General features: G+C 58.5%; 55 protein-coding genes and 1 riboswitch (2 of these 56 only partly in view). Of the genes, 24 read left to right on the forward strand and 31 right to left on the reverse strand.

Translation table 11 applies throughout. The features are described from left to right. Positions 1-2,891 carry the 5' portion of an indolepyruvate ferredoxin oxidoreductase family protein gene (locus tag ACR0NA_RS14100; RefSeq protein ID WP_480729806.1) on the reverse strand. It extends 517 nt beyond the left edge of the window, so only the first 2,891 of its 3,408 coding nucleotides appear in the window; it begins with the start codon at positions 2,889-2,891; its stop codon lies off the left edge, out of view. A gap of 143 nt (positions 2,892-3,034) precedes the next feature. Here ACR0NA_RS14100 and ACR0NA_RS14105 point away from each other — a divergent pair, with 143 nt between their 5' ends. Further along, entirely contained in the window at positions 3,035-3,496 is a 462-nt protein-coding gene (locus tag ACR0NA_RS14105; RefSeq protein WP_170654219.1) for an Lrp/AsnC family transcriptional regulator, read from the forward strand. Between the two features lie 9 nt (positions 3,497-3,505). On the opposite strand, the gene ACR0NA_RS14110 is transcribed toward ACR0NA_RS14105, so the two are convergent. Beyond that, on the reverse strand, positions 3,506-3,895 hold the full coding sequence (locus ACR0NA_RS14110) for a DUF3307 domain-containing protein (RefSeq protein ID WP_170654217.1): 390 nt from the start codon (positions 3,893-3,895) through the stop codon (positions 3,506-3,508). 168 nt (positions 3,896-4,063) lie between these two features. Here ACR0NA_RS14110 and ACR0NA_RS14115 point away from each other — a divergent pair, with 168 nt between their 5' ends. After that, complete coding sequence (locus ACR0NA_RS14115) at positions 4,064-7,108, forward strand: ABC transporter transmembrane domain-containing protein (protein ID WP_480729809.1); 3,045 nt, start codon at positions 4,064-4,066, stop codon at positions 7,106-7,108. Between the two features lie 6 nt (positions 7,109-7,114). Here ACR0NA_RS14115 and ACR0NA_RS14120 read toward each other — a convergent pair whose 3' ends face one another. From ACR0NA_RS14120 to ACR0NA_RS14165, 10 genes are all read right to left on the reverse strand, one after another. Next, positions 7,115-7,402, reverse strand: a complete 288-nt coding sequence (locus tag ACR0NA_RS14120; RefSeq protein WP_480730045.1) for an ArsR/SmtB family transcription factor — start codon at positions 7,400-7,402, stop codon at positions 7,115-7,117. Between the two features lie 112 nt (positions 7,403-7,514). Beyond that, positions 7,515-8,747, reverse strand: a complete 1,233-nt coding sequence (locus ACR0NA_RS14125; RefSeq protein WP_480729811.1) for a mandelate racemase/muconate lactonizing enzyme family protein — start codon at positions 8,745-8,747, stop codon at positions 7,515-7,517. 23 nt (positions 8,748-8,770) lie between these two features. Beyond that, entirely contained in the window at positions 8,771-9,877 is a 1,107-nt protein-coding gene (locus tag ACR0NA_RS14130; protein ID WP_480729813.1) for a Zn-dependent alcohol dehydrogenase, read from the reverse strand. Positions 9,878-9,961: 84 nt separating this feature from the next. Continuing rightward, positions 9,962-11,161, reverse strand: a complete 1,200-nt coding sequence (locus ACR0NA_RS14135) for a TCR/Tet family MFS transporter (RefSeq protein ID WP_480729815.1) — start codon at positions 11,159-11,161, stop codon at positions 9,962-9,964. A 72-nt stretch (positions 11,162-11,233) separates the two neighbouring features. Further along, on the reverse strand, positions 11,234-12,568 hold the full coding sequence (locus tag ACR0NA_RS14140; protein WP_480729818.1) for a class-II fumarase/aspartase family protein: 1,335 nt from the start codon (positions 12,566-12,568) through the stop codon (positions 11,234-11,236). Next, positions 12,568-13,281, reverse strand: coding sequence for an alpha/beta fold hydrolase (locus ACR0NA_RS14145; protein ID WP_480729820.1), 714 nt, complete (start codon positions 13,279-13,281; stop codon positions 12,568-12,570). Before ACR0NA_RS14145 ends, ACR0NA_RS14140 begins: the two co-directional genes overlap by 1 nt. An 11-nt stretch (positions 13,282-13,292) precedes the next feature. Then, positions 13,293-14,081, reverse strand: coding sequence for a 3-oxoadipate enol-lactonase (gene pcaD, locus ACR0NA_RS14150; protein ID WP_480729822.1), 789 nt, complete (start codon positions 14,079-14,081; stop codon positions 13,293-13,295). 96 nt (positions 14,082-14,177) lie between these two features. Then, positions 14,178-15,152 (reverse strand): threonine ammonia-lyase, encoded by a 975-nt coding sequence (locus tag ACR0NA_RS14155; protein ID WP_480729824.1) that lies wholly within the window; start codon positions 15,150-15,152, stop codon positions 14,178-14,180. Further along, the gene (locus ACR0NA_RS14160; RefSeq protein WP_480730050.1) at positions 15,149-15,976 is read right to left on the reverse strand and encodes an alpha/beta fold hydrolase; all 828 of its coding nucleotides are present in this window, start codon (positions 15,974-15,976) and stop codon (positions 15,149-15,151) included. Before ACR0NA_RS14160 ends, ACR0NA_RS14155 begins: the two co-directional genes overlap by 4 nt. Continuing rightward, positions 15,976-16,662, reverse strand: a complete 687-nt coding sequence (locus tag ACR0NA_RS14165) for a haloacid dehalogenase type II (RefSeq protein ID WP_480729826.1) — start codon at positions 16,660-16,662, stop codon at positions 15,976-15,978. Before ACR0NA_RS14165 ends, ACR0NA_RS14160 begins: the two co-directional genes overlap by 1 nt. A gap of 128 nt (positions 16,663-16,790) precedes the next feature. On the opposite strand from ACR0NA_RS14165, the gene ACR0NA_RS14170 reads away from it, so the two are divergent. Then, entirely contained in the window at positions 16,791-17,219 is a 429-nt protein-coding gene (locus ACR0NA_RS14170) for an FKBP-type peptidyl-prolyl cis-trans isomerase (protein ID WP_480729829.1), read from the forward strand. 36 nt (positions 17,220-17,255) lie between these two features. On the opposite strand, the gene ACR0NA_RS14175 is transcribed toward ACR0NA_RS14170, so the two are convergent. The 4 genes from ACR0NA_RS14175 to fabA are packed head-to-tail and all read right to left on the reverse strand — an operon-like array spanning position 17,256 to position 20,062. Then, complete coding sequence (locus tag ACR0NA_RS14175) at positions 17,256-17,435, reverse strand: hypothetical protein (RefSeq protein WP_170654195.1); 180 nt, start codon at positions 17,433-17,435, stop codon at positions 17,256-17,258. A 59-nt stretch (positions 17,436-17,494) separates the two neighbouring features. Beyond that, positions 17,495-18,286: an enoyl-ACP reductase FabI gene (locus tag ACR0NA_RS14180; protein WP_170654193.1), complete on the reverse strand. Its 792-nt coding sequence runs from the start codon at positions 18,284-18,286 to the stop codon at positions 17,495-17,497. Positions 18,287-18,291: 5 nt separating this feature from the next. Then, the gene (gene fabB / locus ACR0NA_RS14185) at positions 18,292-19,521 is read right to left on the reverse strand and encodes a beta-ketoacyl-ACP synthase I (RefSeq protein ID WP_480729832.1); all 1,230 of its coding nucleotides are present in this window, start codon (positions 19,519-19,521) and stop codon (positions 18,292-18,294) included. Positions 19,522-19,552: 31 nt separating this feature from the next. Beyond that, positions 19,553-20,062: a bifunctional 3-hydroxydecanoyl-ACP dehydratase/trans-2-decenoyl-ACP isomerase gene (fabA, locus tag ACR0NA_RS14190; protein ID WP_170654189.1), complete on the reverse strand. Its 510-nt coding sequence runs from the start codon at positions 20,060-20,062 to the stop codon at positions 19,553-19,555. Positions 20,063-20,247: 185 nt separating this feature from the next. On the opposite strand from fabA, the gene irrA reads away from it, so the two are divergent. Next, the gene (irrA, locus tag ACR0NA_RS14195; RefSeq protein ID WP_480451864.1) at positions 20,248-20,667 is read left to right on the forward strand and encodes an iron response transcriptional regulator IrrA; all 420 of its coding nucleotides are present in this window, start codon (positions 20,248-20,250) and stop codon (positions 20,665-20,667) included. On the opposite strand, the gene ACR0NA_RS14200 is transcribed toward irrA, so the two are convergent. Further along, positions 20,668-21,564, reverse strand: coding sequence for a LysR family transcriptional regulator (locus ACR0NA_RS14200; RefSeq protein ID WP_480729835.1), 897 nt, complete (start codon positions 21,562-21,564; stop codon positions 20,668-20,670). Positions 21,565-21,650: 86 nt separating this feature from the next. Here ACR0NA_RS14200 and ACR0NA_RS14205 point away from each other — a divergent pair, with 86 nt between their 5' ends. Beyond that, positions 21,651-22,448, forward strand: coding sequence for a phytanoyl-CoA dioxygenase family protein (locus tag ACR0NA_RS14205; RefSeq protein ID WP_480729837.1), 798 nt, complete (start codon positions 21,651-21,653; stop codon positions 22,446-22,448). Positions 22,449-22,469: 21 nt separating this feature from the next. Here ACR0NA_RS14205 and ACR0NA_RS14210 read toward each other — a convergent pair whose 3' ends face one another. After that, positions 22,470-23,336, reverse strand: a complete 867-nt coding sequence (locus ACR0NA_RS14210; RefSeq protein ID WP_480729839.1) for a glycosyltransferase family protein — start codon at positions 23,334-23,336, stop codon at positions 22,470-22,472. Positions 23,337-23,457: 121 nt separating this feature from the next. On the opposite strand from ACR0NA_RS14210, the gene miaB reads away from it, so the two are divergent. From miaB to ACR0NA_RS14265, 11 genes are all read left to right on the forward strand, one after another. Further along, complete coding sequence (miaB, locus tag ACR0NA_RS14215; RefSeq protein WP_480451869.1) at positions 23,458-24,777, forward strand: tRNA (N6-isopentenyl adenosine(37)-C2)-methylthiotransferase MiaB; 1,320 nt, start codon at positions 23,458-23,460, stop codon at positions 24,775-24,777. Positions 24,778-24,958: 181 nt separating this feature from the next. Next, positions 24,959-25,729, forward strand: coding sequence for an outer membrane protein (locus ACR0NA_RS14220; RefSeq protein ID WP_480729841.1), 771 nt, complete (start codon positions 24,959-24,961; stop codon positions 25,727-25,729). Between the two features lie 152 nt (positions 25,730-25,881). Then, a complete protein-coding gene (locus ACR0NA_RS14225; RefSeq protein ID WP_170654175.1) occupies positions 25,882-26,907 on the forward strand; it encodes a PhoH family protein in 1,026 nt (341 codons plus the stop codon). Positions 26,908-26,925: 18 nt separating this feature from the next. Next, positions 26,926-27,420 (forward strand): rRNA maturation RNase YbeY, encoded by a 495-nt coding sequence (ybeY, locus tag ACR0NA_RS14230; RefSeq protein ID WP_480729844.1) that lies wholly within the window; start codon positions 26,926-26,928, stop codon positions 27,418-27,420. 36 nt (positions 27,421-27,456) lie between these two features. Next, the gene (locus ACR0NA_RS14235; protein ID WP_480729847.1) at positions 27,457-28,344 is read left to right on the forward strand and encodes a hemolysin family protein; all 888 of its coding nucleotides are present in this window, start codon (positions 27,457-27,459) and stop codon (positions 28,342-28,344) included. Further along, positions 28,341-29,846: an apolipoprotein N-acyltransferase gene (gene lnt / locus ACR0NA_RS14240; protein ID WP_480729849.1), complete on the forward strand. Its 1,506-nt coding sequence runs from the start codon at positions 28,341-28,343 to the stop codon at positions 29,844-29,846. Before ACR0NA_RS14235 ends, lnt begins: the two co-directional genes overlap by 4 nt. Before the next feature lie 42 nt (positions 29,847-29,888). Continuing rightward, positions 29,889-29,938: riboswitch (SAM-SAH riboswitch) on the forward strand. 6 nt (positions 29,939-29,944) lie between these two features. Next, positions 29,945-31,126, forward strand: a complete 1,182-nt coding sequence (gene metK / locus ACR0NA_RS14245; RefSeq protein WP_170654167.1) for a methionine adenosyltransferase — start codon at positions 29,945-29,947, stop codon at positions 31,124-31,126. A gap of 145 nt (positions 31,127-31,271) precedes the next feature. Continuing rightward, the gene (gene trmB, locus ACR0NA_RS14250; protein WP_480729851.1) at positions 31,272-31,985 is read left to right on the forward strand and encodes a tRNA (guanosine(46)-N7)-methyltransferase TrmB; all 714 of its coding nucleotides are present in this window, start codon (positions 31,272-31,274) and stop codon (positions 31,983-31,985) included. A gap of 90 nt (positions 31,986-32,075) precedes the next feature. Next, complete coding sequence (locus ACR0NA_RS14255; RefSeq protein WP_170654163.1) at positions 32,076-33,149, forward strand: amidohydrolase family protein; 1,074 nt, start codon at positions 32,076-32,078, stop codon at positions 33,147-33,149. A gap of 96 nt (positions 33,150-33,245) precedes the next feature. Then, on the forward strand, positions 33,246-34,592 hold the full coding sequence (aroA, locus tag ACR0NA_RS14260) for a 3-phosphoshikimate 1-carboxyvinyltransferase (RefSeq protein WP_480729854.1): 1,347 nt from the start codon (positions 33,246-33,248) through the stop codon (positions 34,590-34,592). A 161-nt stretch (positions 34,593-34,753) separates the two neighbouring features. Beyond that, entirely contained in the window at positions 34,754-35,371 is a 618-nt protein-coding gene (locus ACR0NA_RS14265) for a (d)CMP kinase (protein WP_480729857.1), read from the forward strand. Positions 35,372-35,420: 49 nt separating this feature from the next. On the opposite strand, the gene ACR0NA_RS14270 is transcribed toward ACR0NA_RS14265, so the two are convergent. Further along, positions 35,421-35,900, reverse strand: coding sequence for a YHS domain-containing (seleno)protein (locus ACR0NA_RS14270; protein WP_480729859.1), 480 nt, complete (start codon positions 35,898-35,900; stop codon positions 35,421-35,423). A gap of 219 nt (positions 35,901-36,119) precedes the next feature. On the opposite strand from ACR0NA_RS14270, the gene ACR0NA_RS14275 reads away from it, so the two are divergent. Next, positions 36,120-36,635: a hypothetical protein gene (locus ACR0NA_RS14275; RefSeq protein ID WP_480729862.1), complete on the forward strand. Its 516-nt coding sequence runs from the start codon at positions 36,120-36,122 to the stop codon at positions 36,633-36,635. Position 36,636: 1 nt separating this feature from the next. Here ACR0NA_RS14275 and ACR0NA_RS14280 read toward each other — a convergent pair whose 3' ends face one another. After that, positions 36,637-38,112: a sulfatase family protein gene (locus ACR0NA_RS14280; RefSeq protein ID WP_480729864.1), complete on the reverse strand. Its 1,476-nt coding sequence runs from the start codon at positions 38,110-38,112 to the stop codon at positions 36,637-36,639. A 294-nt stretch (positions 38,113-38,406) separates the two neighbouring features. Between ACR0NA_RS14280 and rpsA the strand changes: the two genes are divergently transcribed. The 6 genes from rpsA (at position 38,407) to ACR0NA_RS14310 (ending at position 45,792) form a co-directional block, all read left to right on the forward strand. Continuing rightward, a complete protein-coding gene (gene rpsA, locus ACR0NA_RS14285; RefSeq protein WP_170654152.1) occupies positions 38,407-40,083 on the forward strand; it encodes a 30S ribosomal protein S1 in 1,677 nt (558 codons plus the stop codon). Positions 40,084-40,352: 269 nt separating this feature from the next. Continuing rightward, positions 40,353-40,637 (forward strand): integration host factor subunit beta, encoded by a 285-nt coding sequence (gene ihfB, locus ACR0NA_RS14290; protein WP_170654150.1) that lies wholly within the window; start codon positions 40,353-40,355, stop codon positions 40,635-40,637. A 4-nt stretch (positions 40,638-40,641) separates the two neighbouring features. Continuing rightward, positions 40,642-40,995, forward strand: coding sequence for a lipopolysaccharide assembly protein LapA domain-containing protein (locus tag ACR0NA_RS14295; protein ID WP_480729867.1), 354 nt, complete (start codon positions 40,642-40,644; stop codon positions 40,993-40,995). 9 nt (positions 40,996-41,004) lie between these two features. Next, the gene (locus ACR0NA_RS14300) at positions 41,005-41,649 is read left to right on the forward strand and encodes a phosphoribosylanthranilate isomerase (RefSeq protein ID WP_480729869.1); all 645 of its coding nucleotides are present in this window, start codon (positions 41,005-41,007) and stop codon (positions 41,647-41,649) included. Positions 41,650-42,098: 449 nt separating this feature from the next. Continuing rightward, positions 42,099-43,346 (forward strand): tryptophan synthase subunit beta, encoded by a 1,248-nt coding sequence (trpB, locus tag ACR0NA_RS14305; RefSeq protein WP_170654144.1) that lies wholly within the window; start codon positions 42,099-42,101, stop codon positions 43,344-43,346. Between the two features lie 655 nt (positions 43,347-44,001). Continuing rightward, entirely contained in the window at positions 44,002-45,792 is a 1,791-nt protein-coding gene (locus ACR0NA_RS14310) for an Ig-like domain-containing protein (protein ID WP_480729872.1), read from the forward strand. 16 nt (positions 45,793-45,808) lie between these two features. Here the strand turns inward: ACR0NA_RS14310 and ACR0NA_RS14315 are convergent, their stop codons facing one another. From ACR0NA_RS14315 to ACR0NA_RS14355, 9 genes are all read right to left on the reverse strand, one after another. After that, a complete protein-coding gene (locus ACR0NA_RS14315) occupies positions 45,809-46,183 on the reverse strand; it encodes a DUF2237 family protein (RefSeq protein ID WP_480729874.1) in 375 nt (124 codons plus the stop codon). Between the two features lie 9 nt (positions 46,184-46,192). Continuing rightward, a complete protein-coding gene (locus ACR0NA_RS14320; RefSeq protein WP_480729876.1) occupies positions 46,193-47,356 on the reverse strand; it encodes a serine hydrolase domain-containing protein in 1,164 nt (387 codons plus the stop codon). A 90-nt stretch (positions 47,357-47,446) separates the two neighbouring features. Next, entirely contained in the window at positions 47,447-48,139 is a 693-nt protein-coding gene (gene pth / locus ACR0NA_RS14325) for an aminoacyl-tRNA hydrolase (RefSeq protein ID WP_480729878.1), read from the reverse strand. Between the two features lie 103 nt (positions 48,140-48,242). Beyond that, positions 48,243-50,162 (reverse strand): DUF3604 domain-containing protein, encoded by a 1,920-nt coding sequence (locus ACR0NA_RS14330; protein ID WP_480729880.1) that lies wholly within the window; start codon positions 50,160-50,162, stop codon positions 48,243-48,245. Between the two features lie 164 nt (positions 50,163-50,326). Beyond that, positions 50,327-50,974 (reverse strand): 50S ribosomal protein L25/general stress protein Ctc, encoded by a 648-nt coding sequence (locus ACR0NA_RS14335; RefSeq protein WP_170654132.1) that lies wholly within the window; start codon positions 50,972-50,974, stop codon positions 50,327-50,329. A 108-nt stretch (positions 50,975-51,082) separates the two neighbouring features. Further along, entirely contained in the window at positions 51,083-51,697 is a 615-nt protein-coding gene (locus tag ACR0NA_RS14340; protein ID WP_480729883.1) for a hypothetical protein, read from the reverse strand. A 24-nt stretch (positions 51,698-51,721) separates the two neighbouring features. Further along, entirely contained in the window at positions 51,722-52,888 is a 1,167-nt protein-coding gene (locus tag ACR0NA_RS14345; protein ID WP_480730053.1) for an alpha-hydroxy acid oxidase, read from the reverse strand. A gap of 203 nt (positions 52,889-53,091) precedes the next feature. Then, complete coding sequence (gene trpA, locus ACR0NA_RS14350) at positions 53,092-53,883, reverse strand: tryptophan synthase subunit alpha (protein ID WP_170654126.1); 792 nt, start codon at positions 53,881-53,883, stop codon at positions 53,092-53,094. A 79-nt stretch (positions 53,884-53,962) separates the two neighbouring features. After that, positions 53,963-54,448: an acyloxyacyl hydrolase gene (locus ACR0NA_RS14355; RefSeq protein WP_480729886.1), complete on the reverse strand. Its 486-nt coding sequence runs from the start codon at positions 54,446-54,448 to the stop codon at positions 53,963-53,965. Between the two features lie 200 nt (positions 54,449-54,648). On the opposite strand from ACR0NA_RS14355, the gene ychF reads away from it, so the two are divergent. Further along, positions 54,649-55,746 carry a redox-regulated ATPase YchF gene (gene ychF / locus ACR0NA_RS14360; protein ID WP_480729888.1) on the forward strand — a complete coding sequence of 366 codons (1,098 nt, stop codon included), beginning with the start codon at positions 54,649-54,651 and terminating at the stop codon, positions 55,744-55,746. 6 nt (positions 55,747-55,752) lie between these two features. Here ychF and ACR0NA_RS14365 read toward each other — a convergent pair whose 3' ends face one another. Then, complete coding sequence (locus ACR0NA_RS14365; protein WP_480729889.1) at positions 55,753-56,004, reverse strand: hypothetical protein; 252 nt, start codon at positions 56,002-56,004, stop codon at positions 55,753-55,755. 185 nt (positions 56,005-56,189) lie between these two features. Then, a protein-coding gene (locus tag ACR0NA_RS14370) for an SDR family NAD(P)-dependent oxidoreductase (protein WP_480729891.1) crosses the window boundary here: on the reverse strand, positions 56,190-56,463 show its final stretch. 575 nt of this gene lie beyond the right edge of the window; only the last 274 of its 849 coding nucleotides appear in the window; its start codon lies beyond the right edge, outside the window — the gene reads right to left on this strand; its stop codon occupies positions 56,190-56,192.

Here is a 56,463-nt window from a genome sequence, read left to right on the forward strand (position 1 = left end):
ATTTTGGTGATGCGATCCGTATAGCGTTTTGCATAGCGGGCGTTCTGATAGCCGGTCAGATAATCAACGCGGCGCGTGATCATCTGATCCAGCGTTTCGGTTTCAGGCGCCGGGTCTGAATAGCCTTGCAACTTTGCCGGATCGGCAGCCATGCAGCGACCGATAGCAAAGGCGAGCCGGTTGGCTTCGACTGCTACACCGTTCAGCAGGATGGCCTGTCCCAAAGCGGTGGCGGATACTGGCACCAGACCTTTTTGCCACGCATAGCCCAGCATCATGACATTGGCAAAAACCGCGTCGCCCAGCAGGGTTTCAGCGGCGGCGTTGGCGTCAAAGCCCGCGAGGTTTTGCGCGCCCACCACCTGAGAAATGGCCTCTTCCCGCGCGTCGGTCCGAAGCTGCGCATCGCGTCGCAGAACCAGATCGCCGGTCGGCATTTCGGCCCGGTTCAGCACCACCTGCGTGCCCTTCCGATAATGCGCCGAAGCCTTTGGGGCCGAACTGACGACGATATCGCACCCGATCACCGCATCCGCCGTACCCTGATTGATGCGGACCTGATTAAGCGCCTCGGGGTTGTCGCCCAGTCGGATGTAGCTGAGGACGGTTCCGAATTTCTGCGCAAAGCCCGTAAAGTCCAGAACGGACGTACCGCGGCCCTCAAGATGCGCAGCCATCGTGATCAGGGCGCCCACCGTGACCACGCCGGTGCCGCCAACACCCGTCACCAGCAGGTCGAAAGGCTTGTCCAGTATCGGCAGTTTCGGGTCGGGCAGACCGCTTTCAAGTGTGCTCAGGTCCAGTTTGGCGGCTTGCTTGCGCCGGGTTGCGCCTTCAACCGTGACGAAGCTGGGGCAAAAGCCGTTCAGGCAGGAAAAATCCTTGTTGCAGGTCGACAGGTTGATTTTGCGTTTCCGGCCCAGCGGCGTTTCGCGCGGTTCGACGCTCAGGCAATTGGATTCGACCGAGCAATCGCCGCAGCCTTCGCAGACCAGATCGTTGATCCAGACAAAACGGTTCGGATCCTCCATCGTGCCCCGCTTACGGCGGCGGCGTTTTTCGGTGGCGCAGGTCTGTTCGTAGATCAGAACCGTAACGCCCGGGATGTCGCGCAATTCACGTTGCAGCAAGTCCATTTCCGAGCGGTCGTGAAATGAGGTCTGCGCCGGGAAATCCGCGTGATGGAACTTGGAGATGTCGTCTGAGACGATGGCGATCCTCTCGACCCCCTCGGCGCGGCAGGTCTGGGCGATGCCCGCCACACTGATCGGGCCGTCGACGGGTTGCCCGCCGGTCATCGCCACGGCGTCGTTGTAGAGAATCTTGTAGGTGATGTTGGTTCCTGCAGCGACCGCCTGACGAATGGCCAGCGAGCCTGAGTGATACCATGTCCCTTCGCCAAGGTTCTGAAAGATGTGCTTGCCGCCATTGTATTTCGAAGCAACGACATGCGGCACGCCCTCTCCGCCCATCTGGGCGTAGCCGACGGTCTGGCGATCCATCCATGATGCCATGACGTGACAACCGATGCCGCTGGCCGCCGTCGAGCCTTCGGGCACTTTGGTCGAGCTGTTGTGCGGGCAGCCCGAACAAAAATAGGGCGTGCGGGTCGCGCCCGGAACGTTGATCAGTTGCGGCGGCGTATCGATCAGCGCCGCGGCCTTGGCGGGCAGGCCTTCCTCGGGGAAAAACTTGTGCAGGCGCGCGGCGACGATGGGGGCCAGCATCAGGGGGCTCAACTCTCCGGTCCAGGGGATCAGAGGTTCGCCGTGGCTGTCGTATTTACCGACCATTTTATGCGGCTTGTCGCCGGGCCAGTCATAGAAATATTCCTTGAACTGACTTTCGATGATGCCGCGTTTTTCTTCGACGACCAGAACTTCGGCCTTGCCCTTCACGAAGCGCAGGGCGTTGCGGCGGGCCAGCGGCCAGACCATGCCGACCTTGTAGATGTCGATGCCAAGCTCCCGGCATTTTGCCTCGTCCAGACCCAGCAGGCGCAGGGCCTCCATGAGGTCCAGATGCCCTTTGCCCGTTGTGACAAAGCCGAATTTTGCACCTTCGATATCGTAGATGCGCTGGTCAATCGGGTTTTCCTCGGCAAAGGCCCGCACTGCACGCAGCTTGTGTTTGATCCGGGTTTCGATCTCGGGTGAGGGCAGGTCGGCCGAGCGTACGTGCAGGCCGTTGGGAGGTGTGTCGATTTCAGGCAAGATGAACTGCCGGTCCGGTCGGAGTTCGACCGATCGGGCGCTTTCCACGGTTTCGGAAATAGCCTTGAACCCGACCCATGTTCCCGAAAACCGGGACAGGGCAAGCCCGTATTCGCCGAAGCTCAGATACTCGTCGACCGAGGAAGGATTCAGCGTTGGCATGAACCACGCCATGAATGCCACGTCCGACTGATGCGGCATCGAAGAGCTGACGCAGCCATGATCATCACCCGCTACGACCAGCACACCGCCCTTTGGGGCCGATCCATAGGCGTTGCCATGTTTCAGCGCGTCACCAGACCGGTCCACGCCCGGGCCCTTGCCGTACCACATGGAAAACACGCCCTCGACTTCGCATTGCGGGTTGAGCGAGGCCTGCTGCGCGCCCAATACTGCTGTTGCGCCGAGGTCTTCGTTCACGGCGGGCATGAAGGTGATGCGATCCTGTTTCAGACGATCCCGTGCGCGCCAAAGCTCCAGATCCAGACCACCAAGGGGCGAACCGCGATAGCCCGAGATGAAGCCCGCGGTGTTCAGCCCGGCATCCCTGTCACGGCGCGCCTGATCCATCATGATACGCGCCAGGGCCTGTGTGCCTGTCAGGAAAACCCGACCCTGTTCAAGTTTGTAGCGATCTTCCAACTGGTATGTCTGGAGGGATGTCTCGTGGTGGCTCATCTGGATAACCTGTTCGGTATTTCTGGTGGATGAGAAATTCTAGGTCATGTATTGTGGAAATGTGATCCAATTTTGCCGAAGTTTGAGTTAACAGGCGGAAGATTGTGCCAAGAAGATAGTGGTTTCTGAAAGGTCTGACCAAAATGACTGAGCTGGATGACCGCGACCGGCGGATTTTGACAATGCTGCAACGCGATTGCCGCATCTCGAACGCGGACCTTGCCGAGGCGGTGGGCATGTCCGCATCCGCCCTGTGGAGGCGCGTTAGGTCGCTGGAAGAACTTGGGGTGATCGAACGCTATGGCGCGATCGTAAATCCATCGGTTATGGGGCTGAGCTTTGAGGCGATCGTGCACGTGCATCTGACCCGGCATGACCCTGATAAGATCGTCGAGTTCATCAGGTCGGTTGAGAACAGCCCGGAGGTTCAGGAATGTTATGCAACAACAGGACAGGCGGATTACCATCTGCGTGTGCTGTGCCGTGACCTGTCGGCCTATAACCTGTTTCTTGAGGATTTTCTGTTCCGTCTGCCCGCCGTGGCAAGCGCGCAGACAAATGTGGTTTTGCGGACGATCAAGCGTAACCGACCAGTGGAACCCTGAAGCGGAACGTTACCCGACGAACTTGGCCCAGGCCCAGACCATCGCGACATAGGTCAGGTTGTGCAGGCACTGGTCCAGACCGGCGGCACGCCAGTAGGCGGCTTGCGTCGGCTGAAGCTTTTTCTTGTCGGAATAGTTGGCCTTGGCGAAATCAATGTTGAAATGAATAATCCATTCCAGTGCCGCGATGATCAGCACGAAACTGAGTGGCGACCCGACGGCTAGAAAAATGACAACCGATCCAATGACATGAACGGCCGCGTGTTGCGCCCGTCCCATATGAAAATACTCGCCCCGACCGGAAAGCATCTTGGGCGTCTGTAAATAAAAATCGGCAAACATATGTTTGATCTGCAAAAGGCAGAGCAACAGAAATATGGTGCCAAGCAAAGCAGGCAAGGCGGCCCTCCCGATATCGTCCTGTTTACAAGACTAGGGTTTTAAAGTGTTTCACGCAAATGAACTCGTTCACATATGGCGCAGAATGGCAAAAAGCGCTAGCATTTGCTTCACTTGACACGAATGCGATAAATTGAACCTGTAAAAATTTGGTGGTCGACGCGAAAATTGAACCACCTGGTTAAGCCGACAGGGGCAGGTCCCATAGAACGTACGTTATTTAGGTTCATCTGGAAGTATTCGAAACGCGATCAGCTGGTTCTGCTGGCCGTGACTTCGACTCTGTTCCCGCTGCTGTATCTGACCCTGGAACTTCCCAAGCGCATCATCAACGACGCGATTGGTTCTGCCAGCCAGACGATTGAATTCTGGGGCTTTTCCTTTGAGCAGACCCAGTTTCTGGTGATCCTGTGTTTTGCGTTTCTGGCCGCGGTATTGGCGCATGGCCTGATGAAAATGCGCATCAATACGATGAAAGGCGTTCTGAGCGAACGGATGCTGCGGCGGTTCCGCTATCAGCTCATCAGCCGGATATTGCGCTTTCCCCAACCCTATTTCGAACGCGTCAGTCAGGGCGAACTGGTATCGATGGTCACCGCTGAAAGCGAGCCGATGGGCGGTCTGATGGGGGATGCGATCAGCCAGCCGGTGTTGCAGGCGGGCCAGATGCTGACGATTCTATCGTTTCTGTTCCTGCAAAGTGTTTGGTTCGGATTGGCGGCGGTTGCCCTGATCCCCTTGCAGGCGTGGTTGATCCCGAAACTGCAGCGGCAGATCAACCTGCTGAACAAGAAACGCATTCAGGAGGTCCGGGTTCTGGCCGCCCAGATCGGCGAGAGCGCAGCAGGCGCATCCACCCTGCGCGGCAATGGCGGCTGGCGCTATCGCCGCGCGATGGTGTCGGACCAGTTGGGGCGGCTGTTCGGTATCCGGTTCGATATCTACCAGAAAAAGTTCTTTATGAAGTTCATCAACAACTTCATCTCACAGCTTACGCCGTTCATGTTCTATCTGGTCGGTGGTTATCTGGTTCTGAGGGGCGAGGTGTCGCTGGGTGCGCTGGTCGCGGCGCTGGCGGCGTATAAGGACCTAAGCTCGCCGTGGAAAGAGTTGTTGGCCTATTACAACCAGACACAGGACATGTCCCTGCGCTGGGAGGTTGTCATCGAGCGGTTTGCACCCGACGGCATGGTCGATGAGTCCCTGTTTGACGGCGACCCAGCCGAGCGTCCCAGGCTGAATGGCGATATCGTTCTGGATCACGTGTCGGTGCGCGATGCCGACGGAAACCATGTTCTGGATGACCTGGACGTTACGCTTCCCGGCGGAGGGGCAATCGGTATCTCGGCGCCAAGCGAGGAAGATCGCCGTGCGCTGGGTGAGTTGCTGACGCGCGAGGTTCTGCCCGGATCAGGCAAGGTGGCGGTCGGCGGTTTGAATTTGTCCGAACTGCATCAGGGGGTTGTTGCCGCGCGGATCGGATTTGCGACCTCGCGCCCGGTCATGTTTCAGGGAACATTGGGCGACAATGTGATGATGCCGATGCGGTACCAGCCGGTCGGTGACATCCCGGACGATCCCGATTTTCAGGAAACATTGCGCGCCGGAAACAGCCCCGATCCGTTCGGGGCCGAATGGCTTGACCCGTCACTTGCGGGATTTGACGATTTCGAAAGCCTGAGGGACTGGTGGCTGAAGCTGATCGAAGGGATGGGATCGGGCGATACCTTGTTCCGGCGCGGCGCGGATCAGGTCTTTGACGCTGATGAGCATCCGGAACTGGCGGCAAGGCTGGTGGAATTGCGCCCGCAGGTACAGCAGGCGATCCGGGATGCGGGGCTTGTGCATCAGGCGCTGGTCTTTGACCGCAACGCTTACAACCCCGCCTTGCCGGTGGCTGAAAACCTGTTGTTTGCGACGCCCCGCGTTCCCGTAACCCAGGACCTGCTGGCGCAGCAGACCGTGTTCCTTGGGCAGTTGCGGGAACTGGGACTGGACGAGACACTGGTCAGCCTGACGCGCGATGTGATCGAGATGCTGCGCCAGATCTTTGGTCTGGACGGAACCGATCATCCGTTGTTCCGCAAGCTGGGACTTGAGGCCAGAACCTATGAGGCCGCGGTTGAGTTGGTTGAGAAAACCCGTAAGGACGGCGCATCGGGGCTGAATGACGCGCAACTCGCCAATTTGCTTGCGGTGCCGTTTGTCATTTCGGCCGAACAGATTGGCCCGGCCTTTTCCGACGGGTTGAAGGGCCGTATTCTGGAACTGCGGCAAACCCATTCGGAAGAGCTTTTGGAACGCCTGCATGGTGTTTTCGTTCCCCTTGACCCGGACAGCTTCGCGCCGGGATTGACGGTTCTGGAAAACGCCCTGTTCGGCAAGGTCAGTCAGGTGGGCGGTGCGCGCTCGGACGAGGTGCGCAAAATCATCGCGGATGCCTTGGCTGCAAACGGCGCACAGTCGTTGGTCATTGAGTTGATCTATGACGTGCCTGTTGCGCTGGGCGGGCAGAACCTGCCGGCGGTATTTGCCGAGCCACTGGCGTTTACACGGGCGACGATCAAAAAGCCGGACATCCTGATACTGGAAAACGCGCTGGCAAGCTATGACATGGCCACTCAGGTTGCCGTGTACAAAAATCTGCGCGCCCTTTTGCCGGAGACAACGGTAATCTACCTGAATGACCACTTCCAGGACCCCGATGTGTTCGATTTGCACATCGAAGTACGACAGGGCAGAATTGTGTCAGAGGAGGCCCCGATGGAAGTCGAAGAAGACGGCGCGGCATCCGCCGATCTGGTGCGCAAGCTGCGGGCGCTGGAACAGACGCCGCTGTTTTCGGAACTGGATCGCAGACAGTTGCGGCTGCTGGCGTTTGGCGCTCAGTGGTACGAGGCCGAGGCCGGCGAGACGGTGTTCCTGAAGGATGACCAACCAAGGGACGGCGCCTATATGATCATCGACGGCGAGGCGGGTTTGTATCTGCCTCAGAAAGACGCTGCCGATCAGTTGATCACTCGTGTCGGGGCGGGGACACTGGTGGGTGAGTTGGGGCTGATCCGCAAAGAACCGCGCGCGCTGAGCATGGTCGCGGAAACCGATCTGACCTGTCTGCGCATCGGTGAAGAGGAATTCCTGGCGGTGGTTGAGAATGACGCCGCGACAGCGTTCAAGCTGTTGCAGGTCATCGCAGGATACGTCTCGAACTGACGCCCGTCAGGATTGGGGTTTGCAGAACAGGGTGTAGAGCAAACCGATCATCTGTGCCGTGTTTCCATCCGAAAGCGAATAATAGATCGCCTTGCCGTCGCGGCGCGTCGTGACCATGCCCTCTTCGCGCAGGCGGGCCAGCATCTGACTGACTGCGGCCTGACGCATGTCCAGAAGTTTCTCAAGCTGACCAACGGATTTTTCGCCTGCCCCAAGATGGCACAGGATCATCAGACGGCCTTCATGGGCCAGTGTTTTCAGAAAGGCGGCAGCCTGACTGGCGCTTTCTTGCATGTCGATGGGCGTTTCAGGTGCAAGGGGATCAGAAACTGTTTCCTGAACTGTCACAATCTGCTCGTTTAGTAGCTAAAAGTTGGAGCAATATGCCCCAACCCAAGCTGTCTTGTCACCCCTCGGTTGCAGGAGCGCCCCCCTGAAATGCGTTCCCGTGTACGTAATCACAGGGGTCTTCCTGCATTTGCAGGTGCAAACCGTCGCCGGTGTAGGGGTGCGCGCGGGCCAGATCTTCGTCAACTTCGATCCCCAGTCCCGGCGCGGTCGGAGGCGTGACAAAACCGTCTTCGATCCGGATCGAGCCTTTGATCAGTTGATCGTGGAAGGGCGTTTCGATGGTTTCCAGCAGCAGAATATTCGGGATCGAGGCCGCCAGGTGGATGTTGGCCGCCCATTCCACCGGTCCGGCATAAAGATGCGGGGCCATCTGGGCGTTGAAGACCTCGGCCATGGCGGCGACCTTTTTCATCTCCCAGATACCACCGGCGCGACCCAATGCGGGCTGAAGAATCTCGGCGGCGCCGGCGCGCAGAACGGCGCCGAATTCGGCCTTGGTGGTCATGCGCTCGCCGGTTGCGACGGGGATGCGCACGTTACGGGCCACGCGCGCCATGTCGTCGATCATGTCGGGTGGGGTCGGTTCCTCGAACCACAGCGGAGAATAGGGCTCCAACGCCTGACCCAGCCGGATGGCGCCGGCGGTGTTGAACTGACCATGGGTGCCGAACAGCAGATCAGCCTTGTCACCGACAGCCTCGCGGATGGCTTTGCAAAAGGCCACGGACATCGAGATGTCGGACATTGCAGGCATATGCCCACCGCGCAGTGTGTAAGGCCCCGCCGGGTCGAATTTCACGGCGGTATAGCCACGCCGCACCATCTCGGCGGCGCAATCTGCGGCCTGTTCCGGTGACGTCCAGAAATCGGTCAGATTATGCTGCGGCAGGGGGTAAAGGTACGTGTAGGCGCGTATACGTTCATTCATCCGCCCGCCGATCAGGGCATGAACGGGCCGGTCGCGATCCTTGCCCAGAATATCCCAGCAGGCGATTTCAAGCCCCGAAAACGCGCCCATAACCGTCAGATCGGGGCGCTGCGTGAAGCCACTGGAATAAGCGCGGCGGAACATTAGTTCGATGTTTTCGGGGTTCTCTCCGGCCATATGCCGTTCGAACACGTCGCGGATGACATGCTTCATCGCTTCGGGTCCCACGGATGAGGCATAGCATTCGCCCCAGCCTGTTATGCCTGTATCCGTGGTGACCTTGACCAGTATCCAATACCGCCCGCCCCAGCCAGGCGGGGGCGGAGCGGTGACGATGATATCGAGGTCCTGCAGTTTCATCGGGCGTCCTTTCTGCGGCGGTATCAGCCCGCTGCGGTTTCCCGGTCGAAGATGATGACGTTACGCTTGGCGCTGCCGGTTTTGGTGTCTTCGATGGCCTCATTGATCTGGTCCAACGTCCAGCGACCCGAGATCAGCTCATCCAGTTTCAGGCGGCCTTGTTGGTACAGGTCGATCATCCACGGAATATCGCGCTGAATGACCACGTCACCCATCTTGGAACCGATCAGCCCCTGACCGATGGCGGCAAGGATCACCGGTTCATAGCTGGCCGTTGCTCCCGAATGCGGCATGCCGATCATGATGGCCTTGCCGCCGCGCCCCAGATAGCGGGGTGCCTGATCATAGGCCGGGATGGCGCCGACGGTAATCAGGACGGCATCCGCCCCACGCCCGCCCAATGCCTTGAATGCGGCTCGCCACGGTTCTTTCAGCGTTGCCAGAACACCGTGGGTCGCGCCGAATTCTTTTGCGATCTCCAGCTTGTCCTCGGTCATGTCAACGGCGACGATGCGGCGGGCCCCGGCGATGCGCGCGCCCTGAATGGCGTTGAGGCCAACGCCACCCGCACCAATCACGACCACATCTTGTCCGGGGCGCAGATTAGCGGCGTTCACGGCGGCACCGACGCCGGTGATCACACCGCAGGACAGCAGGCTGGCCACATCCTTGTCCATCGTAGGCGGGATCTTCACGATTTGCCGGTGGTTCACGACGACCTTTTCCGCAAATGCGCCACATGCCATCGCCTGTTCCAGCGGGCCACCATCGCCGGTCCGCAGTGGGCCTTTCACCGTGTCATAGGGCGTTTCGCAGATGGTTGGTTTGCCACCGGCGCAGGACGGGCATGATCCGCAGGCGCGGATCAGGGTGACCACGACCGAGTCACCCGGTTCAAAGCCACCGGCGGATTCACCAACGGCCGTGACGATCCCGGCGGCCTCGTGCCCGTAGACCGAGGGCAGAAAGCCGCCCCATGCGCCGCTGGCATAGGTGATGTCGGAATGGCAGATGGCAACGGCGTCCAGCGTGACCTCGACCTCGCCCATACTAGGTGGGGCGAGTTGAACCTCTTCGATGGTCAGGGGTTTTCCGAACTCCCTGCAGACGGCTGCTTTGATGGTTTGCATGGCTCTCCCCCCATTGGCTCAAAGGCCACGGTGGCGCGTGGTTGAGCGGTCTGCAAGGTGGAAACCGTCATGGACGTGTCGTTGTTACGCCACGACGGGCCGGGCGCGCACAAAAATCACGCAACCGACCAGCATCAATACCAGTGCGAGCAGGAACGGTGCGCCGGGCAGATAGATTGGCGCGTCTTCGCGGATGAACTGGGCGAAGACTGCCGTCATGAAAAGGGGCGAGATGACCATCGAAAGCGCGTGGAGGGCCGCAAGTACGCCCTGTAACTCACCTTGCTGCGAATCGGGCACGGATTTCGACATCATCGCCTGCAGGGCCGGGGTGACGACCGCGCCCAAAGCCGTGACTGGAATCATCATCAGGGCAATGAAGCCGTTTGTCAGAAACGCAAGTATGCCAAAGCCGACGATATCGAATATCTGTCCGTATATCACGGTTCCACGCTCGCCCAGATGGCGGGTGGCGGGTCGGATCAGCCCGCCCTGTACCATGGCCATGCCGATCCCGTAGATGCCCAGCGACAGGCCGATGATCTGCGGGGACCAGCCGAAGCGCTCCTGCGTGAAATAGGCCCAGATCGCGGGATAGACATATATCGAGACAGAATAGAGGAAATAGACCCAGAGCAGGGGCTTTATGCCGGGAAGCGATGCAATCGCCCGGATTGCGCCAAACAGGTTGGCGCGCCGCCAGTGAAAGGCGCGCCGGTTGGCGTCGGTTACGGTTTCGGTCATCACGAACATGCCGATCAGAAAGTTCAGCCCAGCCAGCCCGGCGGCGGCCCAGAACGGGGCGCGGGTGCCGTATTCGCCCAGCAGGCCGCCCATCGTCGGGCCCAGAACAAAGCCTACGCCGAAGGCCGCGCCCAGCATGCCGAATTTGGCGGCCTTTTCATGGGGTTTGGAAATGTCGGCCATGAATGCGGCGGCGGTGGAATGGGTTGCGGCCGTGATGCCGCCGATGATGCGCCCCACCAGCAACAGCCAGATACTGCCCGCAATGGCCATGACGATATAATCCAGCGCCATGACGAACAGCGAAACCAGCAGGACCGGACGGCGGCCATAGGCGTCGGACAGACTGCCCAGAACAGGGCCAAACAGGAACTGCATCGCTGCAAAGGCAGTGCTGAGCACACCGCCCCAGATCGCGGCATCGGCCAGTGTGCCGCCCTGAACCTCAACGATGAGGTCCGGCATGATGGGCATGATCAGACCTATGCCCATTGCATCGATCATCACCGTGCTCAGCACAAAGAAATACGGCAGCCGCATGAAAGCCCGTCCCCAATTCGGTCGGGCTGACCCTAGCGACGCTTGCCCCGGTGGGAAAGAACTCTGCCGGGATCAGTCGCGCAGACGTTCCGTCACTTGTGCCGCAAACTGCCGGGCCTCATCCGGGGCGAGGCCAAGTTGCTGGGCGGCGTCGAATATCCGGCCGATATCCAGTTGCGGCCATTGACGTGCGACAATATCGCTGAGCGGCGTGCCGGTCTCGGTCGCTTCGCGGCATAGGGCCTTGGTGGCGGCCTGCGCGTCGGGGCGGGGCATGTGATCGGCCAGCGCAAAGCTCAGCGCTTCGGCGTGGATCATGCCCTTGCTTTGGTCCAGCGACGCCTGCATGGCATCTGCGTTCGGAGTGATGCCTGAACTCAATGACAGTGCGGTTTGCACCGATGCTGCAGCGCCCAGAACGATCTGGGGCAGGCACATCCATTCGCTGAACCATGCGGCCCCATCGCGTTGATGGCGGTGCAGGGAAGCGTTGTGCAGGGTGTTCATCAGGCCGGTTTGCTGCTGTGCCAGTGCTACAAGCACCGAGGCCGATACCGGGTTCTGCTTTTGCGGCATGGTCGAGGATGCGCCGCCGCTGACGGAAATCTCGGCGATGCCGGTTTGCGCAAGCTCGGTCGCGTCCTCGCCAAATTTGCCAAGGGCCAGAACGGCCCGGGTCAGCCAGTCGCAAATGCGCAGAACCGGTGAGCGGTCCGTGTGCCAACTGCGCCCGGGGTCTTGAAGGTTGAGCAGATCGGCCAGTGCCTTGCGCATGTCCGTGGCTTTTGGTCCCAGCGCATTGCTGGTGCCTGCCGCGCCGGACAGCGAGACCAGCAGACATGCGCGGCGTAACTCAGGCAGTTCGTCCAGTAAGGCCAACAGCGGTGCGCCCCAGCTTGCGACAACCGCGCCGAAACTGGTCGGGGTGGCATGCTGCCCATAGGTGCGCGCGGGCATTGGCAGGGTCGCGTGTGCGTCGGCCAGTTGCGCCAGTCGGCGCAGTACGGTTTTGAGATCAGCCTCGATCAGCCCCAGCGCCTGCCGCAGCCGAAGCATCAGCCCGGTGTCGATGATGTCCTGAGAGGTAGCACCCCAATGTACAAAAGCTGCGTGTTCAGGTGCCTGCATTTCGGAACGAAAAGCGGCGACAAGTGCGGGAACGCTTACGCCGTTCTGGCCGGTCGCCTCGGCCAGTGCACCGGGATCAAGCTGTACCTCCATTGCCGCGCGGGTAATGGCCTGAGCGCTGAGTTCGGGGATAACGCCCAGATCGCCCTGAACCTTGGCCAGCATCCCTTCGACCAGAAGCATGGCGCGCAACTCGGCGCTGTCGGTAAAAAGGCGGCCCACTTCACCAGTTGGGAAAAGACGCGCAAACAGGGCGCTGTCAAAGACGGAACCGGCCATCAGATACCCTCCGCGATTCGGTTCAGGACCTGAGCCAGATCCTTGGGATGTGAGAAAAACGGGGAATGCGCGCTGAAGATTTCTTGGCGCATGTCTTCGGGGGCAATTCGGCTCATTTCCTGCTGATATTCGGTGGGAACGCATCTGTCGTCCAGCGTTCGGACATAGGCTTTGGGAACACCGGCGAACCGATCTGTCAACGTCAGAGGGGTTTCCTGCGGTCGGATAGCTTGCGGGCACAGCCGGGGCAGGGCGTAGGACACGGTTTCCTTCGGGCAGTCGTGATAGAACAGCGCCTTTATCTTGTCGGGGCGTGCCATATAGGACAGCCCGTCCGCCGATTTTATGACGGCATCAAGGATCGGTTGGCGCGGCGCCTGCCTGCGCATTTCGACCATCGACGTATCCGGTTTAGGGACGTAGGCGCACAGGTATATCAGGCCACGCATGGCATCGGGATCGACCTCGGCAGCGGCGCTTGCGGGGTATCCGCCCCAAGAATGGGCCACGATGATGGTTTCGGGTGTGGAGGCCGCAAGAATGGCATCGCGGCTGTTCTCCATGGTCACGTCCGGGATCGGGGTCGGGTCCGAGCCGTGACTGGGCAAGTCGATTGCATGGGCCGAATGGCCCAATGCGGTCAGTTCTGGGATCAGGTCACGCCAGCACCATGCGCCGTGGCAGGACCCATGTATCAGAAGAAATTCCGCCAACCCTGTCTCCCTCAGATATGGCCAATCTCATGCAGGAACTGCCGCAGAAATTCCGCGTATTCTTCGGGGCGTTCGACGCAAGGCAGGTGCCCGGCCTTGCGGATTAGTTCGAATCGTGAGCCGGGGATCAGATCGACGGTTTCGCGGACCAGATCCGGTGGGGTCGATTTGTCTTCGGTCCCGGCGATGCCCAGCGTCGGCAGGCGCAATCCGCTGGTCGGGGTGTAGAAATCGGTGCCCGATATGGCGGCAGAGCAGCCGACATACCCTTCGTCCGGTTGCCGCACCAGCATGTTGCGCCAAAGCTCAAGTTCCGGTCCGTTCCTGAAGGGTTTCGAGAACCAACGCTCCATGATCGGGTCGGCGAGGGCCTCAATACCGCCCGCACGTACCGCCTCGATTCGGTCCTGCCACATGTTGGCGGTTCCGATCTTGGCCGCCGTGTTTGACAGCACCAGCGCACGAATCTGGTCCAGCCGTTTGACCGCCAGCCCCTGCGCGATCATCCCGCCGATGGACAGGCCGACAAATACGCAGTCGCGGACGGCAAGATGATCAAGCAAGGCCTCGGCATCGCGGACAAGGGCGCCCATGGAATAGGGCGCCGGAGGTTGCGACGACAGGCCGTGTCCGCGCTTGTCATACCGGATGATCCGCAGCCCCTTGGGCAAAAGGGGTAGCAGATCGTCCCACAGGCGCAGATCGGTTCCCAGCGAATTTGCGAATACGATCGGCGCGCCGTCCGGGTCCCCGTCGATCCGGTAGTGCAGATTTACATCCCCGAGATTGGCGATCTTCATCGCTTGAGCCTTGTCATTTTGCAGTTCCGGAACTGAGATGTGTTGAGTGTTTGGTATTGGTATACGGCAGCAGCTTACGCCGGTCCAATTCTCAGATCACGTAAGGAATTCCAGCGCTTTTTGGAAAATTTGAGCGTCCACGTTGCCACCCGATGCAACCACGATCACCGTGTCGCTTTCGATTTCATCTGGTCGGAACAGGGCCGAGGCCAGAGAAACCGCCCCACCCGGTTCCAGCACGATTTTCAGCCGCAGAAAGGCAAGGGCCATGGCGCGCAGGGCTTCGTCCTCGGTGACGCTCAGGCCCGGTCCGCACAGGCGGTGGAGGATCGGAAAGGTGATGTCGCCGGGTTGCGGAGTCAGGATGGCGTCGCAGATATTGCCCGAAGTTGCGTCGTTGTTCAGGATGCGCCCCGCCGCCAACGAGCGTTTGACGTCATCGAACCCCAGCGGTTCGCACGGGCGGACGCGCATGTCCGACGCGTGCGCTTCAAGGGCCAGCGCGATGCCCGAGGACAGGCCGCCACCACCGCAGCACACCAGAACATCAGCGTTGCCCACGCCCATTTCGGCAGTTTGCTGTGCGATCTCCAGTCCGGTTGTACCTTGCCCGGCGATCACCTGTGGTTCGTCATAGGGGCGGATCAGGGTCAGTCCGCGTTCGGATGCCAAAGCCTGACCTATCTCTTCGCGGGACTCGCTGGACCGATCATACAGAACAACTTCGGCCCCCAGTGCTCGGGTGTTGTCGATCTTCAACTGCGGGGCGTCAGACGGCATGACGATCACCGAGGTAACCCCGTGCCTTGAGGCCGCCAGCGCGACGCCTTGCGCGTGATTGCCCGAGGAATAGGCGATCACACCCCGCTGACGCGTTTCCTCTTCCAGAGCAGAAATTGCAGACCATGCCCCGCGAAATTTGAAGCTGCCGGTATGTTGCAGGCATTCGGGTTTCACCAGCACCCGACGGCCCGCGATTTCGTCCAGAAAGGGCGAATTCAGAATGGGCGTACGTCTGACGTGGCCGTCCAGCCGCGCGGCTGCGGATTCGATCATTTCCAAGGTGCTCATGCGGTTTTCACTATCCTTCGAATAACGTCCAGGGACTGAGGTTCGTCCAGAAACGGCACATGGCCCCGGTCAGGGACCTCGGCCGTTATCAGATCGGGTTTTCGGCTTTTCATCTCACTGACTGTTCTGGTGCCCAGAACATCTGAATTCGCGCCGCGTATGACACCGGTGGGGATTAATGCCAGCGCGTCGAAAAGGGCCCACAGATCAGGTGTCGGACCGGTTGTGGCCTGCTCGATCAGCGCGGTTCGCAAGGCCGGGTCATACCGCAGGTCCAAACCATCGGGTGTTTCGGAATACTGATACTCTGCCTGTCTGCGCCATGTCTTAAGCGAAACACCGGGGAATTGTTGCTCCATGGCGCTTTGCAGGGCTACGGCGGACTGGTCCAGCGTTTTTGACGCCGGCTTGTTGCCAACGAAATCCATGATCCGTGCAATCCCGGCGGGTTCAATGACAGGTCCTACGTCATTCAGAATCACGCCAGACAAACGTTCGGGATTGCTGGCGGCCAGTGCCATCGCGATCAACCCGCCCCGCGAGGTGCCCAGAATGGTGACCTTGCCCAGCCCCAGATGGTCCAGCAGTTCGATCACGTCATGCGCTTCGCGCGCGATGTTGTAGTTCATGAAATCGGGGTCGAAACCCGACCTGCCGCGACCACGATAGTCCATCGCGATCATGCGCAGGTCGGTCACATGTGGCGCGAGAAAGGAAAAATCCTTGCTGTTTCGGGTCAAACCCGACAGGCACAGCAAAGGCTGGCCAGTTCCTGCGTCTTCAAAATACAGGCGTTTGCCATCGGACGAGGTGAAAAAGCCCATCAGGCGCCTGCCAGTTGCGGGATCGAGGTCAGGTCCGACAAGACGTGATCGGGTTTCCACGGCAACCGATCCATCGGCTCTCCCGACCGGTTGACCCAGGCGGTGACAAAGCCATAGCCGCTGGCCCCGGCCGCATCCCAGCCGTTGGAGCTGACGAACAACACTTCGTCACGGGCACAGCCGAACCGGTTCTGAACCAGATCATAGACACGGGCATGTGGTTTGAATACGCCGACGCTTTCGACCGACAGCACGTCGTCCAATACCCCCCCGATACCCGCCGACTGCACCGCGCCATCCAGCATCGGCGGAGAACCGTTCGACAGTATCGCCGTCTGTTTGCCGGACGCTTTCAGGGCTGCAAGCATGTCCGGAACCTCGCGATAGGCCTGAAGTTCCCAGTAAAGGTCCAACAGACGCTGGCGCAGCGTGGCATCGCCATCCAGCCCTGTGGCTTCCAGTGCCCAGTCCAGCCCATCCTGTGTCACGTCCCAGAAATCGGTATGTGCATCTGCGACAGCCCTGAGCCATGAGTATTGCAACTGTTTGAGGCGCCAGTGATTTGCAAGCTCGGGCCATTTGTCCTTCAGCGCGTCAAATCCCGGTTCCGCAGCGGCCTGGCGGGCAGCGGCAGCCACGTCGAACAGCGTGCCGTAGGCGTCGAATATGCAAGTTGTGATTGGCATCTGATCCTCCCCTGATCGGGCGCAGGTTGGCACAGGAGAAATCTGTGTGAAAGGGGGGCGGGTTTACATTGGCGTGACAGGCCCTAGGGTGGGGCGTTCATGCCCAGACAAAGGACCGGAGACCCAAGATGAGTGAAATCAAACAAGGCGACACGGTTCGCATTCACTACACAGGCACATTGCTGGACGGAAATGTTTTTGACAGTTCCGAAGGCCGCGAACCGCTGGAGTTTGTCGTGGGGTCGGGGCAGATCATTCCCGGACTGGATTCCGCCATGCCCGGAATGACAACGGGCGAGAAAAAGCGGGTCGAGATCGCCTGTGTCGATGCCTATGGGCCGATCAATCCGGCCATGCGGCAGGCCATCCCGCGCGAAGGCATTCCCGATGACATCCCGCTGGACATCGGTACGCAACTGCAGATGCAGACGCCTGATGGACAGGCGTTGCCGGTCACAGTGGTCGCAGTCGACGAGGCAACGGTCACACTGGACGGCAATCACCCGCTGGCCGGACAGGACCTGATTTTTGATATCGAGGTTGTTTCGATCGCCTGAACCTGCATTCCCGGACGCAGGGAATTCACCCTGCGTTTAGGGAAGAAGTGACGTGACGGCGTCGCGCACCTGCGGCTGGGTGAGGAAGACGAAAGCGACCAGCAGTGTGGTCAGCGTCAGCAGCATCACACGCGCCCGATTGTTGAGCAGCCCTGATTTTCGGCGGGGCTGCCCGCGGTGGGCGGAGTTTTCAAGGATCAGATCGACTTTACTCATGTGGCAATCCCTGCCTGCCAAAGATGGTCAAATCTTGGCGGGGGCAGGGAAAGATAGAGTCACATGGATTCCGGTTGCGGCATGCCCAGTACGTGAAAGCCGCCATCGACGCGGATTATCTCGCCCGAGGTGCAGGCGCCCGCATCGGATGTCAGATACACAGCGGTTCCGCCAACGGCTTCCAGCGTGGCGTTCGAACGCATGGGTGCATTCTGGTCGCAGAACTTGTAGGTCCTGCGCGCCCCGCCGATCGCGGCACCGGCCAGAGTTTTCATCGGACCGGGCGAGATGGCGTTTACGCGAATGCCGTCCGGGCCAAGATCGTTGGCCAGATAGCGTGTCGCGGATTCCAGCGCCGCCTTGGCAACACCCATCACATTGTAATTCGGAACGACCCGGTTGGACCCCTGATAGGTCAGAGTCAGCAGCGTGCCGCCATTCTCTGCCATCATCGGGTAGGCGCGGCGCGCGACCTCGATGAAGGAATAGGCTGAGACATCCATCGAATGTTTGAAATTTGCGCGGGTGGTGTTCAGGAACCGACCGGCCAGTTCGGACTTGTCCGAATAGGCGATGGCGTGAACTACAAAGTCGATGGTCGGCCACCGGGCGGCAAGTTCTTCGAACGCGCGGTCCAGAGACGCATCATCCGTAACATCCGCGTCCACCATGAAATCGCTTCCGACGCTTTGCGCCAGCGGTTCCAACCGTTTGCCAAATGCCTCACCCTGATAGGTGAATGCCAGTTCTGCGCCCGCCTCGTGCATGGCCTTGGCGATACCCCATGCGATGGAACGGTCATTGGCGACACCCATGATCAGGCCGCGCTTGCCTTTGAGTACTTCTGACATTCTTATCACCCGTGAAACTTGGAAAGGACCATGGAACCATTTGTGCCGCCAAAGCCGAAGCTATTGGTCATGACACTGTCCAGTCCCGCGTTTTCAATGACTTTGGTTGCGATTTCACCCGGCTCAATGCCTTCGGCAAGTGTGTCGACGTTAATGGAAGGGGTGATGAAATCGTTGTCCAACATAAGCAGACAGAATATGGCTTCCAGAGCCCCGGCCGCGCCTTGCGCGTGCCCGGTCATTGATTTCGTGGAAGAAATAGGTGGTACGTTGCCCTGGCCGAAAATGCGACGCACCGCCTCAACCTCGCCCACGTCGCCGACCGGTGTCGAAGTGCCGTGTGCGTTTATATAAGACACCTTGCGATCTTCGGGCACGGTGGCCAGGGCCAGTCGCATTGCCCGTTCGCCGCCTTCACCCGACGGAGCAACCATGTCGTGCCCGTCCGAGGTTGCGGCAAAGCCTGTGACTTCCGCGTAGATTTTTGCGCCGCGCGCCAGCGCGTGTTCCAGATCTTCCAGCACGACCATGCCGCCGCCGCCCGAGATCACGAATCCGTCGCGATCCTGATCGAACGCGCGCGAGGCTTTTTCCGGTGCGTCATTGTATTTCGATGACATTGCGCCCATTGCGTCGAACAGGCAGGACAGGGTCCAGTCCAGTTCTTCGCCGCCGCCGGCGAACATGACGTCCTGTTTGCCCATCATGATCTGTTCGGCCGCGTTGCCGATGCAGTGCAGAGAGGTCGAGCAGGCCGAGGTGATCGAATAGTTGATGCCCTTGATTTTGAACGCTGTCGCCAGGTTGGCCGAGATGGTCGAGCACATGCATTTCGGCACCGCAAACGGCCCGATCCGCTTGGTGGCGCCGGTCTTGAGGACGGTTTGATGGGCTGTCAGCATCGCACTGGTCGACGGGCCACCGGACCCTGCGACCAGACCGGTGCGCGGGTTAACCACCTGATCTTCGGTCAGCCCGGCATCTTCGATCGCCTGCCGCATGGCAATATGGGCATAGGCCGCGCCCGGTCCCATGAACCGCAGCGTGCGCTTGTCCACGTGTTCCGAGACGTCGATGCGCAAAGGGCCTGCAATCTGGCTGCGAAAGCCATGCTCGACCATTTGTTCGTTGGTCTCGATGCCGGATTTGCCAGCTTTCAAAGAGGCCAGAACCTCTTCGGCATTGTTCCCGATGGAGGATACAACCCCCAGGCCGGTGACAACTACTCGACGCATGTGCGTGCTCCTTATTTCGGGCCGGTCAGGCTCAGGCTTCTGAAAGAACGACTCTCATGTCCTTTACGTCGTAAATCATTTCGCCGTCAGCCTCGACGATACCATCCGCCACACCCATGGTCAGGCGGCGCGTCTGAATAGCCTTTTTGAAGTCAACCTTGTAAGTCAACATCTTGCGGTCGGGGCGCACCATGCCGGTCAGCCTGACTTCGCCAACGCCCACGGCCATTCCACGCCCCTGCCAGCCGCGCCAGCCCAGATTGAATCCGGTCAGTTGCCAAAGGCCATCCAGCCCCAGACAGCCAGGCATGATTGGGTTGCCGGGGAAGTGGCAATCAAAGAACCAAAGATCGGGAGTGATGTCGAATTCAGCCAGAATGTGACCCTTGCCATGCGCACCGCCATCCGCAGAAACTTCGGTGATCCGGTCCATCATCAGCATCGGCGGAGCAGGCAATTGCGCGTTACCGGGGCCGAATAGCTCGCCTCGGGCGCATTTCAGCAGATCGTCCTTGTCAAAACTGCTTGGGAATTGGGCCATTCTGCCGCCTCTTCTGCCAGGGTCTGTTCGTCTTATCTGGCCTCGTCTAACACCCGTTTGCAAGGTCCTGCAAGAGCGGGTACGCCACATCCTTCTGCAGACACGGCATTCTTGCGAATGAATTTCATTTGAAATTCCGGTTCCACAGCCCTTATATAGCGTTAGCAAGTACGGGTATCGGATCAATGACACCGCAAAGCCAAATAATCGCAACCAACTGGCTGGCTGATGCCGGGCTGCGGCCAACGCGCCAGCGTGTGGCCCTGGCCGAGTTGCTGGTGGGCGACGGACGGCATCGCCATGTTACAGCGGAAAGCCTGTTTGAAGCAGCGAAGAAAACCGGCGCCGCCGTATCGCTGGCCACGGTCTATAATACGCTGCGGGCGTTCTGCGAGGCCGGTGTTCTGCAGGAGATCACGGTGGACGGATCGAAGAGCTACTTCGACACCAATACACATGACCATCCGCATTTCTTCTGGGAAGACGAAGGCCGTCTGAGTGATGCGCCCTCGGAGCAGCTGGTCATTCAGCGTCTGCCAGACGCACCTGACGGTGTCGAGATCGCATCGGTCGATGTTGTGATCCGCCTGCGCCGCAAGCCATAATCATTCTGCTTTGAAAATCCGGATCAATGCGGCTTCGGCTGTTGCGATCTCTGCTGTCACGGGGCCGGTTCCGTGCCGGGCCAGTACCACTGCCTCGGACGTCTCAGGGTCGGAAACCGGCAGGCTGACAATCGGCTTGCCGTCATAACTGCGTCTGGCGGGCGGGTCGGCGTAGCTGAGACCGACACCTTCGTTATGCGCCGCAAGACTTCGGAGAATTTCAAGCGACGCGGCGCGGTGATTCACCTGCGGGGTCAGCCCGCTGCGCCGAAACAGACCAAGGATATGCTGTGCAGACAGGCCCTCTTCGGACAGGATTAGCGGGAATTCGGTCAGGTCCGCCAGTGAAACCTGACCGGCGTGAGACAGGGGGTGGTCGGGCGACATGATTGCATTTGGCCTGCTATCGAACAGGGGACGACGCGTGAACCCTGCGTCCATTCCCAGGTCATATGTGATCGCAAGGTCGATCTGCCCTTTGATGAGCGCCGTCAGCAGTGCTTCGAACCTGTCGGCGCGATAGCTGACGGTCACATTCGGTATCACCTTGCGCAACTGATGCAGGGCGGGTGCCAAAAGAAACGGAGCAAGATCGACGAAACATCCCAGTTGCAGCCTTTCCGTGCCCAGATGGGGGCGATCCGAGTTTTCCAGTTGTGCGGCACTGGCCAACAATAGCTCTGCCTGTTCGATGAACTGGCGTCCCTGCGGTGTCACGGCCATCGCCGAACCGCGCCTGCGCGAAAACAATGGATGGCCCAGATGCTCTTCGATCCGGGTCAGCGCAGTGGACAAGGCGGGTTGCGAAACGTTTAGGTGCTGAGCCGCGGTAGACAGGCTGCCATACCGGCCAATGGCGCAGACGTATTCGTATTGGCGGAGTGAGATATATAACATGAATTTATTTATAGCTTTAAAAGATATTATTTGAACAGAGGCTGCAAACATGCGCAGATCAGTCAGGTTTAAAAGCGGAGTTCGAAATGCCTCATCCCCTTGTCACGCAGGACATGATCGATACGTACAGAAAGGACGGAGTCGTTCTGGTCAAAGGGCTGTTTGCAGAGCAGGTGGAAAAACTGCGCGACGGCGTTGCCGCGAATATGGCCGATCCCGGCCCGTATGCGTCTGAGAACAAGAAGGATGGCGAATCCGGGCGGTTCTTTGACGACTACTGCAACTGGACACGCATCCCGCAATTCCGGGATGTCATCGAATCCTCGCCCGCGGCTGAAGTGGCGGCGGATCTGATGCAATCCGACAGCGTGCAGATGTTCCACGATCACGTACTGGTGAAAGAGCCGGGCACGTCGATGGCGACTCCATGGCATCAGGACGGGCCATATTATTTTGTCGAAGGTCAGCAGACCGTCAGCTTCTGGTCGCCGCTCGATCCGGTGAAAGAGGCAGCCCTGCGCTGTGTCGCCGGTTCGCATCGCTGGGAAAAAGAAGTGCTGCCGACCCGCTGGGTTTCCGAAGAGGGGTTCTTTGCGGATGAAGGCCAGTACATGCCGATACCCGATCCCGATGCCGAAGGCATGAAGGTGGTGGAGTTCGAGATGGAGCCCGGCGACGCAGTGGCGTTCAACTACCGCGTTCTGCACGGGGCGCGCGGCAATACTTCGGCCACGCGCCGGCGAGCGTTTTCCTTGCGTCTGGTCGGGGATGACGCGCGCTATGTCGAAAGGCCGGGCCCCACATCGCCACCCTATCCGGGACACGACATGCAGCCGGGTCAGAGACTGCGCGAAGATTGGTTCCCGGTGTTGTTCCGCCGCTGATGGTACTGCGATCCGGGGCGGTCAGAACCACTGCCCCGGTTCCATCAGGCCGAGATCAAGCAACTGTTGCGAGTGCCATTCGAACGGCACCGAATTGCGCCAGCGAAAACTGGTAATGGCGTTGCGCGACCCCGGATTCCGCCTGAGCGCCTTTGCGGCGCGGAATGAACAGATCGAGGCCGTCAGATTGTGGTGCCAGGGACAGGAATAGGTGTTGTATTCCTGATCGCTGAACGTGTGGTTGGGCCTGATCCGAAGGCTAGGTTTCGATTTGAAGATCGCAATCCGGTCAATGCGGCGGCGCTCATAAGGCACGTGTTCCTCAAAGCGCCAGCGCAAGCCGCCCGAAAAGTCCAGTTGCCGTTCAAAAGGGCGTTTGTTTTCGGCGTCATAGCGCGACTGCGCATAATAGCCGGTCCTGTCCAGCATCGCCTGATCAAGCGAAACCGCGCCGGGACAGGCGTCGAGATCACCGGCATAAAGATCGATGACATATGAGAGCATGGCGTCGCGCCGCTCTTCCCCGTGAAAGGCCAGCATCTCGCCAATGGTTCTGGATTCGCAAAAAGGGTAATAGAGGTATTCCGCGTTGAAGCAGTAATACATCCATATACCCGGCGCGGCGTCGATGATCCGGTTGATCGTGTCGAAAACATTGGCGCCCTGAGAGTAGTTGCCCGTAACGCGATAAATACGTTCCGAGAGCTGAGGTTCCGGTGCAATGTCCTTTGGCGTGAATGCGATCACCGATTTGAATCCAAGATCCAGATGATGGCGCAACGTGCTGTCCACTTCGACTTCGTCCTCGACAAAGACAAGCGCGACCGGCCCACGGGCAAGTGCCGGTGAACCCTGTTTCAGAAATTCGCCAAGGGTTTCGTACTGCATGGTCCGGCCTTTGCCTGCATTGCTGGAATTCCGGGTCAAATTCGGGTAATTGCGCCTGCATTGCAAGCGGCGTCCGATCCGTATAGATGACGCCGGTCCAGCGAATGCAAAGGCCAGCCCCATGTCCGAACCAAAGAAGCTTTATATCAAGACCTATGGCTGTCAGATGAACGTCTATGACAGCGAGCGCATGGCCGAGGCGCTGGGCGGGCAGGGCTATGTCGAGACCAAAAGCCCCGATGATGCCGACATGATCCTGCTGAACACCTGTCATATCCGGGAAAAGGCGGCTGAAAAGGTTTATTCCGAACTGGGTCGTTTCAAGGGACTGAAAGCGGACAAGCCCGACCTCAAGATCGGTGTAGCCGGATGTGTCGCGCAGGCCGAAGGCGAAGAGATCATGCGCCGTCAGCCGCTTGTCGATCTGGTGGTGGGACCACAGAGCTATCACCGCTTGCCCGAGATGGAGGCAAAGACACAGGCCGGGGAAAAGGCGCTGGATACCGACTTCCCCGAAGAAGACAAGTTCGAGAAGCTGAAGAATCGCCCCAAGGCCAAGCGTGGCCCGACGGCGTTTCTGACGGTGCAGGAAGGTTGCGACAAGTTCTGTGCCTTCTGCGTTGTGCCCTATACCCGCGGGGCCGAGGTCAGCCGACCAGCGGACCGCATTCTGCGAGAGGCGCAGGATCTGGTTGAACGGGGCGTGCGCGAGATCACTCTGCTGGGTCAGAACGTCAACGCCTATCATGGTGCCGGTCCGAATGGTGACATGACACTGGCCGGTCTGATCTGGGAACTGAACAAGGTCGACGGGTTGGAGCGTATTCGTTTCACCACTTCGCATCCCAACGACATGGCGGACGATCTGATCGAAGCGCACGGGACCTGCGAGAAACTGATGCCCTATCTGCATCTGCCGGTGCAATCGGGGTCGGACAAGATACTCAAACGGATGAACCGCAGCCATACTGCAGAAAGCTATCTGCGGCTGATCGAGCGCATTCGCGCCGCGCGTCCGGATATCCTGATGTCTGGTGACTTTATCGTGGGCTTCCCGGAAGAGACCGAAGAGGATTTTCAGGCGACACTCGATCTCGTGGAAGAGGTAAAATACGGCTACGCCTATTCCTTCAAGTATTCCACACGCCCCGGCACCCCGGCGGCAGAGCGCCCACAGGTGGACGCGGCAGAGGCGGATGACCGCCTACAGCGTCTTCAGGGACTGATCACCCGCCACCAGCGCGAAATTCAGGACGGCATGGTCGGCCGCGAGGTGAGCGTGCTGTTTGAAAAGCCCGGGCGGCTTGACGGGCAGATGGTCGGAAAATCCGAGTATCTTCACGCAGTTCACGTCGCGGGCGCGGATGTGCAGGCCGGTGATCTGCGCCGCGTTCGGGTCAAATCCTCGGGTGCGAATTCGCTGGCCGGTGAGTTGATCTGATCAGGCCTGTGTCGGGCTGAGACACCATATTTGGCGTTTGTTTCCAAAATTTACCCTTGATTTATGCTTCGGAACCATGTTCCGAGGATAAATGGATCATGCCCTGTCAGTGTATCAGGGGGTTGGAGCAAAGGGGTCCGGAGAGTTGGTTATCAGGTTGCCGAAGGTCAGGAGGGTGCGAGTGACATACAAAGCAGGGCTCGCGAAATTGGGTGCCGGATGTCTCCGTGTTCTGGCATTTGTGTCGTTGATTTCGGTTGCCGGTATCCCGTCACATGCGGGCACCTTGTCCGAAGCTCCGATAGAACCTCCGGTTATCAGTCCGACAACTGATTCAAGCGGCCTCAGCCATTTTTATGGCGGGTTCAGTCTTGGCTATGGCTGGGGCAAATCCGACCGCTTTGGCGTGCGCAATGGCGGAACAACCGTCGACATCGGGGATCTGAAGATCGACGGCGCCTTTGGGGGCATCCGTGGCGGATGGCGCGCGAACCTGCCCATCGGCGAAGGCCGCAGCTATGTCTATGGTTTTGAGCTGGGTTTTGATCTTGCGGGGCTTGAGGATTCGACGACCGGACCTGCATTCGGGCGGACGCTTGGTGGTAAGTCCGAAGTCACCGACATTTTCAGCCTGCGGTTTCGCAGCGGCATAACGAATCGCAGTGGAAAAACCCTGTATTTCGGCTCAGTCGGCTATGTGAACGGCGGTGTGGAGACGACACTTTTGGGTGCGGGATCGGGAAGCAACAGTTCGATGGAAGAATCCGATCGTCGCAACGGGTTTCTGCTGAGCCTCGGTGCCGAGCACAAACTGTCCGAAAAGTGGTCACTGACCGGGGAATATGAATACGTGCAGTTCCAGTCCAAAGTGATTGATTTCTCGTCAGCAGTTTCGACGAAATCGACCCCGACCTATGGTGGTGTGCGGTTCGGGCTGAACTACAAATTCTGATTTTGGCTGATCTGTGGATCGCGTTCGCAGGCCAAGAACGGCGTCTGCCGCAACGGTTTTGGTTCATCCGGAATAAATTTTGAAACTGTGGCTTGCACCCGGCGAGAAATGTTGTCTACGCTCGGGGGGACACGCCAAGACAGGAGAACGGATTGGCCATCGGTGCCCTGAACCCACCGCAGGATGACATGCCCCCGCCAGAGGTGCTTGTTGAATTTCCAGACAACCGGCTGTTGATAGATTTGTGCGGCGAATACGACCGCAATCTTGCCGATATTGAACAAAAACTGACCGTGCAGATTCTGCGGCGCGGCAATCAGCTGGCGATCATCGGCGACGAGGACGCGCAAAAGCAGGCGGTCGAGATTTTACAGGCGCTGTACGAACGCCTTGAAGGTGGTCGACCGGTCGAATCGGCCGACGTGGATCGCGAATTGCGGATGGGCGGTTCTGAACAGGATACCGGTGTGCGCGACGGCGATCAGCTTGAGATGTTCAAGGGCGGCACGGTCGAGATCAAGACCCGCAAAAAGCTGGTTGAGCCGCGCACCGATGCCCAAAAGGCCTATGTTCAGTCACTGTTCAGCAATGAGCTGGCTTTTGGTATCGGTCCCGCCGGTACTGGCAAGACCTATCTGGCCGTGGCGGTCGGAGTTTCGATGTTCATCGGCGGCCATGTCGACCGTATCATCCTCAGCCGCCCGGCAGTCGAGGCCGGGGAAAAGCTGGGATATCTGCCCGGCGACATGAAGGACAAGGTCGATCCGTACATGCAGCCGCTTTATGATGCGCTGAACGATTTCCTACCCGGAAAACAGCTTGCCAAACTGATCGAGGAAAAGCGGATCGAAATCGCACCGCTGGCATTTATGCGCGGACGAACGCTGGCCAACGCCTTTGTAGTGCTGGACGAGGCGCAGAACGCGACCACCATGCAGATGAAGATGTTCCTGACCCGGCTGGGCGAGGGCAGCCGCATGGTGATCACCGGCGACCGTTCTCAGGTCGATCTGCCGCGCGGTGTGCAGTCAGGGTTGGCGGATGCCGAAAGGCTGTTGAAGACGATTCCGAATATCAGCTTCAATTATTTCACCTCGAAGGATGTCGTGCGTCATCCGCTTGTGGCGGCGATCATCGAGGCGTATGAGGCCGACGCTGGCCGGCCATCGACCGGCTGAACCTGATCGGGATCGCTGATGAACCTGGAAATGACAGTTGAGGACGCCCGCTGGCGGGACCTTGAGCCGTTGGCGCGCATTGCTGCTAAGGCGACCCTCGAGCATTGCGGTCTTGATCCGGATTTGTGCGAGGTCAGCCTGCTGGCCTGTGACGATGCCCGCATTTCCGAACTGAACGCCGAATTTCGCGGAAAGCCTGCGCCGACAAATGTTCTGAGTTGGCCTGCCGAGGATCTGGCGCCTGCCGGGGCAGGGGATATTCCGCCTGTTCCGCAGCCCGATTTCACGGGGGAAATTGCGCTGGGCGACATCGCGATTTCTTACGATACCTGCGCTCGCGAGGCCGAAAATGAGGGTAAATCCGTAAACGATCACGTCACTCATCTGATTGTGCACGGCGTTCTGCATCTTTTGGGGTATGATCACATTCGTGACCCTGACGCCACTTTGATGGAACGCGTCGAGGTCGAAATACTTGGCAAGATGGGTATCGATGACCCATATAATGGGTAATTGGGGTCATCCGACCCGATCATTTGGAACAGGAAAATGGGCGAAACAGACGGCAGTTCTATGGCGGCGCATGGCGCGCAACCCCGGAACGACGATACCCAACCCGAAGAGAGAAGCGGACTTTTTTCCCGTATTCTGGACGCGTTCTCTTCTCATGATGACAACGAAACTGCCCCGGAAAACGGGCAAGAGGTCTTGGCCGCGCAGCCGCGCGGGATGATCAACCTGCGCCGAATGCGGGTCGAGGACGTGGCAATTCCGACGGCCGAGATCATCTCGGTTCCGGCGACAACTGCGAAAGAAGAACTGGCGCAGGTGTTTCGTGACAGTGGCATGTCCCGTATCCCGGTCTATGAGGGTACGCTGGATACTCCGCTTGGATTTGTGCATCTCAAGGATTTTGCGTTGACCCACGGCTTTAACGGTGAGTCGGCGGAATTCGATCTCAGATCCATGCTGAGAACCTTGCTGTTTGTACCACCGTCCATGCCGATCGGTGTTCTGCTGACCAAGATGCAGACCGAGCGGCGCCATATGGCCCTTGTGATCGACGAATATGGCGGCGTTGACGGTCTGGTGACGATCGAAGACCTGATTGAACAGGTCGTGGGCGAAATTGCCGACGAACATGACGCGGATGAAGACAAGCTGTGGATCAAGGACAAACCCGGTTGCTACACGGTTCAGGCCCGCGTGCCGCTTGAGGATTTCGAGGCCGAGATCGGGCAATCGCTGACGAGTCACGAGGATGTGGACGAGGAAGAGATAGATACGCTGGGTGGCCTGGTCTTCATGTTGTCCGGGCGTGTGCCCGCACGCGGAGAGGTCGTGATCCACCCCGAAGGCCCTGAATTCGAGGTTATCGACGCCGATCCCCGCCGCATCAAGCGCCTGCGAGTGATGTTGCCGGGCGTGACTGCATGAACCCTGCCTCGCGCTGGCCATTCTGGCTGCGACTCATACTGGCGGTCCTGCTGGGCAGTGTCGCGGCTTTCGGATTAGCTCCATTTGGTTTCTGGCCTGCAACGTTGTTGTCTTTGGTCGCGTTGCCTGTTCTGTTTCTGTCCTGTGAAACCAAAAAGCGGGCGGCCTGGCTGGGATGGCTGTTTGCCACCGGGTATTTCGGCCATGCGTTGATCTGGATCGTCGAGCCTTTTTTGGTGGACGCTGAGCGCCACGCCTGGATGGCCCCGTTTGCGCTGATCTTCATGGCAGGCGGAATGGCATTGTTCTGGGCTCCGGCCTTCTGGTTTGCGCGGCGACCCGATGCGACCTCTGTCGAACAGGGCCTGTTGCTTGCCCTGTTTCTGTCATTGGGCGAGGTTGCCCGCGGATACCTGTTCACCGGTTTCCCGTGGGCAGGTGTTGCGCAGACCTGGGTGGATACGCCGGTTGCACAGATGCTGTCGCTGATTGGTCCCTACGGTCTGGGCGCCCTGACATTCGCCCTCACACTGCCACTGGGCGCCGCCTTGTCTTCAGGCCGGGTGGACCGGGCCCTGCTGTGGTCGGTTGTGGCGGCCGTTGGTTTCGCGGTTACGGCACTGGGATATGGGCTGACCCGCTCCGCCGCAGAGCTCTCGGGCGATGTTGTCCGGCTGGTGCAGCCGAACGCTCCGCAGCATCAGAAATGGGACCCACAATACGCACCCCTGTTTTTCAATCGCCAGATCGACTTTACCTCCGCTGGTCCGCGTCCGGATTTGATCGTCTGGCCGGAAACCGCGATTCCGGTCTGGCTGGAAAATGCCGAGCATGTTCTTGACGCCATCGCGCAGGCTGCGCAGGGCGTTCCGGTTATCCTCGGCGCGCAGCGCAGCGAGGGTGCCCGTATCTATAACTCGATGGTGTATCTGGACGAAACCGGCCAGCAGGCCGGGTTGTACGACAAGCACCATTTGGTTCCTTTTGGTGAGTATGTGCCTTTGGGGAACCTCATGTCACGAATTGGCATTCACGGATTTGCCACGACCGCAGGGCAGGGGTTCAGCGCCGGGCCGGGGGCGTCCGTGCTGAACCTTGGCGGGCTGGGTTTGGCCCTACCGCTTATCTGCTATGAGGCAGTATTCACTCAGGACGTCCTGTCAGCGCCTGAACGCCCGGCGTTCCTGCTGCAGATCACCAATGATGCATGGTTTGGCACTCGATCCGGGCCATATCAGCATCTGGCGCAGGCTCAGATGCGGGCGATCGAACACGGGGTGCCGATGTTGCGGTCTGCAAATACCGGTGTTTCCGCCGTCATCGATCCGCTTGGACGCATCACCGGTTCGCTGGCCTTGGGTGAGGCCGGTTACATCGATGCCGAAATACCTCGGCCTTTGCCCCCGACATTTTATAGCCGTTTGGGCGACGGTCCTGTCTTTTTCGCGTTATTGGGGCTGGTTGCGTTACTTTTGCGCAGCGTTCGCCGGGGTAAGCGGTAATTTCCAATTGACCCCCGGTGTCCCTGCGCGTATCCCGATCTTCGCCTGTCACAACGGCTTCCTGGCGTGGTGGGCTTGACCCTAATGGAGCACTTTTTATGTCCCGTCAGAATTATACTTTCACTTCGGAGTCCGTTTCCGAAGGGCACCCCGACAAGGTCTGCGACCGGATTTCGGACGCCGTGCTTGATGCATTCCTGAACGAAGAACCCGAAGCGCGCGTCGCGTGCGAGACTTTCGCAACGACTGATCGCGTGGTGATCGGGGGCGAGGTTGGTCTGTCGGATCAGGACAAACTGCACGACTATATGGGGCGCATCGATGAAATCGCACGCGCCTGTGTCAAGGATATCGGCTACGAGCAGGACAAGTTTCACCACCAAACCGTCGAGGTGACGAACCTGCTGCACGAACAGTCGGCCCATATTGCCCAGGGTGTGGATGCATCCGACGACAAGGACGAGGGTGCGGGCGATCAGGGTATTATGTTCGGCTACGCTACGACCGAAACCCCTGCACTGATGCCTGCTCCGATCCAGTATTCGCACGCAATCCTGCGCCGTCTGGCCGAAGTGCGCAAAAACGGGACCGAACCGGCACTGGGTCCGGATGCGAAATCGCAGCTGTCCGTCGTTTATCGCGATGGCAAGCCTGTTGGCGTCAGCTCGGTTGTTCTGTCGACACAGCATCTGGACGAGACGCTGAGCTCGGATGACATCCGCCAGATCGTTGAACCCTATATTCGCGAAACCCTGCCCGAGGGCTGGCTGAACGGCGAAACAGAATGGCATGTGAACCCGACCGGCAAGTTCGTCATCGGCGGACCGGACGGGGATGCGGGCCTGACGGGTCGCAAGATCATCGTGGATACCTATGGCGGTGCCGCGCCGCATGGCGGCGGTGCGTTTTCGGGCAAGGATCCGACCAAGGTCGACCGCTCGGCGGCTTACGCCGCCCGCTATCTGGCCAAGAATGTGGTTGCGGCCGGTATGGCCGAACGCTGCACCATTCAGCTGAGCTATGCCATTGGCGTCTCGAAGCCTCTGTCCATTTATGCGGATACTCACGGTACCGGTCAGGTGTCGGATGCCGAGATCGAAAAAGCCGTAGGTCAGGTCATGGACCTCACACCACGCGGCATCCGCAAGCATCTCGAGCTGAACAAGCCGATCTACCAGCGCACGGCAGCCTATGGTCACTTTGGCCGTGAGCCCGATGCTGATGGCGGTTTTAGCTGGGAACGCACCGATCTCGCTGACGCCCTGAAACGGGCCGTCTAACAAAAAAGGGGGTTCGGCGCATCCTACAGGCTGCGCCCCCTCCTCTTACCTTGATATTTCTCTGGGATGTGGGGGCTGGCCCCCACGTCCATCTGCCGGACGGCCCCTCTTGCAACAAGCAAGCCTCCGCAGTATGGCCACCGCCATGAGCACCGAGACCCCGCAACGCCCCCGCCGAAACTTCTATGGCCGCTTCAAGGGAAAAACCCTGAAGCCCAGTCAAAAGACGTATCTGAGCGAAGACCTCGCGGCACTGTCACCTGGCGCCGTGGACTGGGAGAGCAACCCTCAGCGCACGCCCATTGATCTGGACGGGCTGTTTGGCGGCAAACCAGTCTGGCTGGAAATTGGCTTTGGCGGCGGCGAGCATCTTGTGCATCAGGCTGGGCAAAACCCGGATATCGGCATCATCGGAGCCGAACCTTTCATCAACGGTGTTGCGATGCTGCTGGGTAAAATCCGCCGTGCAGGCGTCGATAACCTTGCTGTACACCCGGGGGACGCCCGCGATCTGTTCGATGTGCTGCCCGAAAAAAGTATCTCGCGCGCTTTTCTGCTCTATCCCGATCCCTGGCCCAAGAAACGCCACCATCGCCGTCGTTTCGTCACGCCTGAACATCTGGAACCGCTGGCGCGTGTCCTGAAACCAGGATCGATCTTTCGCGTGGCAACGGACATCCCCGACTATGTGAGGCAAACGCTGGAGGAGGTGCCGCGCGCCGGTTTCGAATGGCTGGCCGAAGGCCCCGCCGACTGGCGCGAGCCATGGGATGACTGGATATCGACCCGTTACGAACAAAAGGCCCTGCGCGAGGGGCGGGTGCCGCACTATTTGACGTTCCGCCGGACAGGCGACTAATTCGCATCGCGATCCCGCAAGACCTGTGAGCTGTGTTAGAATGAGGTGCAGATTGCACTTCCCTTTCCAGACGTTCTTTCAGGAATTGCCATGTCCGACTTTCAGATTACCAATTGCCATACGCACCTGTTTCACGGGCAGCACGTGCCCGAGGACTATCCCTATCCGGCCCTGAAGCCGTTCAAACGAATGCCCTGGATCATAAAAGTGCTGGCGTTTGGCGCACGCATGATCGGGCAACATCCGGTCGCCGACAAACTTGACCGGCTGTATCGTTTTCAAAAGGAAACGGCGGCAGACAGTCAGCGATCCATTCTGGACAACATGCGACGCCATTATCCCGACAGCACCCGCTTCGTCGTTCTGCCGATGGAACTGTCCGCTTTTGGATTTGGCGCGCCAGCCGTTTCATTGCGCGCCCAACATGATGAACTGGCCGAGCTTGCGCGGAATCCCGAAGTTGGCAGATCGGTCATCCCGTTCGCGACGATTGACCCGCGCGCGGACCCGCAGGCAACGGAGCTATGGCGCGCGATAGACACGCTTGGCTTTCGCGGCGTAAAGATCTATCCGCGTCTGGGATTTGCACCGGATGATCCGGTGTTGATGGAACGTGTCTACCCGAAGATGGAGCGCAACGGACTGCCGCTGATGACCCATTGTTCGCGTGGCGGGGTTCAGGGGCGGGACCTGTCGGATCACTGGGCAGATCGATATACCGAACCCGAGGCCTATATCCCGGTCATGCGCGCATTTCCCGGGTTGAGGATATGTCTTGCGCATTTCGGTGGGCAGCGCGACTGGGAGGCATACGTCAATCCGGAACGGAATGATCCGCTTGATGATGCTTACAGCCGAAACTGGCAGGTGGCGATCCGCCGTATGATTGGCAGTGGCGACTATCCGGGCTTATGGACCGATATTTCCTATACCCTGTTTCAGTTCGAAGATTTCGTGCCCTTCCTGCGTATTTTCCTGATGGGAGAGGACGAAGAAGGCGCGCGCCTGCGATCACGGGTTCTGTTTGGTTCAGACTATTACATGACCCGACAGGAAAAGCTGTCCGAGCGGTCCGTGTGTTTCCGCCTGAGGAACGCACTGGGTGAAGAAGTGTTCCGCCAGATCGCGGAAGAAAACCCCGCCAGATGGCTGGGCGAGACCTGAGAACAAGAGCCAAAGCAACGCGACCTAGTATTGCCGCTGGACGCTGCGGCGCCAATTCGCTAATCGGCAGTGACTGATAGCGCAAAAGGAGCCCCCATGTCCGGACACGGCACGCCCATCCCGATGACGTCTCATCCCTGCGGCCCGCTGACAGGAACGGCTGAGGTTCCGGGCGACAAATCGATCTCGCACCGGTCGCTGATCCTTGGGGCAATGGCGGTAGGTGAGACGAAGATTTCCGGTTTGCTGGAAGGCGAGGATGTTCTGGATACCGCCAAGGCGATGCGTGCCCTTGGGGCCGAGGTGGTCGATCACGGGGGCGGAAACTGGGCGGTTCACGGCGTTGGCGTTGGTGGATTTGCCGAACCCGATCAGGTGATCGATTGCGGTAATTCCGGCACCGGTGTGCGACTGATCATGGGCGCGATGGCCACATCTGCGATCTCGGCAACGTTTACCGGGGATGCCAGCCTGAACAAGCGGCCGATGGCGCGCGTTACCGATCCGCTGGCATTGTTCGGAACAAAATCGGTCGGGCGTTCCGGTGGGCGTTTGCCGATGACTATCGTGGGCGCAGCCGATCCAGTCCCGGTGCGCTATGAGGTGCCGGTTCCTTCGGCGCAGGTGAAATCCGCAGTGTTGCTGGCAGGGCTGAATGCGCCGGGCAAAACGGTCGTGATCGAACAGGAGGCGACCCGCGATCACTCCGAACGGATGCTGGCCGGATTTGGTGCCGAAATCACGGTCGAAGATACGGATGAGGGGCGCGTGATCACCCTGACCGGGCGGCCTGAGCTGAAACCGCAGGTCATTGCGGTTCCGCGCGATCCGTCCAGCGCGGCCTTTCCTGTTTGTGCCGCTCTGATCACGCCGGGTTCGGACGTACTGGTGCCGGGGATCGGGTTGAACCCAACCCGCGCGGGTCTGTTCACCACCCTGCGGGAAATGGGGGCCGACCTGAGCTATGAAAATGAGCGCGAAGAAGGTGGCGAGCCGGTTGCCGACCTGCGCGCCCGTTACTCGCCGGACATGAAGGGGATCACCGTTCCGCCCGAGCGTGCGGCGTCAATGATTGACGAATACCCCGTCCTGTCGGTTGTTGCGGCCAATGCCACGGGCACCACGATGATGGGCGGCGTCAAGGAATTGCGCGTCAAGGAAAGCGACCGCATCGATGCCATGGCGCGTGGATTGCGCGCCAACGGCGTCACGGTTGAAGAAGGTGACGACTGGTGGACCGTCGAGGGGCTGGGCATCGGTGGCGTTCCCGGCGGCGGCACCTGCGAAAGTTATCTGGACCATCGCATTGCCATGTCTTTCATGGTGATGGGCATGGGCGCGCAAAGCTCTGTTTCGGTGGATGACGGCGGCCCGATTGCCACGTCCTTTCCGATCTTCGAACCGCTGATGGGCGGGCTTGGGGCCAAATTGGCACGCGGCTGATCTGGTCAGCTGCGGTCCGTTTTCGGGACATTGCGGTTCCAAGTGAAACTCGGTTTCTGACTGTGAAGCGGAGTGGGCTTCGCAGAGCAAGGCGCATTTCAGGTTCCTTTTTTGGGTTCCTGTTGCTAAGGCCGTGGGGTACAGATTTTCCGGAGAAGATGATGAGTTTCACCGTAGCCATCGATGGCCCCGCCGCCGCCGGAAAGGGGACGATCTCGAAAGCGGTTGCCGCGCACTTCGGGTTTGCCCATCTGGATACGGGCTTGCTGTATCGCGCCGTTGGACGCCGGGTGCTGAACGGCGAAGACCCGGTTGCGGCAGCTCAGGCGTTGACGGCGGAAGAACTGGATCAGGGTGATTTACGCACGGCTGATGTGGCGCAGGCTGCATCGAAGGTTGCGGTGAATACCGAGGTCCGCACCGCTTTGGTGAATTTTCAGCGCTACTTTGCCCGGCGTGACGGCGGTGCGGTGTTGGATGGCCGGGATATCGGGACGGTTATCTGCCCGCAAGCTGAAGTAAAGCTGTATGTCACTGCCAGCCCCGAAGTGCGCGCCGAACGTCGCTTTCTTGAACTCAGCGCCAAAGGTGAGGATGTCACGCGTGATGGCGTCCTTGCAGACGTGCGCGAAAGGGATGAGCGTGATGCGGGCCGCAGCGCAGCGCCCATGAAACCCGCCGAGGATGCGGTTTTGCTTGATACATCGAATTTGTCGGTGGAAGAGGCTTTGGATCGTGCCATCGCTCAGGTCCGGTCAAAACTGCCCGCGAAGACATAAGCGACGCGGGCAGAGTTGCAGGCAGGATGGCCCGCCAGATCAGACCGGGTTACAGTTCGCCGACCGCAATGCTGCGGATTTTCGACCATTGACCATCTGCGATTTGGGTCGTGCCACTCACGTCTTCCAGAAACTTGGCGCGAGTCGCCGCATTCAGGAACAGGAACAGCTTTCCGTCGGCGACGACATACTGATCGGGATCGCCGTCAAACTTTTTGCCCACAGAAACTCCATAAGAGCAAAAACCACCGTGCTGCGGCAGATAGGCAGCCGGATTGGCCACAAATGCGTCGTGGTTTTCTTCGGTGGTAAAGTAATAGGACGCGCCGTCATAGGTGGCTGAGTGAGTTGCAAAGCCCTCGACCGGGTTGCCGTCATTGACCAGCGCCACAAGGTCGACCCCATGCGCGGCCAGCGGCGCGCCCCCCGCTGAGATGCCGTTTGAAACATTGACTTCGTCCGCGGCAAAGGCGGGCGCCGCGGCCAGAGGCAAAGCGGCAATCAGGGCGGTCAGAACAAGGGATTTCATCGGTTTTTCCTTCCTTTTTTGGATCAGTTTCCGCGCCGTTTCCGGCCGGTGTTGAATAGGTAGGAACAGAGGTTTGAACGCGTTATCGCAGAGAGGCCGCAAAACATTGCAGATCGTTCGGAAATTCGGGGTGGTACCAAAATTCCGTTCACCAAGCTTTGTTTGGCCAGTGTCCGGATCGCCCCCTATGGTTGACGTGAAAACCGCAGGAGTACCGTGATGATCCGACTTGTTGTTGCCTTGATCCTTTTTGCCGGCAGCCTGTCCGCTCAGGAGGCGGAACCGCCCATGACATATGAGCGGCTGGGTAAGATCATCTTTGTCCTCGACCCTGATGCGCAGCCCCGTGGCCCGGGTTTCGAACTGACCGTGTCGGACGTTCCTGTTCTGGTCATCACCGATCCGACAGCCGACCGAATGCGCGCAATGGTTCCGATCCGCAGCGCGCAGGAGCTGTCCTCTGAGGATATGCGCCGAATGATGCAGGCCAATTTCGACAGCGCGCTGGATTCGCGCTATGCCATCGCGAACGACACGCTGTGGGCCGTTTTCATCCACCCGCTGTCGCCCCTGGAAAAGGATCAGTTCATCTCGGGCGTCGCGCAGACCGTGAACGTGGCCAAGACCTATGGCACGCTTTACACCGGCGGCGCGGCGCAGTTTGGCGGTGGCGACAGCAACAACCTGCAGCGCGCCCTGATCGACGAGTTGCTGAAAAAGGGCGAGGAACTGTGATCTAAAGCGGCGAGCCCTCGCGCATCTTATTCTGTTCGGATGGCGTCGGCGTGTGGTTGAAGACAAACGCCGTGCGGCAGGCCTCTTCCCCTCCCAGTTCTTCGATCTTTTTACGCTGATCGGCAAAGGCGCGGGCATTGACCTGTTCGGGGTCGCATATTTCGCGCAAACGCCGTTCGCCCTCGGCCAGTGCCGCGCTGATCCGGGGGTCGTTCACACCTTCGATGGCGCGGTTGACCTGTTCGTGCGGGTCGGCATCCAGATCGAATAGTTGCGGCGGATGGCCGACATAGTGGACATATTTCCAGTTTCCCCACCGGACCATGAAGCTGCCAGTTTTGGAGCCGCCATCGTGATACTCGCTGAACCCCGTTCTGTCCGGGTCGTCGGGTGCGTTGGCGATGGTTCTCAATGACTGGCCCGGCTGACCTGCATTGCCTGCGTCCTCGGCCACGCCACACACATCGCGAGCGGTGGCGGCAATATCCGTCAGGTTGGTGCAGGTGGTAACCCGATAGCCTTCGGGGAGACCGGGACCGGCAGCGATCATCGGTACGCCCGCGCTGGCCTCGTACATTACCTGTTTGGTCCAGAAACCCTGATCACCCATCATGTCCCCGTGGTCCGAGACATAGATAACCACGGTATTTTCAGCCTGCCCGCTGGCCTCGAGGGCGCGCAACACCCGACCGACGCAATCGTCCATCAATGACGTCAGGCCATAATACGCGGCCTTGGCCTCGCGCATTTTCTGTTCGTCGAAATAGTCGTCATAGTTGAAGAACTCGGCGATGTTTTTAAGTTCCTCATGATCGGGCAGTCCCTGCCCATAACCAACCGGCAGGTCCATGTTGGCAGGATCATAAAGCGCGTACCATTCTTCGGGGCAAGTCAGCGGGTAATGCGGGCTGACCAGCGAGACAAAGGCGGCCCAGGGCTGTTCGGTCCGCTTGGGGTCGGCCAGCCATTCTTCGGTTGCCTGCGTGATATCGAGGTCATAGTCGGTATAGGTACTGGAGCCCACACCGACATCTCCGGCCAGTTCCGCCGCCGAATCATATTCCGGTGGGTTTTCCCGCAGCAACCCGATGGCCCAGCCGACGCCACCAACCACATGCATCGGCAGGATTTCTTGGCTGAATCCATTGTCATCCTCGGTGGTCCGGAAATGCAGCTTGCCGATGGACACTACTTCGCGCCCGGCGTCGCGCAACTGGCGCATCCAGCTGCGTGGCTCCCCTGAATAAGGTGTGGCGCTGTCCCAGTGACCGGTCTTGTGGACCCAGTCGCCAGTTGCCAAAGCCGCGCGGGTGGGAACGCACATGGGCGAAGGGGTATAGGCGGCGTCGAACATGGTGCCACGTTTGGCCAGCGCGTCCAGATTCGGCGTTTTCACGATTGGATGCCCCGCGCATCCCATGGCGTCCTTGCGGTGTTCGTCTGAAATGATGACCAGAAAGTTCAGTTTGTCCGACATGCGCCGCTCCTGTGCAGTTCACGACAGTCCTAGCAGACAAGACCGCATGTTGAGCGACCGCTTGCGACATTCCTTGCGTTTATCGCGCGGGGCTTGCGGCGACCCGGTGAACTGGGTATAGAGCGCGCGTCGACAAGGCGATTTGAGCCATAAAAGAAAGAGACGAGCAGGGTCGGACAAGAACCGGCCCTCTTTGTTTTGTGGCGAAAAAGTCAGATTGCCTGACCAATCCTTAAGACCGGCGGAGACAACCGCTCGGCCAGAAAAAACGTATGTAAAGGAAAACAACGCCACATGGCTAACGCATCCATGGAGGAATTCGAAGCCCTCCTGAATGAAAGCTTCGAAATGGACACACCCGAAGAGGGTTCTGTTGTCAAAGGCAAGGTTCTGGCGATCGAAGCCGGCCAGGCCATCATCGACGTAGGCTACAAAATGGAAGGCCGCGTTGATCTGAAAGAATTCGCAAATCCCGGCGAAGCCCCTGAAATCGCTGTTGGTGACGAGGTCGAAGTTTACCTGCGCGCCGCAGAAAACGCCCGTGGCGAAGCCGTCATCTCGCGCGAGATGGCCCGCCGTGAAGAGGCATGGGACCGTCTGGAAAAAGCATATGCCGACGACCAGCGCGTCGAAGGTGCAATCTTTGGTCGCGTCAAAGGTGGCTTCACCGTCGATCTGGGTGGCGCAGTTGCGTTCCTGCCCGGTTCGCAGGTTGACGTTCGCCCCGTGCGCGACGCTGGCCCGCTGATGGGTCTGAAGCAGCCGTTCCAGATTCTGAAAATGGACCGCCGCCGCGGCAACATCGTTGTTTCCCGCCGCGCAATCCTGGAAGAATCGCGTGCCGAACAGCGTGCCGAAGTCATCGGCAACCTGTCCGAAGGTCAGACCGTCGAGGGTGTCGTCAAGAACATCACCGAATACGGTGCATTTGTTGACCTGGGCGGCGTTGACGGCCTGTTGCACGTCACCGACATGGCATGGCGCCGTGTGAACCACCCGTCCGAGATCCTGACGATCGGCGAGACCATCAACGTTCAGGTCATCAAGATCAACAAGGAAACCCACCGCATCAGCCTGGGCATGAAGCAGCTGCAGGACGATCCGTGGGATCTGGTCGGCGCCAAGTACCCGCTGGGTTCGGTGCACAAGGGTCGCGTCACCAACATCACCGACTACGGTGCGTTCGTCGAGCTGGAAGCCGGTGTCGAAGGACTGGTGCACGTGTCCGAGATGTCCTGGACCAAGAAAAACGTCCACCCCGGCAAGATCGTTTCGACCAGCCAGGAAGTCGACGTCATGGTTCTGGAAATCGACGGCGCCAAGCGCCGCGTATCCCTGGGCCTGAAGCAGACTCAGCGCAACCCGTGGGAAGTGTTTGCAGAAACACACCCCGAGGGCACCGAGGTCGAAGGCGAAGTCAAGAACATCACCGAATTCGGTCTGTTCATCGGCCTCGAAGGCGACATCGACGGCATGGTTCACCTCAGCGACCTGTCCTGGGACGAGCGTGGCGAGGATGCTATCCAGAACTACCGCAAAGGCGACATGGTTTCGGCCGTCGTCTCGGAAGTTGACGTCGAGAAAGAGCGTATCTCGCTGTCGATCAAAGCCCTGGGCGGTGACAAGTTCGCCGAAGCCGTGGGCGGCGTGAAGCGTGGTTCGATCGTGACCGTCGAAGTGACCGCAATCGAAGATGGCGGCATCGAGGTGGAATACGAAGGCATGAAATCCTTCATCCGCCGTTCGGACCTGAGCCGCGACCGTGCCGAACAGCGCCCCGAGCGTTTCTCGGTCGGTGACAAGATCGATGTTCGCGTCACCAACGTCGACAGCAAGACCCGCCGTCTGGGTCTGTCGATCAAGGCGCGCGAAATCGCCGAAGAGAAAGAGGCCGTGGAACAGTACGGTTCTTCCGACTCGGGCGCGTCGCTGGGCGATATCCTTGGTGCAGCGCTGAAATCCGGCGACTAAGCCGACACGCCATCAAGGTGCAGAATTACGGCCCCGTGCGATTGCACGGGGCCGTTTTTGTTGCGAATCAATAAGTTCCAAATTTGAGGGCAAATTCCCCTATTGCGTGTGCAATTGGCTCTGAAACGCGGGTTGAACCTAAAAAATCTTCTGTATTGCCGAAAAATGGACCCAAAGCACACAGAGTTTACGTTCCCCCGATCCGGGTTTTTTTCTATACTACCAGAGCAGTAGACGACACGAACCGGTGGCCTGGGAGGGAAGAGCGCATGATCCGTTCAGAATTGATTCAGAAAATCGCCGATGAGAATCCGCATCTTTATCAGCGCGATGTCGAGCGGATCGTGAATACCGTGTTCGAAGAGGTGACCGATGCTATGGCACGGGGTGACCGGGTCGAGCTACGCGGTTTCGGGGCATTTTCGGTCAAACAGCGTGACGCGCGGATTGGTCGCAATCCCAGAACCGGCGAAACAGTGCAAGTAGAAGAAAAGCATGTGCCGTTTTTCAAGACCGGCAAATTGCTCAGGGATCGTTTAAACGGAAAAGCCTGAACTCATGACGCGTTATCTTCGCTATGCCTTTCTGGCGGCGTTGGGGATCATTCTGGTCTCCGTCTCTTTGGCCAACCGCGCGGCGGTGGAACTGAAACTGATGCCGGACGCTCTGGCTGAATTGCTGGGGTTCAACTTTTCGGCGTCGCTGCCTTTGTTTCTTGTGGTTCTGGGTGGGGTCGTAGCCGGCCTGATCATCGGTTTCATCTGGGAATGGTTGCGCGAGCATAAGCACCGCAAGGACGCCGTTGTGAAGAAAAGCGAAGTTCGCAAACTTGAGCGTGAAGTAAACAAGCTCAAGAAAAAGCAGAACGAAGGTAAGGACGAGGTGCTTGCGCTGCTGGATGAGGCAAGCTGAGGCGATCCAATGTCCGATGATGTCAGCATCAAGATCTGCGGTCTGACCGCAACGGAACAGGTGCGCGCCGCCGCGCATGCGGGCGCACGGTACGTGGGGTTTGTTTTCTTTCCCAAATCGCCGCGCAACATCAGTGTATCGACTGCCAGCCAGTTGGCGCAGGACGTGCCGGCCGGGATCGCCAAAGTAGCCCTGACCGTCAACGCAACGGATGAGGAATTGCAGGCCATACTGTCTGATGTTCCGCTGGACATGTTGCAATTGCACGGCAAAGAAAGCCCTGAACGTGTGCAGGAGGTCAAAGACCGGTTCGGTCTGCCTGTGATGAAGGCCATTGGAATCGCCGATGCCGAAGATCTGGCGCAGATCGACCTGTATTCGGATGTGGCTGATCAGTTGCTGATTGATGCCAAACCCCCGCGAAACGCGGAATTACCCGGTGGAAATGGTCTGGCTTTTGACTGGCGCGTTCTTGCCGGGCGCAAGTACTGGCGCAAGCCCTGGATGCTGGCCGGTGGTCTGACGCCAGACAACGTTGCTGAGGCCATTCGAATGACCGGCGCCCGTCAGGTTGACGTATCGTCCGGGGTGGAAAGTGCGCCCGGCGTCAAGGATGCGACGTTGATTCAGGCCTTTATCAACGCGGCCCGGTGATCTGATAGACCTGTCTTTGCGTACCCCTTTTTCAGGAGGCGCAAAGATGTTGGCAGCGATTGGCGGGTTTCGTCCGCAAAACCGGGTTTGGAATTCGGAACTCCGCTGGCGTTCGGATCAGGCATTGAGACAGGCACAGGATGACCCGCTTTGTTTTCATGCCGAGCTGTTCCCTCGCAATGGGTTATTGTTCTCCCTCAGCGTCTGGCAGGATGCCGAGGCGATGCTGACATTCGCCCATTCCGGGCCTCACCGCCGCATAATCCAGACTGCTTCGCGTATGGCGATCGCCTATAGGTCGTGCTGTTTTCCCTGCATCGGGGTTCCAACCCGTGATCAGGCATATCGGATTTGGCGGCAAACTCCGATTGAGTCAGGATAGTACGTTTTGCCATGGAAAATCCCTGCGCCACCTCCTATGAACGACGGGTACGACGATGGAGACACCCATGGCCAACGATCTTTTCAATTCCTTCATGTCCGGCCCCGACGAGCAGGGCCGTTTTGGCATATTTGGCGGACGGTTCGTCAGCGAAACTTTGATGCCGCTGATCCTGTCGCTGGAGGAGGAGTATGAAAAGGCCAAGGACGATCCGACCTTCTGGGCCGAGATGGATGATCTGTGGGCCAACTATGTGGGCCGCCCATCGCCGCTGTATTTCGCTGAACGTCTGACCGAGCATCTGGGCGGGGCGAAAATCTATCTCAAGCGGGACGAGTTGAACCACACCGGCGCGCACAAGATCAACAACGTGCTGGGGCAAATCATTCTGGCACGCCGCATGGGCAAGACCCGGATCATCGCCGAGACCGGCGCCGGGCAGCATGGCGTGGCGACCGCTACCGTCTGCGCCAAATTTGGCCTGAAATGCGTGGTTTATATGGGTGCGCATGACGTTCAGCGTCAGGCTCCGAACGTGTTCCGCATGCGCCTGTTGGGCGCTGAGGTGATTCCGGTGACCTCTGGTCGTGGCACGTTGAAAGACGCAATGAACGACGCGCTGCGCGACTGGGTGACCAACGTGCGTGACACTTTCTACTGCATCGGTACCGTGGCCGGGCCGCATCCCTATCCGGCAATGGTTCGCGATTTCCAGTCGATCATCGGCAAGGAAGCCAAGGAACAAATGCATAAGGCCGAAGGCCGTCTGCCCGATACGATCATTGCAGCCATCGGCGGTGGCTCGAACGCCATGGGCCTTTTTTATCCGTTCCTCGATGACAAGTCGGTCAACATCATCGGCGTCGAAGCCGGCGGCAAGGGTGTCGATGAAAAGATGGAACACTGCGCCTCGCTGACTGGTGGCCGACCCGGTGTTCTGCATGGGAACCGCACCTACCTGCTGCAGGACGATGACGGGCAGATTTTGGAAGGATATTCGATTTCCGCTGGTCTGGATTATCCGGGTATCGGGCCCGAGCATTCCTGGCTGCACGAGGTGGGGCGTGCCCAGTATGTGTCGATCACCGATATGGAGGCGCTAGAGGCATTTCAGCTGTGTTGTTCGACCGAGGGGATCATCCCGGCGCTTGAGCCTTGCCACGCACTTGCCCATGTCATGAAGATCGCGCCCGACCTGCCCAAGGATCACCTTATCTGCATGAACATGTGCGGACGCGGGGACAAGGACGTTCAGACTGTAGCCAACTTCCTTGGATTCGACATGTCCGACACCGAAGGGCGTCAGGCTGGGTGAAGTCGGGAACAACCTGGATTTGATTCCTGACACGGAAAACGGTAGCCCGGTCGATTCGACCGGGCCTTACTATCAGGGCCGTTGGCAATGTTTCAAATACTTGCGAATTGCTGTCAATTTGTTGGGATTGTATCTTGTTTTGCAGCAAAAACTTATTGTTCGGCGTTGTTGCGATGTACCAGCCCCGTAGGAGTCGTGGCTGGCAAAGATCCGGGATTTGTTAATCATTCGTGACTGTTACTGTATTTCGCTCGGGGTGGCTGCCTATAGAACCAGCAGGGTGTCAATCCGGGCGGGCTCGACTGAACGGGTCGTGAAATTCCGGCAGCTATACAACTCTTATGATTTGATTTAACTTTCCCTTTGACTTGCAATTTCAGGTTGTCAGTCTTGGGGAGCCCCGAATGTAGCGGGAGTGGAATTGGTACGCAGGGAAAGGCAGTTTCCTTTTTCGCGTGCGTGTGTTTGCGCCTCGATGGCGCTGTAGGAGGTCGGGATGGTTTGGTCCCTTGTACGCAGAATTGTGTGCCTGTGTTTGTTGGCCGTAATATTTTTGGCGGGAACCAGTCGGGAAGGTGCGGCGCTTGGCCCTCCGTTTATTACTACATCTGCTTCGTCACCAAATGGACAACAGGTTACCGTCGTCAACATTCCAGTGAGTCCCAGTACGACCGCCTTTCTTTCCTTTGGAATTGTAGGAGAAGTGCCGGGCGGCATGATCTTTTCCGGAGGTTCAATCGTGCCTCAGGCGGCGATCACCCCTGCTGGACTTGCCAGTATGGGCTGGCTGGACGTCACCATCATCAGTCAGGACGGTGCTCAGGGGACGTATGCCACGGATGACTATATGGGCGTCGTTTTCACGGCGCGCGAAGCGCCGGGCGGTACGCTTTATAGGTACGAAATGGCCTTGTCCGGTGCGACAACCACGCAGTTCATCAACACGCGCACCGCAGCGGACGTTACCCGGCCAACGGCGACCATTGCGCCTTTGGCATCGACGGGGAGTGGAACGTTTACTGCGCAGATCACACTGAGTGAACCCAGCACCGATTTTTTTGTGAGTGATCTGTCGCTGGTCAACGCGACCGCCACGATGACCGGATCGGGCCAGAATTATACCGCGACACTGACACCTCAGGCCAACGGGCTGGTTGAGTTGTCGATCCCGGCAGGGGTGTTTACCGATGCGGCGGGAAATACCAATCTGGCCTCGAATACTGTGACCGTTAACTATGACTCATCCGGGCCGACGGTGACCATTTCGGGTCTTCCGTCGAATTTCAACAGCCTTGATCCCATCCGGGTCACCTTCACATTTTCCGAAGCTGTCCAAAATTTCAGTACATCCGGTATCTCGGTCACCAACGGGACAATTGGTGCGCTTTCCGGCGGGTCACAATCCTATTCCGCGATGATTACGCCATCTGGGGGCGGAGACCTTGCTGTCGTGGTCGAAGCAGGCGCAGCAGAGGATCTGGCGGGTAACCCCAGCGTTGCCTCAAACCAGGTGACCGTTGCCAATCGAATTGTCGAGGACACCCAGCGACAGATCCAGGCCTTTCAATATGCGCGTGCCAACAGTCTGGCGACCAACCAGCCCAAGCTGACGCAGTTTTTGCAGGGAACCGGGGCAGGTGTGCTGGATACGTCTGTCACGCGCGGTGTCGGATATCTGGAGTTTGCCAGCGATCCGTCCCTGCCGGTCTGGTTTAATGTAACCGGGAACTGGAGTTCGCAGGATAACGTGGACAGTGCATATGCGCTGGCAGTTCTGGGGGCGCATCGGCGGATCAACCAGAACCTGCTGGTCGGGGCCATGCTGCAGTTCGACTACGCCAAAAGCGAAAACGGGTCGTCCGAGGTTGACGGTACTGGCTGGCTGATCGGTCCATATCTGGTGGCGAAACTTCCCAACCACCCGGTTTATTTCGAAGGCCGTGCCCTTTACGGGCAAACCAGCAACGAAATCTCACCGCTGGGCACCTATCGTGACAAGTTCGACAGTGATCGCTGGCTGCTGCAATCCCGGGTAACCGGTGAAATGTTGCGCGGTCAGACAACCCTCATGCCGCATCTGGATGTGAGCTATGTCAGCGACGATCAGGACGCCTATGTCGACAGTTTGGGCAATCTGATCCCTCAGCAGGATTTCAGCCTGACCACCGCCAAGCTGGGTCTGGATTTCAGCCGCCCGCTTCCGGTCAAGCGCGGGCAGATGACCCTGACCGGTGGTCTGTCGGGAGTGTGGAGCACCACGTCCGGTACGGGTGTCGCGCCGGGTGTATCACCGATCGGAGATACCGCGCGCGGACGCGCTGATCTGGGCTTTGACTATCTGCTCGAAAACAGCAGCGTGTTGTCGGCCAACATGTTTTATGACGGGATCGGCGAAAGCGGGTTTGAAAGCTATAGCGTCAGCCTGACCTGGCAGATGGCGTTCTGATCTGGGCTGATCCGGATTAGCTATCAATTCGGTGTTCGACCAGAAGTTTGATTGGCACGGTATCCAGCGCGCGCCTGTGGGTTGCTTCCAGATTTACCTTTGGGGCGCAGCCTTCGTCATGGGCCTGAAGAAAGCGGGCCGCGCACAAGCACCAGTGGTCACCGGGTTTCAGTCCCTGAAAATCGAACTCCGGGCGCGGTGTGCTCAGATCGTTGCCGACGTATTTCGAAAAGGCCAAAAATTCTGCAGTCATTACGGCACAGACCGTATGGCTGCCCCTGTCTTCGGGGCAGGTATTGCAGGCGCCATCCCGAAAGAAGCCGGTTAGCGGATTTCGCGAGCATGGGGACAGGACGCCGCCCAGTACGTTTATGCTGTCTTCTTTCTGCATGAATCCATCTTACAGGCTTTGTGCGATTTTGCGGAACATTTCGATATTCGCCTCATTCACGCCCGGTTCGCGGAACTTTCTGTCCGCGCCTGTTGTAACGATCAGAACGTTACGGGCCTGATCAAAATACAGATACTGCCCATAAACGCCGCGCCCCATGAACTCGCCCTCATGCGCGCCGACGGGTATCCACCATTGATACCCATAGCCGATCTTGCCCGAAGCAGTCGGGGCGCTGGGCCAGGTGGATTCCGATATCCACTCGGCGGGGACGATCTGTTGGCCGTTGTACTTCCCGTTTTCAAGGATCATCTGCCCGAACCGCGCGAAATCCCGCGTTGTGAAGTTCAGCCCACCTAACACAAACGCAACACCTGCGCCGTCCGTGATGTAGTATCCATCCCTCTCAAGCCCCAGTGGGTGGATGATCTTCTCGGTTATCAACTCGGTGACACTGCGCCCGGTGGCGCCGCGGACGACCATGCCAATCACATGGGTATCAATCGATACATACTGCCAGGTCTCTCCCGGAGCGGCGAAACTGTCTGTCAGGGAGGCTGCGAAATCGTCCAGCTCTCCGCCAAGCGCTACGACCCGCCCCATGCGGTTAATATCCGAGTTATAGTCGAGGTAGTCCTCGTTAAAGGTCACCCCGCTGGCCATATTTAGGACATTTCGGATGGTCGCGGCCTCATAGGCGCTACCTTTGAGCTTGGGTGCGTATTTCGTCACCGGATCGTCCAAGGAGTCTATTGCGCCTTCGGCCAGAAGGATGCCGAACAGAGCCGAGAGATAGCTTTTGGCGATGGACCACGAAATCCGGCGGTCCTCGGGGGTGGTATCCAGAAAATACTCCTCGAACCTGATATCACCGTTCTGCATGACAAGCAGAGAGGTAACGGCCCGGTCCTCGATCCAACCGGCGGCGTCTTCCGGCAGGGTGTATTCGGCGCCATAGGCAAGCTCGCTTGTTGGCCCGTCGCCGCGCGGCAAGGGGGCCGTCAGGAAAGCAGCGTCCATGTTGGAGAAGTTGTGGACAATGTTTTCTTCGGAAAACAACGAATTCACCGCCATGAGGCGTTTGATTTCTTCGCGCTTCCAGAATCCGACAACGGCGGCTGCCAGGATCAGTGCCAACAGAATACGGCCGAGCCATTTCAGGATTGTTCGCATTACACCCCTCCATCTACATGAGTATTGGAGCGCGTGTCTGCGGTTTGCGCAATCTCTACGTGGCGGCAATTTTGGGCGGCGTTTGCGGCCCTATTTGAACTTGTCCAAAAGTTTCTGCATCGGAGACCGCGTGTCAGGTGCCGGTTCCGCAGGTGCGGTGGTGCGATTGGCTGCGTTGTCCTGTGCCTCGGACTTTGTGGTTTTGGACGATCGCGCAGGTGCCGTGCGCAGGGACACGGCGTTCATGAACTTCCCGCCTTCGTCCGCCGCCAGATTTGGCGCGCCATCAGATACGCCCCGCAAAACGTCATCCAGCCACTCAGCATCGGCTTTTGCGAAATCGCTCAGGACATAGGGCGAAACTTTGTCCTTGCTGCCGGGATGCCCGATGCCCAGCCGCACCCTGTCATAGGCCGCGCCGATATGATCATGGATCGAGCGCAAGCCATTATGTCCGGCATGGCCCCCACCTGCCTTTACCCGCACCTTGCCGGGGGCAAGGTCAAGCTCGTCGTGAAAGACGGTGACATCCGTCGAGTCGAGTTTGAAAAACCGCATCGCTTCACCGACCGATTGCCCGGACCGGTTCATGAAGGTCATTGGTTTCAGCAGCAAGATCTTTTCGGTGCCAAGCCGCCCTTCGGCAATCTCGCCCTGAAACTTGGATTTCCACGGGCCAAATGCGTGATCACCGGCGATCTGGTCCAACGCCATGAAGCCGATGTTATGTCGGTTGCGGGCGTATTTCTGGCCCGGATTTCCCAATCCGACAAAGAGTTTCATGGCATCGCCCCGTGCTGCTTTTCATTTGGCCGCTGTCATGCCCTGAATTGATGGAAAAATCCAGACGGGCCGCAAAGGGAAATCACGGCCCGATCCTGACGCCTCATCCTTTTGGGGTAAACCAGATCGGCGAGGTATAGGCCCGTTCGGTTGTGGTCATGGGAACGTCCGGGTCCATTTGAACGTCAAAGCGTTTGGCCTCGTACGCAGTCCACCTTGGTGTGGGAATTTCGATGACGCGCACATAATAGAATGCCTTCTGAGACGGATCGAAGTCGGGGTCTTCCCAAAAGGTGATCAGTTCCGGTGAGCCTATCGTGTTGGCCCAGGTCGCGTTTTCAACATCGACCGTACTGCCGACCGATGGCAGCTTTCCATCATCGCCCGGTTGACGGTCGCCACTCCACGCCACGTCATACACCTTTTCGCCCCGTGTGCCATCGGCGTTCAGCCAGCCTTTGATGACCTGAACGCGATCCAGATTTCCGCTGAACGGATCCTTGAGGGCCGCGATCAGGAAATTGGGGGCACCATCGCCACTTTGGGGCGGCAGATCAGCGCCCATCGGAACGCCCTTGGCATATCCCAGATCCGCAGGCAGGCGGGACAGGGCGTCATCCGGGGTGAAGTCCCATCCACCAAAGAACCTAACCATGATGCGGGACCCGGTGGTTCCGTAAACCTCGCGTCTTTCCAAGGCATCAAAGATTGCTTCGCGGGTATTTTCCGGGGCCCAAACGGCGGCATATCCGCCTGATGCCTGTTTCCATCCGTAAATCGAAAATTCCGGATCAGGCGCTTCGATCACTAGATGTTCCCAGCGGTTGGGTTCCGGTTCAACACCCGAATGTTTGCCAAAGAAGTTGTCTTCTTCGACCGCTGCCATCCCGGTATGCGCGTCGGTTGAACCGATCTGACCGACCTTGAAGGGATTGATACCAAGCGTCTCTTCCAGCATCAGACCGGTTTTGTAGGCCTCGCGCGAGTATTCGTATTGCAGCATGTCTTCGGTCTTGGCTTCGGTCCCGTTCAGGTTTGATGCGTCCCAGGTGTCGAAGTCGGCGAACTCGTCGTCGGGGCTAAGGAATGGATGTGCTTCGCTGTCGCCTTTGATCTGTGTGGTTTCGATGACTGGCTCGAAACGGGCACGCAGGCGGGCCATGTCTTCGGTCAGAGGTGAGCCGTCGAAGTTTGAGACCGAAAACAGGCGGCCATTGGACAGGTTGCCGTTGTGGGGGATGGCAAGAACATCACCGCCGGTCCGGCCTTCATAGTCGGCCAGATGAGCCCAAAGGTCTTCGGGATTCTTGCTGTCGAATTGCGAGAACGGCAGAACCTGATTGGCCATCTCCGCCCCATCGCGGAAAATGACATTGCGGTGGATGTTGTCACCGCCCTCGGACGTCCATTCATAGCCGATCAGGGCAGAGAAAACGCCCGGCTCGTTGTACTGGTCCGCAAGGGCCGTGTAATGTTGCCAGGCTTTTTTGGTGGCCTTGGGATTATCAATCGGGGGCTCGTCGCCCGACAGCGAAGCCACGATTTGCATCGCCGTGTTAAATACCACGTCATTGTCCCCGCTGGTCAGCGCATCGTACCAGAGCCTGCCTTGTTCCGTGGCCAGTATTTCCTGATCGCCGCCCAGCAGTTGCGGCATCAGGCCGTACATTTCGGCGTGGTCGGATATCACAAGCCAGTCCAACGGTCTCGCCAGCTTGGCCTGCAACCCGTGTGTCGTCGTAACCTCGTGGCCGCGCGCGAACCTGAATGCGTCTTCCTGACTGAGACGCGTCATTGTTCCGGCATCTACCGAAACATCGGTGTGTAGGTGCGTGTCACCCCACAGAAGTTCCGTCGGAAAATTGCGCCCTGCATAGGGTGAGAAATGGTCCGAGGTGAAACGTTCTGCAACGTCGTCCTTGCTGGGTAAAGTATCCTGTACCTGCGCAGGTGCAGGAGTACAGATGAGGCCCAGCATTGATGCCCCCAGAACGGCGGCTGAAAAATGAAACGTATTGGTCATAATCACTCTCCCTATGGACAAGGATTTCTTGCCAAAACGGCCCGAAATGTCGGTCTGTGAGTGACTATAGCGCCATTTCTGAATAAATGTTGTTAATTGAATGTTTGAAGAAAAAACAGGGCCCCGAAGGACCCTGTTTCAAACTTGCATTGCTGTCGCGTGGCTTATTCTTCGCCGACGACTTCAACTTCATCGGGTGCTACTTCGGCTTCGCCCTCTTCCTCGTCGTCCGAGGTGGCCAGGCCGGTCGGTGCCGAAACGTTGGCGATCACGAAGTCGCGGTCGATGGTCGGTTTGGTGCCTGCGGGCAGTTCGACCGACGAGATGGTGACGACGTCGTTGATGTTCATTCCGGTCAGATCGACGGTGATCTTTTCAGGGATGTCACCCGCGGTGCAGACCAGTTCGACCTCGGGACGGACAACAGTCAGAACGCCGCCCTTCTTGATGCCGGGGGCTTCTTCCTCGTTAATGAACTCAACCGGGATGAACAGCGCGATCTTGGTGGTCCGGCGCAGGCGCATCAGGTCCAGGTGGGTCGGCAGGTCCTTGACGACGTCACGCTGAACGTCGCGGCAGATGACGCGGACGTCCTCGTGGCCTTCAACCTTCAGGTTCCACAGGGTCGACTTGAACCGGCCAGCTTTCAGGCGCTTGAACAGTTCGTTGAACGGAATCTGAATCGCCAGCGGGTCTTTGTCGCCACCGAATACAACGCCCGGAACCATGCCGTCGCGGCGTGCCTGACGAGCGGCGCCCTTGCCTGTCCCCGTCCGTTCCAGAGCTACGAGATCAGGAATCTCTCCAGCCATGATAATTCTCCAATGTTAGGGCGGGCATCCTCCAAGGCTGTATGCCCGCGTGAAGCCGCGCATATAGCCTGTTTCATTTGGCTTGGAAAGTGCTTTTACGGCCTTTGATCAGAACCGGTTTTCTAGGTGCCCGCCAGCCTCCATGAGCATGTCATAAAGCACATATTCGCTCTGTCTTGCGCGGCGTAGTTTTTGCCGCGTTTTATCGGAAAGGGGCGCGTCCACCGGGGGCGAAACGTTGACAGTTTTCAACCCGATTTCCGTGCCGAACCGTTCATTGAGAAAACCGCGCAGGTGATTTGGCGTTTCATATGCAAAAAGGTGATGAACCAAAAGCTCATCCCCACCCGTCAGCATATGCCACTGGGTTCCGATTCGGGCATGGGATGGCGGGTCGTCCGACAGAGCGTCCAGAACGAACTGGTCGAAATCCATGCCGGACGTACTGGTCGGTCTGTCCGAATTGCTTTCACGCATACGATACCGATACCAGCTGCGAATCTGTTCTTCCGGTTCGCGCATGACCGCAAAACGATCCGGGTTCAGGCCGAGCGACTCTTTCAGAAAGGGGGCAACCTGACGGCCGAATTTCTGCGCTGACATATGCCTGCGCCATCTGGTGAACATGATGTCGGCGTAGGGACGCAGCGCCATCCTGATCGCCGTGCTCCCGGTCTTGGGAACGGAAACAAAGGCCAGATTCTGAGCGCTGCATATGAACATGCGCGGGAGATTATCCAGTTCCCGTCAGGGTTGCCAGACGCCACCAAAATCTTTGGGTACCAGCAGGTTATGCGAACCAAGATCGGATACGCTGCGTTCACCGCATAGGGCCATGGTGGTGTCCAGTTCCTTTTGAATGACCTCAAGGGCGGTGGTGACGCCTTTCTGACCCATGGCGCCCAGCCCATAGACAAAGGCGCGCCCGATATAGGTCCCCTTGGCACCCATGGCCAACGCTTTCAGCACGTCCTGACCGGACCGGATGCCACTATCCAAATGCACTTCGATGTCACTGCCGACCGCATCCATGATTTCGGGCAGCATACGGATCGAACTGAGTGCGCCATCCAGCTGGCGGCCGCCGTGATTGGACACGACGATGGCGTCTGCGCCCAATTTTGCGGCCATTTTGGCATCTTCGGCGTCGAGAATGCCCTTGAGGATTACCTTGCCGCCCCATTTCTCCATCAGCTTTTCGATCTTGCCCCAGTCCAGGCTGGGGTCGAACTGCTCGGCAGTCCAGGCGCCCAGCGAAGATGCGTCCGAAATGCCTTCGACATGGCCCACGATATTGCCGAACTCGCGCCGCTGTGCGCCCAGCATTTCGATGCCCCAGGCCCATTTCGTCATCAGATTGGCGATTGTTTTTGCGGTCAGCTTTGGTGGGGCGGATAGGCCATTCTTGAGGTCCTTGTGCCTCTGGCCAAGGATTTGCAGGTCAAGCGTGATCACCAGCGCTGAACAGTTCGCATCCTTGGCGCGCTGGATCAGACGGCCGACGTAATCCTCGTCTTTCATCGTGTAGAGCTGAAACCAGAAGGGTTTGGAGGTGTTCTCGGCCACATCTTCGATCGAGTTGATCGACATCGTGGACAGGGTAAAGGGCACCCCGAATTCCTCGGCAGCTTTTGCGGCCTTCATCTCACCGTCGGCATGCTGCATACCCGTCAGCCCAACGGGGGCAAGCGCAACCGGCATGGAGACGCCCTCACCAATCATTTGGGATGAGGTCGAACGCCCGGTCATGTCCACGGCCACACGTTGCCGCAGACGAATTTTCTCAAAATCCGAGCTGTTCTCGCGGAAGGTTTGCTCGGTCCAGCTGCCGCTTTCCGCATAGTCGTAGAACATGCGCGGCACTCGGCGTTCGTAGATCCGTTTCAGGTCTTCGATGTTGGTGATGACTGGCATGATTTCCGGGCCCTCAGAGGATTGGTTAAGTTTCTTTACCAATTTTTCCATCAGATCGCAACAAAACAGATTGCGGGTATGTGCCGCACCCGACACTTCGGTTTTCCAGCCGCTTTTTCAGAGTGTTAGGAGGCAAAAAGAAAACCGCAACCGGCTTTTGACCGGTTGCGGCGCTTCAGAATTGTGTTGCGCGATACGGCAGTTCAAGCGGCGTGGGCACCGTCCGAAAGCGTTTTGACAAAGTCGAGAACCTCGTTCACCGGTTTGCCTGCAGCGATCTGGCTGACAATAGCCGAGCCGACAACCGCACCGTCAGAAACGCTTGCGATGTTGCGCGACTTTTCCGGAGTATTGATGCCAAATCCGACAATAACCGGAAGGTCGGTTGCCGCCTTGATCCGCGCCACCTCGGGGCCAACATCCGTGGCCTGTGCTTCGGCGGCCCCGGTGATGCCGGTGATCGAGACGTAGTAAACGAACCCCGAAGTGTTCTGCAAAACGCGGGGCAGGCGTTTGTTGTCGGTAGTCGGGGTTGCCAGACGGATAAAGTTCAGCCCGGCCGCCTGTGCGGGAAGGCACAGTTCTTCGTCCTCTTCCGGTGGCAAGTCCACGACGATAAGGCCGTCGATGCCCGCGGCCTTTGCATCGGACAGAAACTGCTCAACGCCACGGCTGTAGATCGGGTTGTAATATCCCATCAGCACGATGGGCGTCGTATCATCCGTTTCACGAAAGGCACGGGCAAGGTCCAGCGTTCGCTGCAGGGTCATGCCTCCGTCCAGTGCCCGCTGACCTGCGGCCTGAATGGTTGGTCCATCTGCCATCGGGTCGGTAAAGGGCAAACCCAGTTCGATGACGTCTACACCGGCGCCCGGCAAACCCTTTACGACCTCAAGCGAGGTGTCATAGTCGGGATCGCCGGCCATGATGTAGGCGACAAAGGCTTTCTTCCCTTCGGCTTTCAGGGCGGCGAACTTGGCGTCGATACGGGTCATCGGATGTCCTTGCAGTCAGGTTTGAACCTGATGTGCAGAAACTTTGACGGAAAATCAATCCCGGCTTGGCGACAAGGTATCAGAACGCCTTGTGGAATCGCAGGAAGACTGCGTTCAGACCCGGGTTTTCGTCCTGTGTGCTGGCATTCGATTTATGCGTGATTGCTAGCGACAGTTTGTTGCCGCTGTTTAGTGTGTATCCCACGCCCAGCAGGCTGCGGATTTGAAAGCTGCCGCCAAGATCGTTCAGGTCGTCGGCCTCAGAGAAGTATCCCGGCATCACGCTGCCTTCGATAAACCACCGATCTGCAAACGTGTAGATACCGATTAAACCGACGCCGATATGTGTATCGCCTGATTGGTCGACGGTCAGCGCACCACCCCATGTCGCACTGAACCGTGTCGCCTCATGAAACGGTCTGTGCTGATATTCCAACGAAAATATGGCTTGATCTTCGGACTGACTGTCCGAGAAATCGGCGTATCCCGCCCCAAATACAAGAGATTGAGCCTGCGCGGTTGATACAACGGCGGCGAGAGCAACGGAAGCAATCAGGTATTTCATTGTTTTTCTTCGGTATAATTTCACTGGTAACTGGTTAAGTGGTTATTCTAATGTCTCTTTTTCAATGCTCACAAGTACACAACAATTCAACAGTTTTGTGATGTGTCCAAACGGACTCATTTTGTCGGTATTCCCGGCTCTGCTTGCGCATTTTCGCGGACCTGCATAGAAGCAGCCGCGAATGGCATCAGGAGACCGTCATGGGCTTTAAAATGGGAATCGTGGGTTTGCCGAACGTGGGCAAGTCGACCCTCTTCAATGCGCTGACCAAAACCGCGGCTGCGCAGGCGGCAAATTTCCCGTTCTGCACGATCGAACCGAATGTGGGCGATGTGGCGGTACCCGATGATCGTCTGGATAAACTGGCGGGGATTGCGAATTCCCGGCAGATCATTCCGACGCGCATCACGTTTGTGGATATTGCCGGTCTGGTCAAAGGGGCCTCGAAGGGCGAGGGCTTGGGCAACCAGTTTCTGGCCAACATCCGCGAAGTTGATGCGATTGCACACGTCCTGCGGTGTTTTGAGGATGGGGATGTCACCCATGTGGAAGGGTGCGTTGATCCGGTTGCCGATGCCGAAACCATTGAGACCGAGCTGATGCTTGCGGATATGGAAAGCATCGAAAAGCGCCGTGCCAATCTGGTGCGTAAGCTGAAGGGCAACGACAAGGAAGCGCAGCAGCAGGATCGCCTGTTGGCCGCGGCGCAGGAAATGCTTGAAGATGGCAAGCCTGCGCGTCTGGTCGAGGTCAGCGAAGAAGACTCCAAGGCCTGGAACACACTGCAGTTGCTGACGACCAAGCCAGTTCTCTATGTGTGCAACGTTTCCGAGGAAGAAGCGGCCACCGGCAACGAACATTCCGCGCGGGTTGCTGAAATGGCGGCTAATCAGGGTAATGCCCATGTCATCATCAGCGCTAAAATCGAGGAAGAGATCAGCCTGCTCGAAACCGAAGAAGCGCAGATGTTCCTTGAGGAAATGGGCCTCAGCGAGCCCGGTCTCGATCGGCTGATCCGCGCAGGGTACGACCTGCTGAAGCTTGAGACCTATTTCACCGTCGGTCCGAAAGAGGCCCGCGCCTGGACCATCCGCGAAGGGACTGCCGCACCACAGGCGGCGGGCGTCATTCATGGCGACTTCGAAAAGGGGTTCATCCGCGCTGAAACGATTGCCTATGACGACTACATCTCATGCAGTGGTGAACAGGGTGCTAAAGAGTCCGGCAAGATGCGGGCTGAAGGGAAGAGCTATGTCGTCAAGGACGGCGACGTGATGCACTTCCTCTTCAACACCTGAACCGGACTACCGGCGGCCGGATTCGAAATTACGTTCGACCGGGCCGCCGTATTCGATGCGGGTTCTTTTGCTGTACGCGCTTCCACCCTGCCGCTCAGGCAGGTGCGGCCAGTTCGACCACTTTGGGTCATTGTCCAGTTTGTGGTCGCTGGTGACCTGATCCTTGGTTTTCTTGTCGGTGTCGTTACCTGCTGACGCTGCCAGCGGAACTGCGATCACAATCGCGGCCAGTATGGAAATTTCCTTCAGTTTGTTCATGTCACTCTCCAGCCCCGCCAATGGGGCGCAATACCAAATGCATTTGACGTGAGTGACGTCAGCGTCTGCGGATGCAGTGATTTGAGCAAGTGAACTTCGATCACTGTTTGGTGAAACATCCGATATCTGCCGGTGGCTGAACCGGGAAGGTCGGCGTAATAGAATGGGAAAGACGTTCGATTTTCTTAGCCTTTTCCGTCTTGTTCAAAGGCTTTGAAGGCATCGGCATAATCCGGGTGCCAGCGAGACAAGGCCGGGCGGTTTTCGACGATATCCCTGACAGCCCACTCGGCGCGCCGCCGGTCCGTGATTTCGTCGACGTCATTGTCGGGGCACAGGATATAAAAATCACCGTCAGACATTTTCCCCAGGAAATAGTCCACCGTCTGCTCGCTTGACCACGCAGCATCGGGTTTTTCGGGAATGTGGGCGGCAACCATACCTGTATAGGTAAACCCC

The organism is Ruegeria sp. C11, assembly GCF_056537725.1.

Coding starts and splice junctions, on each gene's coding strand:
- ACR0NA_RS14105 (WP_170654219.1), top strand. CDS start 3,035: ATGACTGAGCTGGATGACCGCGACCGGCGGATTTTGACAATGCTGCAA.
- ACR0NA_RS14120 (WP_480730045.1), bottom strand. CDS start 7,402: ATGCAAGAAAGCGCCAGTCAGGCTGCCGCCTTTCTGAAAACACTGGCC.
- ACR0NA_RS14125 (WP_480729811.1), bottom strand. CDS start 8,747: ATGAAACTGCAGGACCTCGATATCATCGTCACCGCTCCGCCCCCGCCT.
- ACR0NA_RS14130 (WP_480729813.1), bottom strand. CDS start 9,877: ATGCAAACCATCAAAGCAGCCGTCTGCAGGGAGTTCGGAAAACCCCTG.
- ACR0NA_RS14135 (WP_480729815.1), bottom strand. CDS start 11,161: ATGCGGCTGCCGTATTTCTTTGTGCTGAGCACGGTGATGATCGATGCA.
- ACR0NA_RS14140 (WP_480729818.1), bottom strand. CDS start 12,568: ATGGCCGGTTCCGTCTTTGACAGCGCCCTGTTTGCGCGTCTTTTCCCA.
- pcaD (WP_480729822.1), bottom strand. CDS start 14,081: ATGAAGATCGCCAATCTCGGGGATGTAAATCTGCACTACCGGATCGAC.
- ACR0NA_RS14155 (WP_480729824.1), bottom strand. CDS start 15,152: ATGAGCACCTTGGAAATGATCGAATCCGCAGCCGCGCGGCTGGACGGC.
- ACR0NA_RS14160 (WP_480730050.1), bottom strand. CDS start 15,976: ATGGGCTTTTTCACCTCGTCCGATGGCAAACGCCTGTATTTTGAAGAC.
- ACR0NA_RS14165 (WP_480729826.1), bottom strand. CDS start 16,662: ATGCCAATCACAACTTGCATATTCGACGCCTACGGCACGCTGTTCGAC.
- ACR0NA_RS14170 (WP_480729829.1), top strand. CDS start 16,791: ATGAGTGAAATCAAACAAGGCGACACGGTTCGCATTCACTACACAGGC.
- ACR0NA_RS14175 (WP_170654195.1), bottom strand. CDS start 17,435: ATGAGTAAAGTCGATCTGATCCTTGAAAACTCCGCCCACCGCGGGCAG.
- ACR0NA_RS14180 (WP_170654193.1), bottom strand. CDS start 18,286: ATGTCAGAAGTACTCAAAGGCAAGCGCGGCCTGATCATGGGTGTCGCC.
- fabB (WP_480729832.1), bottom strand. CDS start 19,521: ATGCGTCGAGTAGTTGTCACCGGCCTGGGGGTTGTATCCTCCATCGGG.
- fabA (WP_170654189.1), bottom strand. CDS start 20,062: ATGGCCCAATTCCCAAGCAGTTTTGACAAGGACGATCTGCTGAAATGC.
- irrA (WP_480451864.1), top strand. CDS start 20,248: ATGACACCGCAAAGCCAAATAATCGCAACCAACTGGCTGGCTGATGCC.
- ACR0NA_RS14200 (WP_480729835.1), bottom strand. CDS start 21,564: ATGTTATATATCTCACTCCGCCAATACGAATACGTCTGCGCCATTGGC.
- ACR0NA_RS14205 (WP_480729837.1), top strand. CDS start 21,651: ATGCCTCATCCCCTTGTCACGCAGGACATGATCGATACGTACAGAAAG.
- ACR0NA_RS14210 (WP_480729839.1), bottom strand. CDS start 23,336: ATGCAGTACGAAACCCTTGGCGAATTTCTGAAACAGGGTTCACCGGCA.
- miaB (WP_480451869.1), top strand. CDS start 23,458: ATGTCCGAACCAAAGAAGCTTTATATCAAGACCTATGGCTGTCAGATG.
- ybeY (WP_480729844.1), top strand. CDS start 26,926: ATGAACCTGGAAATGACAGTTGAGGACGCCCGCTGGCGGGACCTTGAG.
- ACR0NA_RS14235 (WP_480729847.1), top strand. CDS start 27,457: ATGGGCGAAACAGACGGCAGTTCTATGGCGGCGCATGGCGCGCAACCC.
- lnt (WP_480729849.1), top strand. CDS start 28,341: ATGAACCCTGCCTCGCGCTGGCCATTCTGGCTGCGACTCATACTGGCG.
- metK (WP_170654167.1), top strand. CDS start 29,945: ATGTCCCGTCAGAATTATACTTTCACTTCGGAGTCCGTTTCCGAAGGG.
- trmB (WP_480729851.1), top strand. CDS start 31,272: ATGAGCACCGAGACCCCGCAACGCCCCCGCCGAAACTTCTATGGCCGC.
- ACR0NA_RS14255 (WP_170654163.1), top strand. CDS start 32,076: ATGTCCGACTTTCAGATTACCAATTGCCATACGCACCTGTTTCACGGG.
- aroA (WP_480729854.1), top strand. CDS start 33,246: ATGTCCGGACACGGCACGCCCATCCCGATGACGTCTCATCCCTGCGGC.
- ACR0NA_RS14265 (WP_480729857.1), top strand. CDS start 34,754: ATGAGTTTCACCGTAGCCATCGATGGCCCCGCCGCCGCCGGAAAGGGG.
- ACR0NA_RS14270 (WP_480729859.1), bottom strand. CDS start 35,900: ATGAAATCCCTTGTTCTGACCGCCCTGATTGCCGCTTTGCCTCTGGCC.
- ACR0NA_RS14275 (WP_480729862.1), top strand. CDS start 36,120: ATGATCCGACTTGTTGTTGCCTTGATCCTTTTTGCCGGCAGCCTGTCC.
- ACR0NA_RS14280 (WP_480729864.1), bottom strand. CDS start 38,112: ATGTCGGACAAACTGAACTTTCTGGTCATCATTTCAGACGAACACCGC.
- rpsA (WP_170654152.1), top strand. CDS start 38,407: ATGGCTAACGCATCCATGGAGGAATTCGAAGCCCTCCTGAATGAAAGC.
- ihfB (WP_170654150.1), top strand. CDS start 40,353: ATGATCCGTTCAGAATTGATTCAGAAAATCGCCGATGAGAATCCGCAT.
- ACR0NA_RS14295 (WP_480729867.1), top strand. CDS start 40,642: ATGACGCGTTATCTTCGCTATGCCTTTCTGGCGGCGTTGGGGATCATT.
- ACR0NA_RS14300 (WP_480729869.1), top strand. CDS start 41,005: ATGTCCGATGATGTCAGCATCAAGATCTGCGGTCTGACCGCAACGGAA.
- trpB (WP_170654144.1), top strand. CDS start 42,099: ATGGCCAACGATCTTTTCAATTCCTTCATGTCCGGCCCCGACGAGCAG.
- ACR0NA_RS14315 (WP_480729874.1), bottom strand. CDS start 46,183: ATGCAGAAAGAAGACAGCATAAACGTACTGGGCGGCGTCCTGTCCCCA.
- ACR0NA_RS14320 (WP_480729876.1), bottom strand. CDS start 47,356: ATGCGAACAATCCTGAAATGGCTCGGCCGTATTCTGTTGGCACTGATC.
- pth (WP_480729878.1), bottom strand. CDS start 48,139: ATGAAACTCTTTGTCGGATTGGGAAATCCGGGCCAGAAATACGCCCGC.
- ACR0NA_RS14330 (WP_480729880.1), bottom strand. CDS start 50,162: ATGACCAATACGTTTCATTTTTCAGCCGCCGTTCTGGGGGCATCAATG.
- ACR0NA_RS14335 (WP_170654132.1), bottom strand. CDS start 50,974: ATGGCTGGAGAGATTCCTGATCTCGTAGCTCTGGAACGGACGGGGACA.
- ACR0NA_RS14340 (WP_480729883.1), bottom strand. CDS start 51,697: ATGTTCATATGCAGCGCTCAGAATCTGGCCTTTGTTTCCGTTCCCAAG.
- ACR0NA_RS14345 (WP_480730053.1), bottom strand. CDS start 52,888: ATGCCAGTCATCACCAACATCGAAGACCTGAAACGGATCTACGAACGC.
- trpA (WP_170654126.1), bottom strand. CDS start 53,883: ATGACCCGTATCGACGCCAAGTTCGCCGCCCTGAAAGCCGAAGGGAAG.
- ACR0NA_RS14355 (WP_480729886.1), bottom strand. CDS start 54,448: ATGAAATACCTGATTGCTTCCGTTGCTCTCGCCGCCGTTGTATCAACC.
- ychF (WP_480729888.1), top strand. CDS start 54,649: ATGGGCTTTAAAATGGGAATCGTGGGTTTGCCGAACGTGGGCAAGTCG.
- ACR0NA_RS14365 (WP_480729889.1), bottom strand. CDS start 56,004: ATGAACAAACTGAAGGAAATTTCCATACTGGCCGCGATTGTGATCGCA.